Source organism: Hominimerdicola intestinalis, from assembly GCF_054655215.1.
Window position 1 is genome coordinate 57,672 of record NZ_BAAHNZ010000003.1, and the last position, 57,671, is coordinate 115,342.

Consider the following 57,671-nt stretch of genomic DNA (forward strand, 5'->3'; position numbering starts at 1 on the left):
TCTTCAGGAACTGAGATCCCATGTCTTGTCAGCTCGTCTATGACAGCCATTGCCATTACATCGTTGGCACATACAACGGCGTCAAATTCCATTCCGCTTTCAAGCCATTTTTTCACTACAGGCTGAGTAGTTTCATCCCACCACATACCTTCGCCTACGCGTTCCTGCTCATATCGGATACCGTATTCTTCAAGCGCACGCCGGTATGCCTCGGTTCTTGCTGCTGATATCTTCTGTGAATTATCCCCCGCCATAAAATTTATTCTGCGGCGTCCGTGATCTGCTATAAGATGTTTTGTCAGACTGTAAACAGCGCCGGCATCATCAAATATTATACTGCAGCAGCCTTGTTCGATTCCGTCAAAGCTTATTACAGGTACGTTATTAGCTTCCGCTCTTTCGATAAGAGAACTTAGAGTGCTTCTGCTCTTTATCGTATCAGTGAGTATTATAAGGGCGTCAAGCTTTTCAAAGTTGATCAGCCTGAAAATGTTTTCTTCTCCGAGGTCATACGCAGATCCGCTGAAACTATCGGAATAGCAAGTAAAAAACATCAGTCTGAGCCAATCGGTCATACGCATCTGATCCAGCAGATAATTACATATTTTAGACTGATATTCCGTTCCGACTCCGGCACAGCATATTCCCACGGTCTTTTGAATATTCATAATCTCTCCTTGTTTTTACAGACATAGTTAATTTTAGAAGCGGCAAAAACAGAGCTTTCCGTACAACGAAAAGCCCGTAAACATTTTATTCAATAGTTACTTTCTTCATTACCTGCGGTTCAACAGGACGGTCACCGAAGCCTGTCTTAACCGAAGCTATCTCATCGACTGCGTCCATGCCCTCTATTACCTTTCCGAACGCCGCATACTGTCCGTCAAGATGAGGTGCGTCTTTATGCATAATAAAGAACTGAGAACCGGCGGAATCAGGATCCTGTGAACGAGCCATTGAAACGACTCCTCTCGTATGCTTCAGGTTATTAGGAACTCCGTTAGCCAGAAATTCACCCTTAATGCGCTCCTTAGGCCCTCCCATTCCCGTTCCATCGGGACAGCCGCCCTGTATCATAAAGCCTTTGATGACCCTATGAAATATCAGACCGTCATAAAAGCCTTCCTTTACAAGCTTTTCAAAATTAGCTGCTGTTATGGGAGCAGTTTCAGGATAAAGCTCAATCTTTATTTTCTTTCCGTTTTCCATTTCAATTACAACCATTGTTATTTGTTCATGCTTTTGATCTCAGGCAGCATAGACTTTCAGCATGAACTCCTCCGTTTCATAAATTTATATTTTATACCTGCCGCCGACTATTTTGATTTTGGAAGCTTCCCCTGCCTGTTAAATTCCAGCAGCTGCTTGAAATACTCAGATTCAGGTGACAGCTTCTTCTTTGAGAACATATTATTCTTTACCATATCCTCACAGTATATATAATCTCTTTCACCGTTATTATTTACACAGTATATTCTGTCAACCACTGCAAATTCACCGTTTTCGTCATATCTGTTCTTATCGAAGCAGCAGAACATATCCCTTGCCATCAGATCGCAGAGCTTGAGTATTTTCGCATAATTGTCAAGCGCCGACCACTTTTCAAGCTCTTCATGAAAAAACTCCTGAACAGGCACATCGTTAACTTCCATTTTTCTGATTATTCTTGCCAGACATATTGAAGCGTCCTGATCCGTAAGCTTATCAAGCCTGGCATTTTTATACTCAAGTATATAATCGTTCAAGGTTGCATAAAAAAGCTTATCGTACTGAAAAGGCTTACCTTTTCCCGAATATTTGATTATAGGGTTATCTGTATTTATCAACACTTTTATCGCTCCTAATAAATAATACTGTTTTCAGAAAATTATCTGTCTTTATATTTTTCAAGAAACTCGTTAGTTTTCGCAGCAGCCAGCTCGGCAGAGATCTCTTCTATTTCATCCTCGTCTTGAGAATCCGTTCTTGTATCAAGCTGAGTGCGAATGTATTCCTCAACTCCGCTCATAAGTTCATCTGGAACGGCTTCAATATTCTTGAAATTTTCGTCTTCAGTTACGTCCTTCGGAGAAGCCAGCTTTGACAGACCGCTCGAAACCTCTTCCTCCCCGACCGTTTCAATACCGTAATTTCTTTCCTTTACAGCCTGAGCCCGCTTCGCAGTTTCGTCAAGCATTTCGTTAACCTTTTTATCTATATCGCTGTCATCCGCAGAGTCAATGTCCTGAAAATGAGTTTCTACATAACGCCTATGCTCGATTTCATACCGCTTTTCATATTCCTCACTGGCGGTAATGACCTCATCGCCGGCAACCGGATCAACGTCGTAATCTATATATGTTTTTACAGGCTTATTTTTCTGAGCCTCAAGTTCCCTTTCAAGCAGCTCCATTTTTCTGCGAATTGTTTCAGGGTCTATCGGAGCAGGTCCTACGGTTTCAAAATGCGGCTCATCATACTTGCTTTCTTTTACAGCCACAGTTTCCGCTTCAGCCGTTTTCTTTTTTACCGGCATATTCCATATATCCTCCGGATCCACCTTGGCTTTAGGAACAGTCTTGATCTCTTCAGTTCGTTTTTTATGTCCGAATAATGCCATAAAAACTTCCCCCTTGACTTTTTTCCGATACCGGCAATTTGTTTACCGCATATACTATATCTATATAATTATACATCATTTCCAGATTAATTGCAATAATTATTATACATTTTTTCTGAGAATTTAGGCACTGATTTTTGTACGAAATTGAGTAAATTCATAGTTTTATTGTGCATTATTAATAAAATATCGACATATCAGTGGATAAAATTTGATATAATAAAGCATAAGTAAAAGAATATACTATTTTAAAATAAATTTATTTTGTTATCAAATAAGGGGGAATTAATTTGCCGAACAAACTTGGCATAACAGCTACTGAACTGTTTGCATGCAACCCTTTCAGAATTCTCGGCATACCTGTAAATTCTGCTCAGTCTGAAATAAATAAGGCATATACTTATATTATAAAGCTGAACGATACCGGAGATATAGGCAGCTTCACAACTCCGTTTGATTTTTCATCGCTTCCGCCCTTTACAAGAGATACCGCTTCGGTAAAGAACGCATACGCTAAGCTTGCCAGCAATGGATACCGCTGCTTTGCATATGCCGACAGTCAGTTTACAGAAGCGCTTAACATTGATGACGTTGCACTTAACCTGCGGGATATTACCTGCTATGACTGTTTTCTTCGGTGCTATATGTGGCTTGTTATAAACGACCGTGAGTTAGAAGAAACTCAGCTATGGATACAGTTGGCTGAATACATAGATAAAATGATCTCATCCCCGCAGAGTATGTGGAAAAAGTATTTTGACGACAGATTTCCCGAAGAAATGATCGACACGGATCTTACCGTTTACAAGTCGTTCTATAAAACCTTCTGCGAAATAATACTGCTTCCTATCAAGGAGCTTGTAAGAGGCTCAATGAAATGCCGTACCGCATTGGACATACTTAAAGTAAAAGGGATAGATCCCAACGAGGAGTTCCCGTTTATAGAAATACCGCAGGCTAACGCACCGAAAAACGGAGAAAAGCCCCCCAAGCTTAAGATCGCGCTTAAAGACGGCGATGAATACTTCGATATTTCCACAGGAAAAATGGTTTCATTTGAATCCGAAAGCGCCGCTGATATAGAAAACAACCAGTTTTCTGTTGCTTCCGCACCTATAACCGCCGAAAGGATCATTAGCGAACCCGAAAATGATAAATGCGGAGAAGCTGACGATAAATATGCTGTGCCTGTAAAACCTGCTAAAGAAGCTGAAACAGAAAGCTTTCAGGCGTTTTCCGGACCGGATTATGAGGACGAAGAAGATTACAGCGATAATAAAGGGTCTAAAATACTCAAAAAGCCTATTACCTTTAAAACCTATGCGGACGAAGATGACGAGGACGATAAGAACGCAGAAAACTCGTTTTCATCTATTCCTGTTCCGGGATCGGTCAGGACAAGCCAGCCTGCTCAGGTAAAAACCGCTCCTAAGCTTAAAATCAAGAAAAACCGCACCAGCCTGCTGGATAATTCAGACGTCAACGGTAACGATTCGACTGATATTATTTTGACTGACGAGCCGGACGAAGAAGGCAATCTTTACACCGAAGCGCTTATACAGATGCTCCGTGCCAACCGCAGCAAAAATCAGATGATGAAGGACGTGGATACAAGACACGTTTTCGACAACGGCGATAATCTTAACAACACCGCAGACGCCGGTCTGACTATGGACGATATCAATATGAAGAAATATGATTCGTCGCTGCTGGCTTCCCCATACGAATCTGACGATTCAGCAGATGTTAATAAGGTTACAAGGGAAGAAAAATTCCGCAATATTAAGATAGATGATATGCTTAATCCAACTCTAGGCGGAAAGTCCACAAGAGATTCTTTTGCTCCGGACGCTATCGAAGAATTTAAGAAGCAGAAGCAAAAGCAGAAAGCTTCAGTAAAATCTCTTGTTTCCTTATCGCTTATTCTTGCTGTATGCTGCATAGCATATGTATTTCTAAAGCTGTACGATATAATATAAAAATAAAAGCTGATCCGCAGTCTGGGTCAGCTTTTATTATATCCCGTTAATTTTTCGGAGAACCTATTTTCAGAACGGCAGCCTTTGTTGACATAACGTCGGAAAGACTTTTATTAAGTACAGTCTCAGCGTCCGACAGAACCTTATCGAGATTGGCGGCAAGCGCATTTCTTATATCCTTATCCTTTGCGACAGCCTGAGCTACTATTTCATCAGCCTGTTCCTTGGCGCGTTTCAGCTGCTCTTTAGCTATTTCAGCCGCCTGTTTTATTATCTCCTGCTCGGAAACCAAAACCTTTGCACGTTCCTCAGCTTTTCTTATTATCTCCTCAGACTGCTTATTAGCCTCGGAGATAATATTATTCTTATCGCGCGTCATGTCTTTTGCGCGCTTGATCTCTCCGGGCATATTCAGCCTTATGCTGTCAATATACTCTCTCATCTGTTCGCAGTCTATCATTTTCTTATTTGAAAAAGGCACTGACGATGATTTATCAAGCAGACCATCCATTAACTCCAATATTTCTTCAACTTTCATTTTGTGACTTCCTTTCATTATTCCTTGTATTTCCGGCTAGACGCCGTGTAATAAAATCAAGTATCTCAGGCGGAACAAAACCGCTTATATCGCCGCCCAGACTCGCAATTTCCTTTACAACGCTGGACGAAAGATACATATTTTCACTGCTTGTAGTTAAAAACACCGTTTCGGCTTCAGAATAAAGCTTTTTATTTGCCAGAGCCATCTGAAATTCATATTCAAAGTCAGATACAGCGCGCAGACCCTTGACAATAGCACACGCTCCGGTACTTTTCAGATACTCAGCCAAAAGACCCTCGTTGCAGTCGACAAATACATTTTCCAAGTGCCTGGTAACAAGGTTTATCATTTCCATTCTTTCGGTAATTTTAAAGCTTGCGGTAGTTTTGCTGGCGTTGAACGAAACCAGAACTATGACCTTATCAAAAAGTTTTGAAGCACGGTTGATTATATCCAGATGTCCTACAGTAACAGGATCAAAGCTTCCCGGACAGACAGCAATTCTCATTATATATCCTCTTCCTCCGCGGGAACTTCAAATACTGTTACAGCGATCTTCCCGTATTTATAACATTTTCTTACAGATAATCTCCCGTAGCTGTCGTTAAGCGTCAGTTCCTTTTCATGCTCGCAGACGACCAAACCTCCGACGTTCATTTTCTTATCAAGCTCAGGCAATGCTTTTTCGAGCAGACCCATTCTGTACGGAGGATCCAGCAGGGCTATATCAAATCCGGGCTTCGCAACCCTGAGATATTCAAGGCTGTCAATATTAAGCACTCTGGCAGACTGCATAAATCCGCACTTGCTGAGATTTTCTTTTACTATCTCTACAGCTTCCCTGTTTTTATCGGTAAAAACGCAATGTGAAGCACCCCTGCTCAATGCTTCAATACCGAGCTGGCCGCTTCCTGCAAAAAGATCAAGAACGGAAGCTCCCGGACAATCAAACTGAATAATTGAAAAAACGGCTTCCTTTACCATATCAGAAGTTGGACGGACATCAAGCCCCTCCATAGTTTTCAGCTTCTTTCCCCGCGCGGTTCCGGTAATAACTCTCATAAAAACGCCCTTGCCCAAAGCTCAAATATACTGTGAAACCGTTCGGCAAAGACTTCCTCCTTTTCCCGTAGGGTTCTATTTTTTTATTTTGCAAACCTCAATAACTAAATTATGTATTAATTATACTATAAATCATCAGTTTTGTCTAGAGCTATTTGTGATTTTTTTAGTCGAACTCTGTATTTTCAAAGTTTTCGCATAAAAAAAGAACTCCGAAACCGGAGCTCTTTTATAACTCTATAGACTAAGATTACTTCTTCTTAGCAACTACTATAGCAGCGCCTGCAAGAGCAATACCTGCAAGAGCAATACCTGCAGCAGCGCCTGCTTCAGGGTTCTTCTGAGTGTCATCAGATTTGCTTGCTGTTGTAGAAGTTGTGTTTCCTGAAGGCTTGGAAGTCGTCGCAGAAGAAGTAGGAGCTGTTGAGCTAGCGTCAGCCTTTGATTCGGTAGAATCAGCAGTGCTTTCAGCAGGAGCTTCAGCTAAACCTTCAAGTGTAAAAGTAACAGAAATATTTCCGTCCTGTGTAGGAATAGCTTTTTCGTCAATAGTGCTGTCGCCGTATGCGTTAATAATAGCTATCATAAGATAATCTGAATCAGACTTGAAATATACGCCGTCCTCAGGAGTATATTCAGTTCCGCACATATCAACCTTGATATCCTTTACTGTTACAACCTTATCGTTAACAACAGGCTGTTCATCATCGTTGTATGTACAAGGAATATCGGTAGTTACGATCAAATAATTGAACTTTGAAGTTGAAGCAGGATCTGCTCCTACCCACTCTATCTGATCCTGAGTTATATCGCTGTTATCAGATTCCTTAGGATTATAGGCTGTAAGCATTGACCAAGGTGAACCCATTCTTGAAAGAGTCTTTTCCTCGTTAAGGTAAAAACCGTCCTTATCTTCTTCAATAGTGTCATTGTGCTGATTGATCTTACCACTTGTAGCTATGGAAACAGTATATGTTCCGTCATAATCAAAAGCTACGTCAGTACACTCCAATGCAGTATCAAGACCATATGCTCCGCCCTGAACTCCAACAGTTTTAGCAGGAAATGCAGCTGTCTGATCCTCATCGTTAAAAATATTACGATAGTTCCAAGTATCATTTGACTGGAAAGCAATACCTGCGTTGTATGCAGAAGCAGAAACTGCGAAAGCAGTCATAGCAATTGCAGAAGCAGCCATGCCCGCAAAAATCTTTCTTAGTTTCATAAACATAAAACTTCCTTTCTAAATTAAGTATATCTATATTGTACTGTATTTTCCCCCATATTTCAACTGACTTATTCAACAAATTTGATAACGTTTTCTTATTTAAATTAAACAAAAACACAACTTATTATTTGTAACAAAATTCATGTCTTTATTTCAGCTTTTTATGCTGAAGCGTTCCGGTTATAAAAAGCAGAAGCCTTTTGGGAACGAGCCTGCCGGCAATAATTCCTAAGCTAAGTGTTTTCTCAGGAACGATTATCAGCTTACCGCCGAAAAGACCGTCAACCGCACGTTCAGCGCAATACTGAGGACTTATGCTTTTTACTGTAAATCTGCACCCGGCCACATTGTTGAATTCGGTATCGACCGGTCCGGGACAAAGCGCAGAAACATGAACACGGCTGCGTCTTCTCCTGAGCTCCTCGTTAACGGCACAGGTAAGATTGACAGTATAGGCTTTCGTGGCATAATAAGCCGCCATCATCGGTCCGCCAGCCATAAGTCCCGCCGAAGAAGAAACGTTCAGTATATAGCCGCGGTCCTTTTTTCTGAAATCCTTCAGAAACAGCTTCGTAAGTATATGAACAGCTTTGCAGTTTACGTCGATCATCTTAAGTTCCATGTCAAGGTCGGTATCACAGAACTCTCCTATAGTGCCGAAGCCTGCGTTATTTACAAGCACCGATACGTTCATTCCCGACGTTTTTCTGTATAGCTCTATGCATTGCCTTTCATCGGACAGATCTGCCGGGATCACAACCGTATCGCCTTTCAGACGGTTTTTCAGATCCGCAAGCCTATCCTCTCTTCTTGCGGTAATGATCAGATTATACCCGCGCCTGTTAAGCTCCAACGCTATTTCGCGTCCTATTCCTGAGCTTGCGCCGGTTACAAGAGCAGTTTTTTTCATAATAATAGCCTTTCTGATGCGGCAGCGCCGACGGGAAAGTCTGATATTACAGATTTTCCCTGAAGCCTTCTCCGATAAGTACGTTTTCAAAGGCAAGCTCCTTGATCCTGCTTACCAATACCGCCGGGGATTCCTTCATTCCCTTTACAGCCCAGTCAATAATTACTCCGCAGAAACCGTGGGAATAATAATTGGCAAAGAACTCGGCCTTGCTTCTGGTCGCCATTTTCTTGACCGCATGATGAATAAATTTTACGAACAGTCTGTGCATTATCTTATAAAGATGTTTTTCAAATGTGCGGTCGGAGCTTTTAAGAGCGCTGCAGTAAAACTCCTTGTCGTTCTGCATATTTGCGAGAAAAGCCTCAAGGTTTCTTTCCCAGTTATGAAAACCGACTCCGCTGTTGAAATGAACAAACAGCTCATTATAGTATATCCAGCCAAGCAGCTCATATTTATCCTGAAAGTGATAATAAAACGACTGGCGGTTCAGGCCGCATTCTCCGGTAATATCTGATATTGAAATTTTTTCTATCGGCTTTTCTCTGCACAGCTTTTTCAAAGCGTCGGCAAGAGCGCCCTTTGTTACAGCGGAACTTGACATCTGCTTACCTTTCTCCAAAACCTGCGGTTACCCCTTAACCGCTTATGTCTTTAATCTTATTATAGCATTATCCGTCAAAAAAATCAATGAATAATTATATAATATATTTTTTCAGCCTCCTTTGATCCTTTCAATAACATCTGCGGCTGAAAACAGCGGCTCGGCTCCGTCCCTAAGCAGCGCTGTCTGTCCCTGATATTCGGGAGCGTAAATATCGGCAGGCGGAAGAACAAATATATCCTTGCCCTGCTCCGCAGCATGATATACGGTATTCAGCGCACCGCTTTTTGCCGACGCCTGTATACAGACGACTGCGTCGGAAAGCGCAGAGCATATCCGGTTTCTTACCTTGAAATTTTCAGGACAGGGTCTTTGCGTTGGAAAGTATTCTGAGATCACAACACCCTTTTCGCTTATCAGCTTCTTCTTAGCAAAAGAATTTTTAGGATAATCGTATTCTGTACCGCAGCCCAGAACTGCGGCAGTTTTTCCTCCCGAATAAAGCGCGCCCTCATGCGCCGCCGAATCTATCCCCTTTGCAAAGCCGCTTATTACAGTAATTCCCGCTTCTGCAAGCTCAGCGGAAATACGTCTGGCACAGCTTTCCGAATATGCGTCCGCTTCTCTTGCTCCTATGACCGCCGCAGACTTGTCAAAGCTTACGTTTTCAAGCCTGCCTTTTGTGAACAGAACCGAGGGAGGATTGCTTATTTCCCGCAGCTTCTGAGGGAAAGCGCTGTCCTCACGGCAGTAAACCTCGATCTGCTTTCTTCGGCAGTAATCGAGCATACCCTCAGCCTGCTCCAGAGAAGCCGAACTGAGAGAACCGAATTCTTCCTTAGACATATACCTCTCAGTTTCTTTCATATTTTTATAAAAGCTCTGAACGGAATCATACCTTGCAAGCATATCCCACTTTCTCGGATTGCAGGGAGAAAATCCGATAGTAAGCCACATATAGTACAGCAGACCGCCTGACATACGCCCGCCCCCTTTCCTTTTCTTTTATTGTATCATATTCTTTTATGTATTTCAACAATATTTAAGTACAATATACTCAAAAATCACAAAAACTGTTGCGGACTCAATAAAAGTATGCTATAATATCAGCAGTTAAATTTATGGCAGATATACTTGTCGGAAAGGACAGAATATGATAAAAGCAATTGATATAAGCGGCAGCTGGCAGCTGGCTCTAGACAAAAACTGCAGTGGCGTACAGCCGGATTATTCGGACAGCATAACACTTCCGAACACTACCTCCAACGCCTGCAAGGGCGAATACAATCCAAAGCGTGAAACAGGTTTCCTTACAGATACCTATAAATTTGAGGGCCTTGCATGGTTCAGAAAAATTATCGAGCTTTCCGGAACTGAAAACAAAACGGTAAAGCTGTATCTGGAGCGTACCCGCATAACTACTCTGTATATAGACGGAATAAAGATCGGAACTCAGGAAAGTCTGTGTTCTCCGCACATTTATAATATAACCGATAATATCTCGGACGGAACGCATGAGATAGTTATCTGTGTTTCCAATGTAGGATATAAAACAAAAGGCGGACATCTTACCTCCCCAGATACACAGACCAACTGGAACGGTATTACCGGAAGAATGGAAATACAGCTGTTTGAGAAAGATCATGCTGAAAACGTAATGATATTCCCTGACGCTGCCGGAAGATCATTCCGAATTACCGCAGATATGACAGGTCATAAGAACGGAACAGCTTTTATATCAGCGCAGAGTTTTAACGGCGCTCTTATTCACTGCCCCCAGACCGCAGAGGTTTCCTATACCGACGGAAAGCTTGACTATACTTATAAGCTCGGAAAAGACGCCCTGCTCTGGAGTGAGCATGAGCCTAATCTATACAAGCTTAAAATTGCCGTCGGCGGAGATATTTACACCCAGACTACGGGACTCAGAGATTTTAAATCCTGCAAAGATAAGTTTGAAATAAACGGCGTAAAGACCTTTTTGAGAGGAAAGCATGACGGAATGATATTCCCTGAAACAGGGTTCGCTCCCACTGGCCTTGAAGAATGGCTCAGGATAATGCAGATCTCAAAAGACTACGGAATAAACCATTACCGCTATCATACCTGCTGCCCCCCGGAAGCTGCGTTTGAGGCGGCGGATATACTGGGAATTTATATGGAGCCTCAGCTTCCCTTCTGGGGCACTATTGCCGCACCGGGTGAAGAGGGCTATAATGAGGAGGAACAACAGTTTCTTATTGACGAAGGCTTCAATATGCTGAAAGCTTTCGGAAATCACCCCTCCTACTGCATGATGTCAATGGGCAACGAGCTGTGGGGCTCAAAGGAAAGGATCAATGAAATAATAGGCGGCTATAAAAGCTTCGACAGCAGACATTTGTATACTCAGGGTTCAAACAACTTCCAGTGGTTCCCGAACGTAGTTGAAAACGATGATTTCTTTGTAGGAGTACGCCTTGCAAAGGACAGGCTCATAAGAGGTTCATACGCAATGTGCGACGCACCGCTTGGCCACGTTCAAACCGATAAGCCATCAGCCTTACACGATTACGACAGCGCCGTATGCCCTAATAGATCTGCCGAAAGCGCAGAAGCTTCAGCTGACGGAACTGTTCAGATACAGTACGGTACTACAATGAAAACCGTTAAAGCCAGCGAAGCCGACGCGGACTTTATACCTGAAGTTCCGATCGTAACTCATGAGATAGGACAGTATGAGACCTATCCTAACTTTGACGAGATAGAAAAATACACAGGCTCCCTTAAAGCCAGAAATTTTGAAGTATTCAGAGAACGTCTTGATGAAAAGGGACTTCTTCCTCTGGCAAAGGATTATTTTGAATGCTCGGGAAAGCTCGCCGTCCAGTGCTATAAGGAAGAGCTTGAAGCCGTTTTTCGCTCAAAAAGGCTTGCCGGCTTCCAGATACTTGACATTCAGGATTTCAGCGGACAGGGTACTGCGCTTGTAGGTATCCTTGATGCGTTTATGGACAGCAAGGGTCTTATAAGCGACAGCGAATGGCGTGAATTCTGTAACGACGCCGTACTTCTCGCAAGGTTTAACAGCTATACTGCCGAAGCAGGCTCGTCCTTCTGCGCAAATGCAGAGCTTTGCTGCTACAGACCCGGCTTTAACGGAGGAAAGCTTAAATGGAGCATTTCTGATGAAAACGGAAATTTCAATTTAAACGGCGAAACAGAATTCACCGCTGCCGGAAATTATACAGACATATGCAGTATAAGATTTGACCTGCCCGATGTTATTAATATTACAAAGCTTGTATTCAGACTTGAAATTGATGGAACGAATATATCAAACCATTACGACCTGTGGGTCATTCCTAAAAGAGAAAGCATTGATCTTAGCGGAGTATATATCTTTGAAAGCGTTGACAGCGAAGCTGAAGAGCTTCTCAGCAAGGGGAAAACCGTTCTTATCGTTCCTGATCTTTCAAAGCTCGAAAATTCGATCGAAGGCTTTTATTGTCAGGATTTCTGGTGCTATCATATGTTCAGGCTCATCTCTGAAATGATGAAAAAGCCTGAGCCTGTAGGAACAATGGGACTTCTAATAAACAACAAGCACAAGGCGCTTGAAAAATTCACATCGGAAAAGTGGTCTACTCCTCAGTGGTTCGATATAGTTATGAACTCCCGCTCGGAGATCCTTGACGATAATTATGAAGGCAAGAATATAATAGTTCAGACGATCGATAATTTTGAACGCAACCACCGTCTGGGCCTGCTTTACGAATACGAACAGCTCGGCGGAAAGGTAGTAGTCTGCAACTGCGATCTTGAAAAGCTTTCTCACTCTCCGGAGGGCAGACAGTTTATTTATTCAGTCATTGAATATGTAAAGCAATAACGGCTATAGCCTGAAAAATAAAAACAGACCCTTTCATACTATGGAAAGCTCCGTAATATGAAGGGGTCTTAAATTTTATAAGCTCAAAAGACAAACCGCAAAGTATCAAAGCAAAAGCTAAACGCCTTACATACTGTCAGGACAGGTAATTTTAAGCATATCAAGTATATTGCAGATAACCTGCTTGACCGCAAGCGACAGCAACGCTCTTGCCTGAAGAATGTTTTCAGGCTCTCCCATTATGCGGCAGTTGGTATAGAATTTATGATACATCGTAGCAAGCTCCACAGCGTATCTTGTGATCTTTGCCGGATCATAATTTTTTGCCGATTCGTCTATAACATTTGGAAGTGTAGCCATATACTTTATCAGCTCCAGCTCCTCCGGCGCTTTAAGCTCTGAGAGAACAGCACTGTCGGGTGATTTTATTTCAATTCCCTCATCCTCAAGCTTCCTGAGTACCGAGCAGATCCTGGCATGAGCATACTGAACATAGTAAACAGGATTCTGAGAGGTCTGAGAAACCGCAAGGTCAAGATCAAAATCAAACTGAGAATTAGGCTCACGGAGATTGAAGAAAAACCTTGCCGCATCAATAGGTATCTCATCGAGCAGCGTTGAAAGAGTAACCGCTTTTCCCGAACGCTTTGAAAGCTTGTATTTTTCACCGTTGCGAACTAGATTTACCATCTGCATTATGACCATATCAAGTCTTGCCGCATTGATACCCAATGCCGTCATAGCAGCTTTCATTCTCGGAATGTACCCATGGTGATCTGCGCCGAGAATATCAATAGCAGTATCATAGCCTCTGGTAACAAGCTTATTGTAATGATACGCAATATCCGGAACAAGATACGTCGGAACTCCGTTTGCACGGACAAGAACTCTGTCCTTATCGTCGCCCAGCTCGGAGGATCTGAACCAGAGCGCCCCCTCCTGCTCATAAGTATAGCCGCTTTCCTTTAGTTTCTCAATTATCTGAGCTACCGCACCGCTGTTATGAAGCTCGCTTTCCTTGAACCACCTGTCATAAGTAATACGGTATTTTCCCAGATCCTTTTCAAGATTCTCTATGTTAATAGGAAGCGCATAATCGCATAACGCCTGACGCCTTTCCGCGCTGCCGCATGATACATAGCTATCACCGTAAAGCTGTGCAAAATTCTTTGCATGAACAATAATATCCTCTCCGAGATATGCGTCCTCAGGCATTTCCGTTTCAGGCTTGTAAAGCTGTAAATACCGAACCTCAAGAGATGTCTTGAACTTCTCGATCTGATTTCCTGCGTCGTTAACGTAAAACTCTCTTGCGACCTCGTAGCCTGCCTTTTCAAGCACCGAAGCCAAACAGTCGCCGATAGCTCCTCCTCTTGCATTTCCTATATGCATAGGTCCGGTAGGATTTGCCGATACAAACTCCACCAATATCCTTTTTCCGTGACCTGTCTGAGTCTGACCGTAATCGCCGCCCTCTCCTATAACGGAAGCTACGACCTCGGAAAACCACTGAGCAGAAAAGAAAAAGTTTATAAAGCCAGCCCCTGCGACCTCACAGCTGTCAAAATAGGTACCTTCGAGATAAAGCCTGGCGCATATTTCATCTGCAATTTTTCTGGGAGCAGTTCTGAACGCTCTAGCACATATCATAGCGGCGTTTGATGACAAGTCGCCGTTCTTCGGATCCGCAGGTATCTCCACGTTAAACGTCGGTATCGGCTCGGCAGGAAAAACACCGTCTGAAACACATTCGCCCAGCGCTTTCATTATAAGCTCCCGTACCTGCTCATGAGCTTCTTTTATAAGGTTTGACATCTTTTGTACCAATCCTTTCCTTTACTTTCATATTCTATAATCAGCGGTCATAATAAGCTAATGCCCTGCTATACTTCCTTTTGCTCCGCAGGCTTTACGTCTATTGATATAGCAAAGTCCCCGATATAGCTGGAATTTACATCTACAACATATTTAAATTCCAGACGGCCTCCCTGTTCAGTAACGCCGTTTGTTATCTCCTTGGCGTTTACTCCTACCATAAATGCTCCGTAGGGAGTTCCGTAATGACAATGATGCTTTTTACCTGTTTCAATAACAAGATTGGACGAAACTGCGCCCGTTCTTGTCATAACTATTTTCTTATTACCCGTAACCTCAAGACGGGTAACAGAACCGTCGAAGCCTGTAGCTTCCGTTTCATCGTAGGAAAGCACATAGCCGTCGGCGGTTTTAATATATTTACCCTGTGTAATCAGCTCAGTCTGCTCCGACTGCATTCCGTCGGTCTGAGTGCTTAAAAGCGATATTGTAACATCCTTCTTCAAATCTAACCTCTTCCGCCCGCAATTATAAAGCGAGACTGCATTTTGATATTTTTATATTTTTATTCTTGCCCAAAAATGCGTCTGCATTCTCGCTGAAAAGCTCGACGCTGTCAGTACAGTAAAGTTCCAGCATACCGTCTTCTTCCCTATCACACAGCTCGTCGTTATACGCAAGTATCTTCTGAGCGTGCTTAGCTGCCTCTGCCCCGGAGGATATAAGCTTGACCTCATCCCCCATCACCTCGGAAATCACATCTTTTAGCATTGGATAGTGAGTACAGCCCAGTATAAGAGTATCTACCTTTTCTTTGAGCATGATCTCGAGATATTCCTGAGCTATAAGCCTTGATACCTGACTGTCAGCAGATGTGTAGCCGTTTTCGACCAGCGGCACGAACATAGGACACGCCTTTCCGAAAACCTTGATGTCCGGCTTCATTTCACGAATAGCCTTGCCGTAACAGCCGCTTCGTATAGTAGCGGGAGTTCCGATAACGCCTATTCTTTTATTCTGAGTTGCCGCACATGCCGCATGGACTGCGGGATAAATAACTCCGCTGAATTCCGTTATAGAAGTTCCTTCAAAAATCGGAGTCGTCATAAGAACAGACGAAACCGTTCCGCAGGCGACAAGCACCATTTTTACATTATGCTGCTCAAGGAATCTTATATCCTGTCTGCCGTACTGAGCGATAAGCTCCTTGCTTTTGGTTCCGTAGGGAACTCTTGCGGTATCTCCAAGATAAACGATATTCTCATTAGGCATTAATCGCGACAGCTCCTTGACGCAGGTAAGTCCGCCGACGCCTGAATCAAATACTCCTATTGCCGCATTATTCATAATCAAAGTCCGCCCTTTCAAAAGCAAGCTTTATCAGTCTGTCCTCCTGCTCCTCCGGAGAAAGTCCCTCATGCTCCATAAGCTGAGGATACATACTGATAGGCGTATGCCCGGGCAGGGTATTTATTTCGTTAAGTACTACATCGCCGTCCCCGCATAGGAAAAAGTCCACTCTTGCAAGACCCTCGCAGCCCATTATTTTATATGCATTTACCGCAGTTTCCCGGATCTTTTCAGAAGCCTTGCTGCTTATATCAGCCGGTATTACTGTCTGAGATCCAGCGTTTTCATACTTTGCCTCATAGTCATAGAAATCGTTTGCTGCTTTTATTTCGCCTACGGCAGACGCAAACGGCTTATCGTTGCCCATTACCGCGCACTCACATTCACTTCCGATTATCCCCTCTTCAACTATAACTTTCTTATCGTGAGCAAACGCAAGCTTGATTCCCGCAATAAGCTCGTTCCTGTCCGAAGCCTTTGATATTCCTACGGATGAGCCGCAGTTTGCAGGCTTTACAAACATAGGATATGTAAGTCTTTCCTCCATTTCGTCACACTTTGAGGAAAGCTCGCTGTCAAGCTGACTCTCCAAAATCGTCACCCATTTAGCCGTTCTTATACCGTTAGCTTCCAGAACGGTATGTGTGATCTCCTTATCCATACACATAGCGGAGGAAATGCAGCCGCACCCTACAAATGGTATTTCAGACATCTGAAGGAGTCCCTGAACAGTTCCGTCCTCACCGTTTTTACCGTGAAGCACAGGGAATACGCAGTCTACCTTAACGTTCTGTACTGTTCCGTCCTGTCTTATTGCCAGAAATCCCTTATGAAGCGGGTCGGGACTTAAAACGCAGGGAACGTTGTCAGGATGCTGCTCCCATTTTCCGCCGGGGATCTCATCAATACTTCCTATATATTTGAGCCAGTGTCCCTTTTTAGTTATGCCGATACAGGTAACCTCGTATTTATCCTTTGGTATGCTTTTTATAACATGAGCCGCCGATACCAATGATACGTCATGCTCATTTGATTTGCCGCCGAAAATAACAGCTACTTTCAATCTTGACATATATTTCATCGCCTTCCGATAATCAAATCTAATCACAGCACGGATATTATATTATTATACCATAAGCCATAATAAAATGCAATATTTTTCACAGCTTTTACACGAAAATCAATTTTACCGGTCAGTTACAGAAACAAGTTTTAAAGTTAAGCAAATAAAATTGTTTTTCCGAACAGCCTCTGCGGAAGTTTTAAAGCAAGCTGATCATTCCACTATCGCTTTTAATTACAAAAAAATCATAGAAATTTCAATTCGGCAACTTCATCAAAATTAAGCTTTCCTCCGAATATATCCAGCGCGCTGCCTACAGTAAAATCTATCCTGCCTTTTCCTATTCTATTCAGTGATCTTATATCATCAAGCGAAGCTATCCCTCCCGCATAGGTCACGGGAATACCGCAGGTCTTTCCCAGCAGCTCGGCAACCTCCTCCTCGATACCCTGCGACTTGCCCTCGGCGTCTACCGCATGAACGAGAAATTCCGAGCAGTATCCGGACAGATCTGCTATGCTTTTTTCATCAAGAACTGTATCGGTAAAGCACTGCCAGCGGTCGGTAACGATATAGTAGCTGCCGTTTTTTTTTCGGCATGACAGATCAAGCACTATACGGGATCTGCCAACCGCTCTTACCAAACGGTTCAGATTATCGAAATTTACTGTACCGTTTCTAAAAACATAGCTTGTAACAATAACGTGGCTTGCTCCCCTGTCAAGAAAACCTGCTGCACTTTCCGCAGTTATCCCTCCGCCTATTTGAAGTCCTCCCTCAAACGCTTCCAGCGCCTTATACGCCTGAACGCAGTCGGCTTTATAATATTCTGAGCCTTCGGGATTGAGCAGAATAATATGTCCTCCGTAAAGTCCGCGTCCTTTGTAAAGCCTGCCGTAATAGGCTCCGTCTTGACGGGATACGAAATTTTCCTCTGCATAATTATTCTTATCTGCAAGAGTTCCGCCTACTATCTGCTTTACCTGTCCGTTATGTATATCTATACAAGGACGGAATTTCATATAAAATCATGCCCTTTCTATTGGAAAAAAATTATTTCAAGTCCCGCTTTGCCGCCTATTTCTTTTATATACATCTCAAAGCCGCCGATCTCCTGTTCTAAAGGTCCAATATAGCTTTTATAAAGCTCCGAATCCTCTGACGGGTCAAAGTAATCTCCGTCTGTACCGTTTATAACTGCTCCGGTTTTTTCAGAAAAAACAACGTAAAGCTCTTCTCTTTTTCTGTCAAGACAGTCGGAAGCGGCTTTTTTCAGTTCATCACTGCTGTTTATACGCACAGCTGTTCCCTCCGAATAGGAATAATCCACGCTGTCAGCTTTTTCAAGATTTGAAGTATCCCATACATGACCGCTGTTTTTCATATATTCTTCAGTCACATTAAAATAGCTGTGAGTAACAAGCCTTCCGCTGTAATCGGGAACAGGGTCGTCCCATGTAACGTCTGTATAGTACCATACGTTTTCTATCTTCACCATATTCCACGCATGCTCGTCTCCTTCAATATCCGAAGCGCTTATCGTTAGACAGGGTATCTCCAGCATATCCATAAACATCTGAAACGCCGTGGTATATCCCTTGCATATCGCCTGACCGTTATACAGCACACCATAAGGATTATCGGAATTTTCATTGTATCCTCCTAGTATCCCAAGAGCCTTTTTATCATAGGTGCAGTTATATACTATCCAGTCGTGAACAGCAAGCTCCTTTTCAAAATCGCTCATATCCTCTGCTATTATTTCGTCAATAACCTGTACTGCCTTATCATATATCTTACGATCGAGATCACCCAAACCGTCCGGACTTCCGTTGAGATACGCCTCTGAAACAGCAGATGTATCGTAAATTATATCGGTTTTATCAATGTCAGAGCTGTTCCCGCTGTCTGACATTGAGCTTTTTTCCGATGTGTGCATTGACTCCTGCGAACCGAAGATCCTAGTTTTCCCGTCCGAACTGCCAGCAGTCTTATCATATACGGCAAGAACGGCAAAAGCCGCTGTAAGCACCATTGCGGCAGTAAAAACAACAGTGGCAGATCTGTTCATAGTTTTGCTCCTTAAATTTCTATTTGATTTTCTAATTATACCTTATAGCTCCGATGATGTCAAGAAACAGGAGCTTTACTAAGCTTCGGACAGAACAATTAAATTACGGCGAAAAGATTGGTTTCCCATGCCGGATAATACGGATACTGCCTCATATACAGCTTATACTCAGGCCTGATACTGTTGATAAGCAGGGGAATATCAAGTATATCATAGGCTCTGTGGTATAAAGCTGTACAAATTTTAGGACTGTATTTACTTATAGTCCCCGCACTCCCGTTAATAGCCTCTGCATCTGCTCCTTCAACGTCGTATTTTATATATGTGCATTCACCGCCGTCTAGTATGCTGTCAAGAGATCTTGCATATACTGACACTCCTTCTGAGGAAAGCTTAGACTGACGTCCCGAGCCAGACGTAAAGCGGACAGCCTCGTCTCTGATCCAAGCTGCTGCATTATAAAAGCTGATATTGTCACGTCCCAGAAGATTCTTTACGCACTTTCTGAAATTCCTGCGATTCGGTTCAACAGCGTAAATTCTGCGGTATCCTCCCGCATATTTAAGAAATTCATTTACGGTATCTCCGGTATAGGCTCCGAGATCGGCATATATCTCGTCGTCCGACAATCTGAGTATATTGCTGAAGGCTTCGTCGGGAAAGCTGAAGCAATCATCAAGAAAATCAATATTACCGGTTATTTTAAAAGAAAGTATATTTTCAAAAACATTAAGAGAGCGTTTGTCAGCCAGCAGTCCGGCAATTTTTTCTGCATCGCCGAATCTTGATAAAAACGCATCCTTTGAAAAAACCGTTTCTCCGATCACAGGAGTATCCGGGAATACCAGCGTATATTTTTCTGACAGACTGCGTATTCTTTTCATGACCTCCGGTATATCAGTTCCGAAAGCGGCAGCAACACAAAAATCTCCGTACTCAAGCTCAATATCCGAAAGCCTGCGGACCTTAAACCCTGCAAACTCATTTTCTCTTGCAAAGCCGTCGCTTGCAAATATTCCTCGGCACTGTATCCCGTATTTATCAAATTCCCTGAGTACCTTTATACAGCCGTCGCCCATTCCGTATATGAATACAGGACGCTCTGCTTTTCTCAGCGCTTCGTACCATGGATCAAGCGCCTCAAATCGGTTTCTAGTAAACATTGATGACCCTCCGTATTTAGATCTGTAAATAAAAAGACGGCAATAAAATGCCGCCGTCTTTTAATTATCCATTGAATCGAAATCGTCAGCGTGAATATCGAAAGGTCCTCCCTCCGGACCGATCATATCGCGGCCTCTGATATTATACTTATCACGGTTAAGATTGATCTGCTTATCAAGCATTTCCAGGAATCTTCTCGGCTGTTTTACCGAGATCACCTCTTTTACCGGGGTATCTACGTCCTTGACGTGCATAATTACCGAACCGCACTTGAATATTCTCTGTCCCAAGGGAAGTACTAGCTTTTTGTCAGTTACCCGATAAAGCTCCAGCTCGTCCTCTACGATTTTCAGAAATCCCTTGCGGGTAATAAACTTGCTTTCGGTAAGAAAATATCTTGTGAACGATATAGGAAGTCCGAATAAAGTTCTCTTTTTATCTGTCCACAGATATTCAAAATCATTTTTACTCATATAATCGCCCGTAAACCGTATATAAAAAGCTTTCGGCAGCTACGGACCCCGCCCCCTTTCATAACGGGAAAACGGCTTCTGCCGCAATCCTTTTAAACATTTTATCACTTTACAAGAAATTAGTCAAGTACCGTTCAGCATAATATTACGCAAATCAATCTTTGTTTTTCCCGACTGTAACTTAACGGTCAGCGGAAGGAGGCTTCTATTGCTGACATTACCTCGTCTTTCACTTCAAGAACCGACTCTTTGCCGTCCTTGAAACTGATCCTTACATGATACTTTCCGTTTCCGGGCTGTCCAATAATTTCATAGCCCTCAGCAAACCTCTTATTTATCGGAGCGCTTTTAAAAAAAGAAATGTTTATTACTGCCATTGATCCCGAGCTGATAACATCTTTGCCCTTGTAATCTCCCGAAACAACAAAATTTTCTGATTTCATATTATTTTTCCTCCTGTAATTTATTTTATTTAAGAGTAATCTGCTTGCAGCTTACGCATCCGCCCTGATCTTTTATAACGCTCAAAATCCTACAGACAGGTTTTATCTTCACTATTTACTTTCTCAAAGTCCCTTTGCCTTACTGAGAGTTATTCCGTTGTCCCCAAGCGGAATTTCGTGATCAAGGCCGACGAACCTGCCGTTTTCCTGCCACAGAACTTCCTTCACAAATTCATACTTCTCCTCGTCCCATGTCACAAAATCGTCCAGAACCAGTCCTCCGGTATCTCCCGAATTTGCATTAAAGCACCAGAAGGTATGATGTAGTTTATTTTCCTTTATCAGACGCCGCATACAGGTCATCCATTTCAGGTTCGGCTCTCTCATAAAACCTCCCCATTCTCCTATCAGAAGCGGAGCGGTATTTTCCTTGTAAATATATAACCAGTTGTCGAGCCAGCAGTCCTTAATTAGCGAATTAAAGTCATATTCCCCTTCAAACCACGGCTGCTGATAAACCGTGGGCCCGTAATCGTGAGGAGAATACACAAGCTTATTCTGATATTTTCCCAGATCGACCGGATAATCCCTTACTCCTCTAAGATTTCCTCCCCACCAGTTGAAATAGTAATCATTGCTGTCAGCCGAAGAATAATCTCCGTTAGTTCTTATATTCTTGGGATATATCTCGATACCCTCAACCATTATCAGTACATTTGGATTTTTGGCAAGAACCCTTGCAGCAGCCTGCTCTGCAGTGTATTTCCAGTTATTTGCGTCCTTTGAATCGTTCCAGATCGCAGCGTTATCTCCCTCGGCAGGTTTTCCGTGAGGTTCGTTTTTCAGATCAAAGGCTACTACCGTGTCATTGTCTTTGTATCTGTCCGCCATATATTCAAGCGCTGAATAATAGTCGTTTACTGTTACCTTATCGGTATACCAAAGATTTACATTATGACCTGAAGCGTCGGTTTCCGCTGAATGAATATCAAGCATGATCTTTATGCCGTTCTCCTCTGCAAGCCTGATAAAATAATCAAATATCTCCTGGCTGTTCATCTGATTAAGATCAGGATTATAGGCGTTGTTGTAATTTGCCTTAGGAAATTCGCCGTCAGACCACTGATTTATAAGCTCCGCAGAGATCGGCACTCTTATAAGATTGAAACCGTGATCGGCAATAGCCTCCACGCTTGAAACAAGCTCCGAATTCCACAGTCCGTCAAAGGTATTTGTTCCAGTATTATAACCGAACCAGTTTACACCTGTTATCCAGACCTCTTTTCCGTTCTTGTCAAGTATTTTATTCCCGTCTGTATAAAGCCAGTCATCACCCTGCTTCGCTGCTTCAGAACGTTTCAGAAGCTCTTGAGTATCCTTGCCGAAGCCGTTGGAATTTTGATCCTGATGTCCGCTGTTCTGCTGAGAAGCCTTGCCTTTTTTAACTGCTGCGCTTTTGCCGTTGAGCTTTGCCGATATTATCTCAAACTTTCCGTCAGTTCCTATATTTGCGCCTATGCTTATACTGCCGCCTGCCGCTATTTCCTTATTGTAATCTGCGGGAGTTACAGTCAGCTTATCTCCCTTGACCTTATATGTACCGTTCCAGCCTTCACAGCTTTCCAGACCTTTAATTTCAAGCTCTAAAGTCCAGCCATTTATTTTTTTATCATCCGAATTTTCGATTCCGATCTCAACACCGGTCATTGTAACGCCGCCGTTTTCCCAGCTGTTTCCGCCGCTGTACTTTATAACGATCCCTTCCTCAGCCTTGCTTTCATCAGTTAAAGATGATTCCTCTTTAAACTCAGACGATACGTCAGCTTCTGATACATTGCTGTCCTTGTCGTCTTCGGAGCTTTCGTCAGACTGAACGGAAGAACTCTCAGCAGCCGAGGACGCTTCATCATTTTTATCCTTTCCCGTATTGGTAACGATAAGCGCTGTCACAAGTCCGATTATAACAATTCCCATGCCTATAAAGCCGAACAATACTTTCTTGTTCAGCGGCTTTGCGGCAGCACTATCCGATTCGTTGTTCTCGGGTAAATTCTTATTTTCATTATCAGCCATAGCAATATCCCCTTAATAATTTCAATAATTTAATTATACAATATGATATGCGCAAATGTCAATAAGACAAACCCGTATAAATTAAAAAATACGGCGAATCGATAAAGACCGCCGTTATCTATTCAGCCGCTGTATTTGTTAAGAATACCGTTTATTATATTACAGGAAATTTCAGATATAGGGATAATCGGCTCGGGGGTTTCCTCATATTCCCCGATCTTCTTTTCAAACAAGCTTACATCATGCCATTTACCGCATTTAAAGCCAGCAGAACGGTAGGTGCCCAGAAGTCTGAAGCCTGACGATAAATGAAGCCCTTCGCTTTTTTTATTTGGAACGGTTACTACGCCGTATACCGTTTTAACTCCCTGTACTTTCAGCAGCTCTGTAAGTGCCGAATACAGCTTTTTTCCCAAACCCTCTGAAGTATTCTCACGGCGTATATATACCGACAGCTCTGCGTTCCACTGATAAGCCGCACGTTCCATATGCCTGTGTGCATAAGCATAGCCTATCAGACTGCCGTTTTCCTCACAGACAAGGTAAGGATAGCTTGTACCTATATCCGTTATGCGCTGTGAAAATTCCTCCTCAGACGGCAGTGTATACTCAAAAGTTACCGGAGTATTTATATACTGAGCGTATATCTCAAGCAGTTCTCTGCTGTCGCTCTTATCGGCAGATCTGATCTTCATCTTCATATACTCCTTATATTTAAAAGACCGCCGCAGTTAATAAAACAGCAGCGGTCCGGTTCATTTATTTGCTTAATTTGCTTTCACGGTAAATAATATCCTCTCTCTTAGGACCGTTCGAGATCATGGTTATAGGGAAGCCGATATGCTCCTCAACGAACTCTATGTATTTTCTGCAGTTTTCGGGAAGCTCTTCGTATTTCCTAATACCTCGTATATCGCATTTCCAGCCGTCGAGAACCTCCAGCACCGGCTTAGCCTTTTCAAGCAGCTGAGTAGTCGGAAAGTCCGTAGTTGCCTTTCCGTCTATCTCATAGCCTACGCATACGGGAATTTTTTCAAGATAGCCGAGAACGTCAAGAACCGTAAACGCAACGTCGGTAGTACCCTGGATCCTGCAGCCGTACTTTGAAGCCACGCAGTCGAACCAGCCCATTCTTCTGGGTCTGCCTGTCGTAGCGCCGTATTCACCGCCGTCGCCGCCTCTTCTTCTCAGCTCGTCGGCTTCCTCTCCGAATATTTCGGAAACGAAAGCTCCCGCACCTACAGCAGAGGAATATGCTTTTACAACTGTAACGATCTTCTTGATTTCATAAGGAGGAATGCCTGCACCTATCGCACCGTAAGCCGCAAGCGTGGAGGACGATGTAACCATAGGATAGATCCCGTGATCCGGATCTTTAAGAGATCCAAGCTGTCCCTCGAGAAGTATATCCTTTCCGTCCTTCAGAGCGTTCCATAGATACAGAGATACATCGCATACATAAGGCTCGACCATTTTCCTGTATTCCATAAGTGTTTCAAAAAGCGAATCAGGGTCAAGCGCAGGCTTATGATAAAGATGTTCAAGAAGAACATTTTTTGTTTCGCAGACCCTTTTCAGCTTTTTCATAAGACTTTCTTTGTCAAAAAGCTCCTGAACCTGAAAACCGATCTTTGCGTATTTATCCGAATAGAAAGGAGCGATACCCGATTTGGTAGATCCAAAGCTGGCTTTCCCTAGACGTTCTTCTTCATATTCGTCAAAAAGAATATGATACGGCATAACCATCTGAGCCCGGTCGGAGATCAGGATCTTAGGCATAGGAACGCCTTTGTCCACAACAGACTTAATTTCGTTGAAAAGAACCGGGATATTCAGCGCAACTCCATTGCCGATAATATTTGTCGTATGATCATAGAAAACGCCTGACGGAAGCGTATGAAGTGCAAACTTACCATAGTTGTTTACTATAGTATGACCTGCGTTGGCGCCGCCCTGAAAACGGATAATTATATCCGATTCCTGAGCCATCATATCGGTAAGCTTTCCCTTACCCTCGTCGCCCCAGTTTGCACCTACGATTGCTCTTACCATGAAATTTTTCCTCCTTGCAGAAATCAAAGCAAAATTAGCGGTATTATCTATAATAACCGAAAAAGGAAACAATACCGCTAAATAAGTATATCACAAAACTTTCCTCTTGTAAATAGCTTTTGTGACAAAAATTAAATTACGTTGTCTGACGATTTTGAGCATAGGGATAATTCCCGTATTATAAAAATTTAAAAATACTCTTGACAAATGACATTTTCCGCTATATAATATCACTTGAGCAATTTATTGAATAAAAGCATAAAAGCATTAAATCTTTAAATTGGTATTACATAATCGGAAAGGTTGTATAAAATGATTGCAATGTGGGCGGTACTTATAATCTATCTGCTTATAATGGTGGGAATAGGCTGGTATTATAAGAAAAAGAACGACAGCGTTTCGGAATTTGTGCTTGGAGGGCGCACATTAGGGCCGTGGTTTACGGCGTTTGCATACGGTACTTCATATTTTTCCGCGGTAATTTTCGTAGGCTACGCCGGAAAATTCGGCTGGGCTTACGGTGCGGCTTCTACCTGGGTAGGAATAGGAAACGCCGTTATAGGCTCTCTGCTGGCATGGCTTGTACTAGGAAAGCGCTCAAGAATAATGTCCAAATCCCTTGAGGCTAAAACAATGCCTGAATTTTTTGAAAAACGGTACAACAGCAAAACGCTGAAAATAATATCGGCAATGATAGTTTTTGTTTTTCTTATTCCCTATACAGCTTCAGTATACAACGGCTTGTCAAGGCTGTTTGAGAAGGGCTTTGGTATCCCGTATAAATACTGTATTATAGGAATGGCTCTTTTTACAGCCGTTTATGTTATAATGGGCGGATATAAGGCAACGGCTATGAATGATTTTATCCAGGGTATCTTCATGCTGGTAGGTATAACCGCGGTTGTGCTTTCCGTTCTGAATATAAACGGGGGACTTTCAGCTTCAATGGATCTGCTGGGGAATATTCCGTCATCTGACGGCAGTATGGGAAAATACAGTAGCCTTTTCGGACCTGATCCCATAAACCTTGCCGGAGTAGTTATTCTTACGTCCCTAGGAACATGGGGACTGCCTCAGATGGTCGGAAAATTCTATGCGGTAAAGGACGATAGATCAATAAAAACAGGCACTGTGGTTTCAACTGTATTCGCTCTTATCGTAGCGGGCGGCTGCTATTTTCTCGGAGGCTTCGGACGTCTTTTTGTAAACGGCGCTGACGGCGCTCCTGAGGGGGGATTTGACGCAATTATCCCTCAGATGATGGAAAAGCTCCCGCAGCTGCTTTTCGGGATAGTAATAGTTCTTGTGCTTTCCGCTTCCATGTCAACGCTTTCGTCGCTGGTTCTGACTTCAAGCTCAGTTCTTACAATTGACCTTATTAAACCGCTATCAAGGAAAATGAGCGAAAAGAAAGAGCTTCTTATTATGAGGATACTTATCGCCGCTTTCCTTGCAGTATCGGTAATTCTGGCAATAATAACCCTTGAAAACCCGCAGACCGTTATCTCAACGCTGATGTCGATCTCCTGGGGTGCGCTTGCGGGAGCTTTCCTTGCACCATATATGTACGGTCTTTTCTGGAAAGGCGTTACAAAGGCCGCCGTTATTGCCTGCTTTATAAGCGGTGTAGGAATTACTGTAATCCATATGTTCTATTATACTTTCGGCGGCAGAACAGGTGACTTTTTCGGTCTGAATCTAGCTTCGCCCATCAATGCAGGAGCGTTCTCAATGCTGTTCGGACTTGTACTTGTTCCGATAGTAAGCCTGCTGACCCGAGGGAAGAAAAAGGATAAGGAATATGCAGACGAAGTATTCTCATGCTTCAGCTGTTCGGAGGAATAAAAAAGCAAAGCCTGACATTTCTGCTTAAATGTCAGGCTTATTTTATGAGTTTAATACATATTCTCCGCTTTGGATACGGCTTCTATAAGCGTAAGTCCCGTAAAGCTCTGCGCCGGAAAAAGTCTGCCGCTCTTTTTATCGTCAACAAACGCGCCTACAACTATCCCCGGTATACAGCTGTCAACGGAGTTCGGAGCATTAGGCCCTCCCAGATCAGTCCTGCACCAGCCGGGATCGGTAATATTCATCATTACGTCCGTACCCTCTATTACCGAGGAAAGATCCGTCGTAAACTTATCAAGCGCAGCCTTGCTGGCAGAATATCCTGCCTGCTCCGGCTCATTCTTTATTCCGCTCGTAGTATTTATTATTCTGCCGAAACCACGTTCGAGCATCTTCGGCAGAAAGTGATAGCATATCATTGCAGGAGCAATAGTATTGATCAAAAAGCTCTGTGTAAAATCTTCGACAGGCGTTTTGAAATACTCTGTACGGTAAGCTATCTGAACTGCGGCGTCGTTGAATACTATATCCACCTGAATACCGCTTTCATCTATTTTTCTCAGCATTTCCTTTACCGAATCAATATCAGAAAGCTCTGCCTCAACCTGAATTGCCTCTGAACCTATAGCAGTTACTTCCTTATAAATCGGTAACGTATGCTCGAGCTTCCTGCTGTGAAGTATCAGATTCGCACCGTGATTAGCCATAAAAACTGCGATCTGCCTTCCTATTCCTCTGCTTGCGCCTGTTACCAGCACCCATTTTCCTTTTACTTCAACCATATCAACAGCCATACGGAATTTACAGCTTAAGAATAGTAAAAGCGGTCCGTATGGCTATACCTCCATTTCCTTTTCCGCCTTAACTCAATATAATTACTTTGCCGAATTATAAATATTTTTCATATCCTGCTTATCAAGAATTTTAAATCCGCCGATAGTTCTTTTTCCGAAATGACTGCACTTTTCTGCCAGTTCACTGATCATATTGTCATTAAGCTCATAACCCAGCTCTTTTACAGTCACAGGCATATTTATGCTTCTGAAAAAGTTCTCGCAGGCTGATATTGCCATTAGAGCGGTTTCATTAATATCAGCTCCGCAGATACCGAAAACGTTTCTGCCGAATCGGGCAAACCTGTCCGGATCCTCCGTATAAACATATCTCGCCCAACTGCCCCATACCGCGCACAGTCCTGCACCATGAGCACAGTCGAACATTCCGCCCAGCTCGTGTTCAAGCTGATGAGTTGCCCAGTCGCCGCCGCCTCCAAGACCTGTAAGATTATTATGAGAAAGACTTCCCGCCCACATTATCTCCGCTCTTGCGTCATAATTTTCAGGCTCGTCAACAAGCTTTTGAGAATTCCTGATAACTGTTCTCATAAGCGCTTCGGCAATACTGTCGGTAAGCTCCATAGAATCGCAGCCGCCGAAATACCTCTCCATAGTATGCATAAGAATATCCGCCGCTCCGCTTGAAGTCTGATATGGCGGAAGAGTGTAGGTTAGCTCAGGATTCATTACCGCAAAAACAGGACGGGAACACTGAGATGAATATCCTCTTTTGAGCCAGCCGTTTTCATTTGTAATTACGCTCGAATCGCTTGTTTCACTGCCTGCAGCGGCAATAGTCAGGACGCAGCCTATCGGAAGGCATTTATCGGCAGTCCTCTTTCCATCGTATAGCTCCCATACGTCAAAATCACATACCGCACCGTATGCAATAGCCTTTGCCGAATCTATAACGCTTCCTCCGCCTACCGCAAGAATAAAATCAATACCCTTTTCTCGACAAAGCTTTATCCCCTCATATACTAAAGAAAGCCGAGGATTAGGCACAACTCCGCCCAGACTTTCATATTCGATGCCTGCTTCCCTCAGCGATCTGAAAATACGGTCCAAAAGACCGCTTTTTTCTGCACTTTTTCCTCCGTAATGTACCAGCACCTTTTTACAGCCCTGTTCTCTGACAAGCTCGCCTGTACGCTCGTCAGTATTTTTTCCGAACACTACCTTAGTAGGTATATGAAATTCAAAATTATTCATATTGACGCCTTCCCTTTCTGTTATATCTATTAGCTTAAAACGCTTTTTACCGCATCTTCCATTGCCTCAATTACCTTATCGCACCAATGATCGAATTCGGCGTCGGACTGCTGACACTCCTTATGGCTCAGCACATATTCAACCGCTCTTTTTACTCCCTGATCAAAGCGTATCTGAGCGTTAAAGCCGGGAACAAGACGCTTCAGCTTCGCATTATCAAATACTACCGAATTTGCTTTATCGCCTATAAGTCCTCCCTCAAAATCATACGAGCTGCACTTTGCAAGAAAATCCGACGGCACATAATAAGGCTTGTATTCAACCCCGAGAGCGCCTGCAAGCGCCGTATATATCTGATTCCAGGTCAGCGTTTCGTCGGAGGTTATCTGAACCGCTTCTCCTATTGCGTGAATATTTCCTATAAGTCCTGCAAAAGCCGCGGCAAAATCGTCGCAGTGAGTCATCGTCCAAAGAGAAGAGCCGTCGCCGTGTACTATTACAGGCTTGCCCTCAAGCATTCTTTTGACTACCTGCCAGCTTCCTCCGTTCCCGTGAACTCCTACAGGAACAGAACGGTCGCAGTAGGTGTGGCTGGGTCGTACTATCGTTACAGGAAAGCCGTTTTCACGATACATTTTCATCAGAAGATCCTCACAGGCTATCTTATTGCGGGAATACTCCCAGAATGGATTTGCAAGAGGAGTTCCCTCGCTGATAATATAGCTTCCCAGCGGCTTCTGATATGCCGAAGCTGAGCTTATAAAAATATACTGCTTTGTTTTTCCTGAAAAAAGCCTGAAATCACGCATAACCTGTTCAGGCACGAATCCGATAAAATCGGCAACGCAGTCAAAAGACATTCCGTTCAGCAGCTCAGCTGCTTTTTCCTCATCGCCTATATCACAGCAGATATGCTTAGCCCCCTCCAAATCGGCGTTTCTCGAGCCGCGGTTAAGCAGCCATACCTCTTCCCCCTTTGAAAGCAGGAGCTTTGTTATAGCTTCGGAAATAGTTCCTGTTCCGCCTATAAATAGAATTTTCATAAATGCACTCCTCATGATAAAAATCTTAAAAATTTACAATATAAGTATAGCAAGACTTGCAAAGTTATGCTATAATCATTACAGTTAAAAATAGTACGAATCTATACACAAGAAAGGAATGACAGCTATGCAGGAGCTGTTTGAATACAGCGATAAGCTCAATTCACCGTATGAAGCATTTATGTTCGACACAGATAATGAAAACTTTCCTGTCCGCTCTCACTGGCATTATTTTGTAGAGATAATATATATACTTGAAGGCTCTGTTATCGTCAGCAGCAAAAATATCAGCCATACTGCCGAAACCGGTACGCTGGTGGTTTTTCATCCTCAGACAGTTCATTCAATTTATCCGGACAACGGAAATTACTGCAGATATGCCGTACTGAAATTTGACGTTAACCGCCTTAATATATCAAACAACTATTCCCCCAAGCTTTCTTATATACTTTCGGCCGCAAAGGACGACAGCAATGCCGATATATTTTTCCGTTCTAAAGAGCTGACCGATATTCCCGTCAAGGAATTTTTTATAAGCTGTATACGCGAAATAAGAGATAAAAATTACGGCTACGATTTTATCGTACAAGCGCAGCTCTCCTCCCTGCTGGTTGAGCTTATAAGGATATGGCGGCAAAAGGGATTTGATACAAACCATATTTCCGTTAATCAGGTCGACGCCGAATCTATCCATACGATAACAGAATATATAGACTCTCATTTTGCAGATCCTTTGAAGGTTCAGACACTTGCAGATAAATGCGGTATGAGCTACTCATATTTTGCACGGCTGTTCAGGCAGCTATACGGGCAAAGCTGTAAAGAATACATTGAATTCATAAGAATATGCAAGGCTGAAGATATGCTGCTGTTTACAAATTCCGACCTGAACTATATAAGTCAGGAAACAGGTTTTTCAGATTGCAGTCATCTGATCAAAACCTTCAAAAAGCTAAAAGGGATAACTCCTAAGCAGTTCAGGCTGAAAATGAGGAGATAAAAAGCGCCTGTACGGAAGATAAAAATCCGTACAGGCGCAGTTTTCACCGCTAATTACTTAAAATATCTGTCGTAAAGACCCTTGAAGCCGCAGCCATGGCGAGCCTCGTCCTTAGCCATTTCATGAACTGTATCGTGAATAGCATCATAACCCAGCTCTTTAGCTCTCTTGGCGATCTCAAGCTTTCCTACTACAGCGCCGTTTTCAGCCATATATCTCAGCTCAAGGTTTTTCTTTGTTGACGGAGTTACTACCTCACCGAGCAGCTCAGCGAATTTTGCAGCGTGCTCAGCCTCTTCATAAGCCGCCTTTTCATAGAACAGACCGATCTCTGGGTAGCCCTCGCGGAAAGCTACTCTCGCCATTGCAAGATACATTCCGACCTCTGAGCATTCTCCGTTAAAGTTATCCCTAAGTCCCTGAACAACCTCTTCGTCAAGACCCTGAGCAACGCCTACCTTATGCTCGTCAGCCCATACAAGCTCTTCATCTGCCATTTTATTAAACTTTGAACCCGGAACTCCGCACTGAGGGCACTTCTCAGGCGGCTGCTCTCCTTCATAAATATAACCGCATACTGAACATACAAACTTTGACATAATATTGTCCTCCTCAATTTAAATTTTAATTTATTTACTTTATTATATAACCGACCGACTATATCGGTTTATGTTATAGCTTTCTTGCTACGATTAAAGTATACCACATAAGTGTACATTTGTCAACACTTTAATTATGACATTTTTTGCTGATTATTTATGCTTATATTTGTTAAACCTGCACAATAAACATATTATTTTTGAAATATATTATTTACAGTAAGAGTCAAGTTGATTCATATAGACAAATTCTAATTTATATGATAAAATATAATAGTGCTGATAATTTAAAATTAATATGAAAGGCCGGTGAAGATCCGCACATCCATATGCGGATATATTATGATAGATCTAAACAGTTCCCCAAAAGCGGTCAAGGCAATGGAGCTTTTTAAAAGCGGCTATAACTGTTCACAAGCAGTGATCGGAGCATGGCATGAGGAGATCGGACTTAATTTCAATACCGCCGTACATATTTCTTCAGGATTCGGCGGCGGAATGGGAAGGCTGAGAGAAGTATGCGGAAGCTGCTCAGGAGCATTTATGGTGCTAAGTATGAAATACGGCTATACCGATCCTAAAAATTATAAGGATAAAAAAAGATTATATGAGCTGATACAGAAATTTGCCGCAAGATTTAAGGAAGAAAACGGCTTTGATTCGATAGTATGCCGTGAGCTTCTGGGACTTTCGTCCGGCGCAAGCAGTCCTGCTCCATCAATTCGTACAGACAGCTATTATAAGAAACGTCCCTGTCCAGAACTTATAGGACTTTCTTCGTATCTTCTTACGGAGTTTATTTAATAATCACAGCTTTTAAAGGGCATAATAGCTTTAATATATTCTGCCGAAAGGATTGAAGCTATTATGAATTTAGACGCACTTTTCAACGGTTCAGCCGTGCGGCGTTTTTTTATTATCTGTACAGGAGCATTGATCTACGGCGCTTCTCTTGGACTGTTTCTTGCTCCTAACGATCTTGCTCCCGGAGGTGTGGGCGGTATCTCCATTATGCTCAACAGCTTTTTTCCGATCGGAGTAGGAAGCTTTACAATGCTTCTTAATCTTCCCCTGCTTGTCGTTGCTATTCTCAAATGGGGCTGGAAATTCCTGTTCAGTACAATAACCGCGATCATTATATCAGGTCTTGCAGCAGATGCCGCAGCATTTTTGGAGCCTGCAACAACTAATCCTATGCTTGCGGCAATTTTCGGCGGAGCTGTAATGGGAACAGGCTGTGCAGCCGTATTCCGATGCGGCTCAACTACCGGAGGTACGGACATCGTAACACAGCTCATAAGGCTTAAATATCCTCATCTGAAATTAGGAACTATTATATTGATAATAGACGGTTTTATTTCTGTCCTTGCAGGAATCGTGTTCAGAAGCTCTGAAAACGCTCTGTATTCGCTTCTGGCGCTTGCCGTTTTTTCTAAGGTACTTGATTTTATATTATACGGTACAGATTCAGCAAGACTGATTATAGTTATCAGCAGCAAAAGCCAGGAGATAGCCGACGGACTTCTGCATAAGATCGACGTAGGCTGTACTATTCTTAATGGCGTTTCAGGCTACAGACATGAGGACAGGGAGATTATCTTATGCGCTATGCGGAAACAGGCTCTTCCCTCCGCTCAAAAATTTATTCTGAAAACCGACAGCAGGGCGTTTATGCTTGTAACAAATACAAATGAAATATACGGTCAGGGCTTTAAGTCAGGCGGCTGATCTGAAAGGAACAATACAGATGGATCTCACAAAGTTCAAGGGTATAATATTCGATCTCGACGGTACGCTTGTCGACTCCTCTCATGTATGGAGCGATATTGATCAAAAATTCATGAAAAGGCGGGGTATCCGAATACCAGACGATTATTTTAAAAAGGTCTCCTGCATGAATTTCAGCCAGGCGGCCCGGTATACCATTGAAAGGTTCGGACTAAGCGAAACTGCCGAAGACATAATCGAAGAATGGTATTCAATGGCAGAGAACGAATATGCAAATAATGTACTCATAAAGCCCGGCGCAGACACATTTCTGCGCTACATAAAATCAAACGGAACTAAAATCGCACTTGCTACCGCCTCATCTGAGCCATTGTATTCATCTGCACTGAAAAACAACGGCATATATGACCTCTTTGACTTTTTTGCTACTACAGAGCAGGTCAGAAGAGGCAAGGGATTTCCTGACGTTTATGAGCTGGCAAGCAGCGGTATATCCTTAAAGCCGGAAGAATGTGCCGTATTTGAAGACATAGTTGAAGGAGTTCGAGGGGCAAAGGCAGGAAACTTCACCGCCGTAGCCTGCCTTGATAAACACTACGCCGCAGATTGGGAGGAAATGAAGCTCATTGCTGATTTTTATTTCAGTGATTACAGAACACTTATAAGATAACAAATCAACGCATATCCGTATATACTGACGGATATGCGTTTTCTGATTTTATCTGCTGCTGAATTAACTCTATTCTGTCATACTTATTTTCCTCTGATAATCACTTATATAGCCGCTTAAACGATCACCGCAGAAGTATTGGAATTTTACTGCTTTTTGTTCTAGAGCCGATACTCTTGCTGCATATTCGGAAGTTTCCTCCAGCCGTTTAAGCGACGTATCTATGGGAAGCAAAGCATTTTTACAGCCTGAAAGTATCTCCCTCCCCCTGCCGTTGAACGCAAGTATCCTGATATACGGAACCTCCCTTATATCTGACCTTTTTACTCCAAGCGCCAGATACAGAACAATACGCCTGAGCCTTGCCATAGTAATGTTTCTGCTTTTGCACAGAGTGAAAAATTCTCCGAGCGTTAACGGCATTTTTTTCATTACAGCCGTTATCCTGTCTGCAATACCGGCACTTACGTCGGGAATTTCAAGCAAACTGCTTCTGTCAGCGCAGGAAAGACAAAATAAGACCTCCCTGTCCATATTATCCATAAAGTATGTGATTTCGGGAACACAGCCTTCAGGTATAAAATCAGAGACCTTCCTGCCTTCTTTCAGCATTTCTCTGACAGCCGAAGCTGAAGCGAAGCTCCCCGAAGTGAATGAGTCATGATGACCGACAGCCTTTCTTGCCACGGGCGAAAGCTCAATATCGGAAGCAAGCGACTCCGCAGCTTTTGCATACTCGGAGGCAAGAATACTGTTAGGATTAGAAAGAGCTTCCCCTACCTTTTCGCCGTACTCAATACGAGCCGCCTCGCATACGGCAAGGGGATAGCTTTTTCCGGCGGCAAGCAGTTCCTTGACCAAAGAAGAGTTTTTTAGCTGTTTAGACGCCTCAGCCGCTTTTTTCAAAACAGCTGTATCCTGTACCTCGCTGCCGAAGGACAGTCTTTTTACAACGCCCTCTCCAAGGGAAGCAAGAAGCTTCACAGCCGAATAAGCAAATACCTCTCCGTTTGAACAGGAAAACGGACACGGCAGCTCTATTACCAGATCTGCTCCGTTTTTTACAGCGGTCTTTGCACGGAAGTATTTATCCGCCGCTGCACATTCCCCTCTCTGAACTGCGGCTCCGCTCATTACTGCAACGATATGCGTTGCCCCGTTTTTTCTTGTCTGATCTATAAGATACTTATGACCGTTATGAAACGGATTATATTCCGCAATTATTCCTGCAGTCAGCATTACTGTTCCTTTCGTATACAATGTATTGAACCGAAAACGTTTAAAAATGAATAAAAGAACGTATTTAAAATTGTGCAAAATGCATATTTATGAGAAATCCACTTGAAATCAAGCGGTATTACTGTTATAATAATACTATATGATAACAGGATAAAAGTCAAGTCCGGTTATTTATTTTTATTTGAGAGGGGATTTTTATTTAATGAAAATCTTAGTTGTAAACGCAGGCTCGTCTTCGCTTAAATATCAGCTGCTGGATATGACCGACGAATCGGTTATAGCAAAGGGAAACTGTGACAGAATAGGCATCGACGGTCATGTTTGTGCAAAAACAGGCGACGGAAGAAGCTTTGAAGCAAACTGCAGCTTTCCTACCCATACTGAGGCTTTTGAAAAGCTTGTAGAGATCCTGACCTCAGGCGAAACAAAAGTAATAGATTCTATGGCGGAAATTTCAGCCGTAGGCCACAGAATAGTTCAGGGAGCAGAGGTTTTCAAGGAGACCTGTATCGCTACCGACGAGGTTATCGACAAGATAGATTCTCTTGCCGAGCTTGCCCCTGTACATAACCATCCTCACGCGCTTGCGCTCCGCGCCTGCAAAAAGGTGCTTCCGGAGGGTGTTCCTCAGGTCGTAGTTTTTGATACCGCTTTTCATTCCACAATGCCCAGAAAGGCTTTCCTTTACGGTCTTCCCTACGAATGCTACGAAGAGCTTCACGTCAGAAAATACGGCTTCCACGGAACCTCGCACCGCTATGTTTCTTCTGAACTTGCAAGAGTTATGGGCAAGGATATAAAAGATCTGAAAATCGTTTCCTGTCATCTCGGAAACGGTTCGTCGATCACCGCTATAAACGGAGGTATTTCTGTAGATACATCTATGGGCTTTACCCCTCTTGACGGTCTGGTTATGGGTACCCGTTGCGGAGCGGTAGACCCGTCGGCAATCGAATTTGTAGAAAAGAAAAAGGGCTTTACTCCGGATCAGATGACTGAATATATGAATAAGCAGTCAGGCTTCCTCGGTCTTTCGGGTATCGGTTCAGACAACCGTGACATTACAGCTGCCGCTGAACAGGGCAATGAAAGAGCCAAGATAGTCGGAGAAGTCTTCTGCTATCAGATCAAAAAATTCATCGGTTCATATGCTGCGGCAATGAACGGTCTTGACGCTGTTATATTTACCGGAGGTATAGGAGAAAATGCTCCTGACGTCCGTGAACGTTCATGCTCTAATCTGGATATTCTGGGAGTTGAGATCGACTCTGAAGCTAATAAGGTAAGAGGAAAGCTTACAAAAATATCTACAGAAAATTCAAGAGCTCAGGTCTGGGTGATCCCTACAAATGAAGAACTGCTTATCGCAAGAGATACTCTGGCGCTGGTAGGCAAATAAAAATCAGAGCTTTTACGGCGGTTAGGCGGATAACGCAGAACCGCCGTTTTTATTATGCTCCTATGCCGTGTAAAAATTCCCGTGAATGTTAATACGCAGTTAATATTAACTGTGTATAATTATTTATAGTTAAAAAGCTTTGAGAGGAGGTATGTTCCCCGCAGGGAGCATAATAATCTTATAATGAGTAAAATCAGCAAAAGCGGAGGAATGATCTCCGGAGACGATTACGACTACGAAAAGGCAATTGCCGAAGACGAGCGTTCAAAACGTCTGGAGGAAGAAAACGCATACCGATCAGCTGCCGAAGAGCAGAAAAAAAAAGAACGCCAGGAGCGTGAAGAACGTGACAGACGCATAGCTCAGGAACACATAGAGCTTATGAAGCTTAAAAGCGGCGTTATAGAAAGATCTGAGATCATAAAGGAGGAGCATGAAGCTAAGAGAGAACTCCACGGAGCCGAAAGGCTGTCAAACTTCTGGTATCACAATAAGATATGGATCATATTTACTGCGTTTCTTCTTGCTGTAGCAGGATATATTACCTACGATACTATTACAAGGGAAAAACCTGATATAACCGTTATGATGATCGCAGACAATGGCTTGCAGCTGCGAACCGAAGAGCTTGAGGCTTTCTTTGAAAAATATACGGACGACCTGAACGGTGACGGCAAAGTCCATGTATCCGTTCTTGCGCTGCCTCTTACTTCAGGAAGCGCCGATACAATGCAGCAGGGCTATCAGTCTAAATTCTTAGCTCAGCTTCAGTCCTCAGAATGCATAATGGTAATAACCGATTCAAATACTAATCCTGATTTTCAGGAGATAATGAAATCAGATCTGTCAAAGGATTTTCCCGATAATCCTTATATTGACGAAAAAGGACTTTCTCTTAATTTTAAGTTTTTGTCGGAAGAGCTGAAATACGAATATCTGCCGAATGACGTTCATTTATGCTTGCGTATACCTATAAAGACTGTGAGCGACTCCCTGGAGGAAATGAAGGAGAGCTATAATAAAAACTTTGAGATATTTTCCCGTATAGCTGAGGATCTGGCAAAAACGGCAGAGGGAACAAACGATCCAGGTCTTCCTACAGAGCCAGTAAAGAAAAATTCTACTTCACAGTCTAAAACCGAATCAGAATAAGGTTAAGCCTCCGGTTCATTAAAGAACCGAAGGCTTTATTTTTTTACTAGATCAATCTCCGAAAGAAATTCCTATATCCTTTGCAGTTTTAACCAACTGATCGTCTTCAGGAACAAATTTGGTTTTTCCCGCAACCTCTGAAAGCGGATTTTCCGATACGACATCATCTATCATAGCTACAGCATATCCAAATTTCCCGTCTGCTATAAGCTCGGCGGCGTGAACTCCGAACTTAGTCGCAAGTACCCTGTCGTAAGCGGAAGGACTACCTCCCCTCAGCATATGCCCTGGTACGCAGACTCTTGTTTCACAGCCTGTCTTTTCCTCGATCTGCCTTGCAATACGATTAGTAGCGGTAGTAATTCCTGCTTCAGCTCGAAGCCTTGCCCGCTCCTTTTTCTTCAGCTTAGCTTCATCTGTATCAAATGCACCCTCGGCTACAGCAAGAATTGAAAAGTCCTTTCCCGAACGGTTTCTTCTTTCACAGGCTTCGCAGAGCTTGTCAATATTATACGGTATCTCGGGTATAACTATCATATCCGCTCCGCCGGCAATACCAGAATAAAGAGTAAGCCACCCCGCCTTATTGCCCATTATCTCAACGACCAAGGTACGTCCGTGTGAATTAGCCGTGGTATGAAGCCTGTCGATTACGTCAGTAGCAATATCAACAGCGGTGTGAAAGCCGAATGTAACGCTTGTTCCCCAAATATCGTTGTCAATAGTTTTGGGAAGACCTATTACGTTCAGACCCTCCTCAGAAAGCAGGTTAGCGGTTTTGTGAGTTCCGTTGCCACCTAAGGTAAGCAGACAGTCAAGCTTCTGCTTTTTATAGTTTTCCTTCATTGCCTTTACCTTATCCACATTGTCCTCGCCGACTACCTTCATCATTTTAAAAGGCGTGCGCTTTGTTCCGAAGATCGTTCCGCCGGTAGTAAGGATACCTGAAAAATCTGATCTTGCCATTTCCCTGCACTGGTTATTTATAAGGCCGGAAAAGCCGTCCTGAATACCGATTATCTCTACGCCGTCCCCGAACCGCTCATAGCAAGCTTTGGCAACGCCCCTTATAGTAGCGTTAAGTCCGGGACAATCTCCCCCGCTTGTCAAAATTCCGACTCTTCTTTTCATAGTTATCAGGTTCCTTTCGGTTAATATTTATCGTCTTCATCGTCAAGCACTATTTTCAGTTTATCGTCACTGTTCAAATCGTCCTCTTCTTCGGGATATACAAACTGATTTACGGGCTTTTCGGTTTCATTCAAACTGCTGCTGTCTGCTTCCTCAAACTCACTGTCGTCGTATTCATATCTTGCGCCAGAGGTATGAGATGTTTTTTCATCAGCAAGCCTGAATTTTGCTATCATATTTTTAAGTATCAAAGACTGCTCCGACAATTCTTCGCTTGCGGAAGCAGAGCCTACCGCCGTAGCCGTATTAGCCGCAACTACCGCTGAGATCTGATCGACTCCTGTATTTATCTGAACTATAGCTTCTGCCTGAGCCGCAGAAGCGTCGGTAATATTCTTTACGAGCCCCTTTGTAGTATTAGAGCCGCCGACTATTTTATGCAGCGATTCGGCAGTCTGCTTTGCAAGCTTTGAACCCTTGCTGACCGCAGAGGTCGAGTTTTCGATCAGCGCCGCAGTCTGCTTTGCCGCTTCAGCCGAACGCGAAGCAAGTCGTCTTACCTCGTCAGCAACAACTCCGAAGCCTTTTGATCCCTCTCTTGCCGCCTCTACAGCTGCATTTAGGGCAAGAATATTTGTCTGGAAGGATATTTCGTCTATTACCTTTATAATATTTGCTATTTCTGATGACGCTGAATATATCTGCTCCATAGCGTCAAGCATCTTTGACATATCCTCGTTGCAGCTGTTGATAGCCGTAGTATTTTCAGCAACGATATTATATGCATTCTTAGCGTTCTCCGAGTTCTGCTGAACCTGCTTTGAAACGTCGCTTAGCGTAGCTGAAAGCTGCTCTATCGCACTTGCCTGCTCCGTTGAACCCTGAGAAAGCGCCTGAGCCGAATTTGAAACTCTTACCGCGCCTGAATTGACCTGCTCTGACGAGGTATTTATCGAAGCAAAGGTTTCGGAGAGCGATTCAAATATCTCATTAAACGTACTTTTTATTTTAAAGAAATCGCCTTTGAAAGTACCTTCCATACGGTGGCACAGATTTCCTTCAGATATCTGAGTAAGAGCCACAGTTATAAGATTTATATACTGTCTCAGACAGACTATTGTTTCCTCAAGCGAGCTGGAAAGAATACCGATCTCGTCCTTTGAATACCATACGTCTACCGGATCGGTAAGATTTCCCTGAGCAAGCTGACGTATACGGTTTGTAGTAGATATTATCGGCTTTGAGATAGTTTTTGCGAAAACTATTGAAATTATAACTGTAACCGCAAGAATTGCCGCTCCAAGCAGCAATATATTTTTCAATGCGTCCGAGCTTGTACTCATAAAGCTCTTGGTCGGACAAACAACTACCAAAGTACCATCAAAATAATTTGTTTTAGAAAAGCCGGCAATATATTCTACACCGTCGTATTCAAACTCATCGGACCCCTGAGGCTTATCTGCAGCGTTTGAAAAACAGGCGGCCATATCCTTATATGTATCGTCTGCCCGTGCAAGGTCTACCGGATTAAATCTGCTTATAGCCTTCTGAATATCCTTATGAAGAACAGTTTCTCCTGAGGAATTTATAATATAGGCATATCCCGAATCAGAAAATGAAATTCCTTCTACTACACTGTTTATAAGCTCTGCGTTTACTGCCGCCGCCGCAACAAACTCAACGTCCGAGTCTGACATAACAGGATAAAGAATTCCGAAATACATTTTATTTTTGACCGTAACTATATCCGTTACTACCGTATCCTTCCTGTTTACCGTATGTATAATATCTTCTGGAGCTATTACGTCGGCGCTGGCTCCGCCGGTAGTTTCAAGCATATCGCCAGAGGTGCTGTAAACCGCAAAAGAAAAATTCTCAATATCATCTGAAAGCTTATCAGTAAGCTGTTCAATTCGCTCCTTATTGCTCTGCGCCTGATAAAAGCTCCGCGCTGCCGCTACGTTACGGAAATTCTCAATATAGCCGTCAACAGCGTTGTTAAAGGTTTCCGACGCCTGTACAGCAAGAGGATATATTGTCTTTTTCAACGTATCCTCGGTAGATCTGTTTATATATGAAACTGCCACAACGCTCAGTATTATCGTTATTCCGAAAGAAAGCGCCAACAACGATACCATTAATTTAGAACGGACTGTTTTCAACTTTATTCCCCCTGTTCAAAGCTTTACTGTATAATTTCATTATATCAGAATTGCACAAAAAATTCAATAGGCTGGCTTATATTTTTTTGTACTTTTACAAAACGCTCAGGCATACTATAATACAGGAAGAAAAAGCCTGAAATATACTTAAAGCGGGGAGATATGAATTGTTCGTAAGTATTAAACTAAGAAAAACCGGGTGTGCCGTAATAATCCTTACTCTTATTATCAGCATTGTATCAGTAGTATTCATACCGTCAGAAGTTACTGCTCAGGAACGGGAGGGAATCAAGGTCCCGATAATAATGTATCACAGTATTCTCAAAGACGAGGCTATGTGGGGAGATTACGTTCTGTCGCCGATAGAGCTTGAAAAAGATATAGTATATCTTAAAAATAACGGTTATGAAGCGGTTTTTGTCAGTCAGCTCATAGATTATGTTGAAAACGGCACGGAACTTCCCGAAAAACCGGTCATTATATCTTTTGACGACGGAGATTACAATAACCTTACCTATGTTCTGCCGCTTCTGAAAAAATACAGCTTCAAGGCGACAATTTCTATTGTAGGAAAATATTCTGAAATAGCCTGCGAGGAAGCTGAGCCTTCTCCCTCCTATTCGTATCTGGACTGGGAGGATATAAAAAAGCTTCATGAAAGCGGATATATAGAGATCGCCAATCACACCTATGATATGCATTCGCTTGAAGGACGCCAGGGCTCAACTATGAATAAAGGCGAAAGCTATGAAGATTACCGTCAGGCGTTTTATAACGACGCATTCAAGACCCAGCATCTTCTGGAGGATAACTGCGGATTTTCTCCTGAGGTTTACACCTATCCCTACGGATTGAACTGCGACGCTTCAAGACACCTTGTAAAAAGCTGCGGATTTAAAGCCAGTCTGGGAGTAGAAGAAAAAATGAATTATATATGCCGAGGCGACAGCGACTGTCTTTACGATATGTACCGATATAACCGCCCCAGCTATATAAGTACGGAGGAGTTTATGAAGCGTGTACTGAACTGACCTAAGCTGCTGAACATGTTTCCTGTAATTGCCTGATTATGCAGAACCATGTTTTTTATTCTTTTAACAGTTGACGAATTATGCAATTTGTACTATAATAAGAGTTGTCAGCTGCAAAAGATGTTAAAGGACAGGTGATTATATTGAAATTAAAGCGTTTATGCCGTGTTCTGGTATTCATAGCTTCCGCGGCGGTTTTGTGCTCGCTGTTCAGCATAACCGCCTTTGCGAAAAGCTCGGCGGAATTTTATATACCCGACGGAGCCGTTCCCGCAGGAGAAGAATTTGAGGTAACGGTTAAATTCACTTCTGATAAAAATATAGATACTGTAGAAACCAACTTCGTTTACGACGATTCAGCAGTACGTTTTGTTTCAGGCGACGGAGCAAGCGGAGGAGGAGGTATACTTACTGTTAAGGAATTTCCCTCAAGCAAAAGTAAAGAGCTTTCGGTTACGCTGAGATTTACTGCATTAAAAAAAGGCACATCCGAAATGTCGCTTTCAAACTGTGCTGTAAGTTCGCAGGACTTTTCGCATTTTGATTATCCTACCGCATATGCTAGCATTACAGTAGGTAACAGTAACGGTACGGTAACTACAGTTCCCCCATCAGACAGCGCCATTGATTCCTCTCAGTCACCAGCAACCTCTGCTACAACCGCTACAGATGAAAACGGCATACCGGCTCAGGGTATACTCACTTCTCTGACGGTATCGGAGGGTAAGCTTATTCCCTCTTTTTCATACGATATTTACGATTATGTAGTTAAGGTCGACAACTCAGTGGATTACTGCGAGATAGAGGGCGTTACCGCAAGTCCGCTTGATTATATATGGTATACAGGAAGCAAATATCTTCAGGTGGGAGATAATATAAGAACGATAACAGTTACCGATAATGACGGAAACGAGCATACATACACAATAACTATCCAGCGAGCAGGCGAACCTGAAGCTGCTTCGCAGAACGAAACTGAAACTCATACTCAGGCGGTCACATCATCAGTTAGAAAAACTACGGCAGATAAGCCGGAAAACAATTTGGGAGCGTTTGATAAATACAAGCAGGTTCTTATTCCGGCGCTGGGTATCGTAATGTTCGTTCTTATTCTCGCGCTTGTTATTCTTATAGTCTGGCTGAGAAAAAAAGCAGAGGAACGCAGAGAGCTTAAAGAGGAAGAAAAGGCACGCAGAAAACGCAAAAGCATTCAGACTAAAAAGAAATAGGATCTAAAATTTATAATAAATAAACGGCTCTCCGTAAAATAAGCGGACAGCCGTTTTTCTGTATCTGTATTATCTGCTTTTAACAGCAAAACGCTTCTGCTGCCCAGCGGCGTCAGAAGCGTTTTTATTTAAATTCAGCTTATTCCCATTTCCAGTTTCTTATCTCCGGAAGATCAAGTCCGTATTCCGCAATATACTGCTTATGCTCTACTAGCTTATCCATCATCTGCTGATACAGATAAGCTCCTGTATTGCCAAGCTGAGGAAGTCTTTTGATTATTTCAAGAACAAGATGGAAACGATCTATCTCGTTCTGAACTCTCATATCGAAAGGAGTTGTTATAGTTCCCTCTTCATTATAGCCGCAGACATACAGATTTCTGTTGTGTCTGTGGTAAAGCAGCTCATGTATAAGCGTAGGATAGCCGTGGAATGCAAATACTATAGGCTTGTCCTTAGTGAACAGAGCATCGAAGTCGGCATCTGAAAGTCCATGGGGGTGCTTCGACTGAGGCTGAAGCTTGAACAGGTCAACTACGTTGATAAACCTGATCTTTACTTCGGGCAGGTTCTTTCTCAAAATAGTGACTGCGGCAAGCGCTTCAAGAGTAGGAGTATCTCCGCAGCAGGCAAGAACAACGTCAGGCTCCTGTCCCTGATCATTTGAAGCCCACTCCCATATACCGATACCCTGTGTGCAATGCTTTACAGCCTGCTCCATAGTCAGCCACTGCTGTCTTGGGTGCTTTGAGGTCACCATTACGTTTACATAGTTTTTGGAACGTATGCAATGGTCGAAACAGCTCAGCAGACAGTTAGTATCAGGCGGCAGATACATTCTTACAACATCTGCCTTCTTGTTGGCAACGTGGTCTAGGAAGCCGGGGTCCTGATGTGTAAAGCCGTTGTGGTCCTGCTGCCATACGTTAGATGAAAGAATGTAGTTTAGCGACGCGATCTTGTGTCTCCAAGGCAGCTCTGATGTTACCTTGAGCCATTTTGCATGCTGTGAGAACATAGAGTCTACTATTCTGATAAACGCTTCATAGCTTGCAAAGAAGCCGTGACGTCCTGTCAGCAGGTAACCCTCAAGCCAGCCTTCGCACATATGCTCGGAAAGCATTGAGTCCATAACTCTTCCGTCTGAAGCAAGATACTCGTCGTTATCAAGCTTATCTGCATTCCAATCACGGTTTGTAGCCTCGAATACTGCTCCCAGACGATTGGACATGGTTTCGTCAGGCCCGAAAATACGGAAGTTCCTTGTTTCTTCATTAAGCCTGAAAATATCCCTTACAAACTTGCCCAGTTCTATCATATCCTGAGCTTCAACAGAACCGGGAGCAGGAATATCAACGGCGTAATTCCTGAAATCCGGAAGTCTGAGGTCACGCAGCAGAATTCCGCCGTTAGCGTGAGGATTAGCGCCCATTCTTCTTTCGCCCTTAGGACATAGCTCTTCAAGCTCCGGAATAAGCCTGCCGTTTTCGTCAAACAGCTCTTCTGGCCTGTAGCTGAGCAGCCAATCCCTGAGCTGTTCCAAATGCTCAGGCTTTTCCATAGTCATAGGAACCTGATGAGCACGGAATGTACCCTCGATCTGATTTCCGTCAACCGTCTGAGGACCTGTCCAGCCCTTAGGCGAACGGAAAACGATCATAGGCCACATAGGACGCTCTGTTACGCCGTCCTCACGGGCAGCCTTCTGAATTGCCTTGATCTCCTCGATAACGGTATCAAGAGTTTCAGCCATAAGCTTGTGCATTGTCATCGGGTCGTCGCCTTCTACAAAGTAAGGCTTCCAGCCGCAGCCCTCGAAAAACTTCTGAATTTCGTCATGAGAAATTCTTGAGAAGATAGTCGGGTTTGAGATCTTGTATCCGTTAAGGTGCAGAATAGGCAGTACTGCTCCGTCAGTCTTAGGATTAAGGAACTTATTTGAATGCCATGCCGTAGCAAGAGGACCTGTTTCAGCCTCGCCGTCACCTACAACGCAGGTAGTGATAAGATCCGGATTATCAAAAACAGCTCCGAATGAATGAGCAAGCGAATAGCCAAGCTCGCCGCCCTCGTTTATTGAGCCGGGGGTTTCGGGAGCAACGTGTGAGGAAATTCCGCCCGGAAACGAGAACTGCTTAAACAGCTTCTTCATGCCCTCGGTATCACGGGAAATATTAGGATAAACCTCGGAATAGGAACCCTCGAGATATGTATTCGCAACCATGAAGTTTCCTCCATGGCCGGGACCTGATATATATATCATATCAAGGTCATATTTTCTTATAACACGGTTGAGATGAGTATAAATAAAATTCTGCCCGGGAACCGTACCCCAGTGGCCTACGATTTTTTTCTTGACATGATCCATTGTGAGCGGCTCACGCAGCAGCGGATTGTCCAGCAGATAAAGCTGACCTGCCGAAAGATAGTTTGCAGCGCGCCAATATGCATCCATTTTTTCTAATAGCTCGGAAGAAATATTAACTGTGTCTGACATTCCTATACCTCCATTTATTGTGCGGTAAATAAATTCAGCCGAAAACGAAAACGTTTTCACTAAGAAAATTATAGCATAGCTTTCTTTTAATTTCAAGAAAAATATATGAAAATAGGTGAAGATTTTATACTTTATGCAGCAAGATATATAAGCTATGTGGCAATAAACATAGCTGAAATCATTAAATACAAAAGAATAGATATTCCGTTTTCGTTCGCCGTACTATATGAACTTTATTAATAACGTTTTGAAAAGGCGCTAAGCTGCTGATATTTCGGCGCTGAAAATTTAACGCCGTTTCCTGCTACGATTTGTGCAGATATAAAACACGCTGTAAACCAACGCCCCCAGAACTCCAGATATAATATCACCCATAGTATTGCTGTTACCTCCCTGCATATTAAGTCCCAGAGCGGTATCGGCGGTAAATTCGTATATTTCCCAGAATCCCGCACAGGCGCAGGAAAAGAAGAACGCAAACAGAAGCTTCAGCAAATTATCCTGAGTCGCTTTGCGTTTACGGAAAATATAGCTTATAATGACTATTCCCGCCTGAGCCAGCAGAATACCGCTCAGCATATGCACCAGCTTATCATAAAAGCCAACGGTTTTATAAAGATTTATTACCGAGCCGAGCGACGCTGCGAAAAAGTGAAAAATCATTGCAAGAGAATAAAAGCCTGACGAAAATCTGAACGCTGCGGCGCTTATTACCGCCCAAGAAGCATAAGAGCCTATAATTTTCGCAGACGTAGTTTCAATATCAAATACATACGTTACTATAACGCATACAGTAAGAGCCGCAAGTCCTGCCGCAGAGATCAATGCCTTGCATTTTAATGAGCTTTTTCTGTTATCAGTCATTTTAACACTCCTCAGTTTTAATAATACTATTGATTATAACATATATTTGAGAAAAATCAAGGGTATCGGGAAGACTGAAGGCAGAAATTATTTATCGTTTTATACAAATAACTGCCGTACATTTTAATCAAAAAGGCGATTGATTCTAATTAATATATGTGTTATAATATCTAACAGTATTAGATATTAATTTAGATAAGGTGATCATAATGGATTACAGCGGACTTGTTCAGCAGCTTTTTGAAGCATTGAAGAATTCTTATTACAGAAGCCCCCTATTTAATTTCAGCGAATTTTTTCAGGGCGAACTTAAAATGCTTAATTTTCTGGACACAAGCGAAAGCGACAATATAACTCCATCTGAGCTTTGCAGAGCATTGTCTGTGACCAGCGCAAGAACGGCAGCTGCTCTTAAATCAGCAGAAAAAAAGGGATTCATAAGCCGCCGCATATCCGAAAGCGACAGGCGTAAGGTAATCGTCAGCATTACAGACGAAGGCAGGTTTTACGTTGAGCAGAAAAGAAGCTGTCTTATAAACGAGCTGAAGTTTCTGCTTGAACGTCTTGGAGAAAGTGATTCCGCAGAATTGGTAAGAATAATAAAAAGGCTAACGGAAATATCCGAAAACCGCAGTATAACGGGAGATGATGTATAATGAATATGCACGAATTTTATATGGGAAAGGTTTTTAACGCCTACGATTATTTCGGAGCGCATAAGGAAAACGGAAAAATGATATTCAGGACTTTTGCACCGGCAGCAGCAGGAGTTTCTGTAATTGGCGAATTCAACGGCTGGAAAGAAGAGCCTATGAAAAATAACGGAGGAGTTTTCGAGCTTTGCTCAGAATCCGCCGATTTTGATCAAATGTACAAATACGTTATCTATTCGTCAGACGGAGAACGCAGGGAGCATTGTGATCCTTACGGTTTCGGAATGGAACTTCGTCCTGCATTCGCCTCAATAACCAGAGATCTGGACACATATCATTTTACAGATGAAAAATGGCTTGCTGAACGTGATAAAAATTACAACAAACCAATGAGTATTTATGAGGTGCATTTAGGCTCTTGGAAAACGAATCCCGATGATGAGAACGGCTGGTATACCTATGATAAGATCGCAGATATGCTTATAGAGTACGCTGTTGAAAATCATTTTACACATCTTGAATTTCTGCCTCTAAGCGAACACCCTGCCGACTGCTCATGGGGTTATCAAAATACAGGATTTTTCGCACCTACTTCACGCTACGGAACTGCGGCTCAGCTTATGGAGCTGGTTGATAAATGCCACAATGCAGGGATCGGCGTCATAATGGATTTTGTTCCGGTCCACTTTGCTCTCGACGGCTATGCCCTGGCGAAATACGACGGCTCATATCTTTACGAATACCCAAGCAGCGATGTTTCAATAAGTGAATGGGGGACCTGTAATTTTATACACTCTAGACGTGAGGTCTGCTGCTTTATTCAGTCCGCAGCTGATTACTGGCTTGAAAAATACCACTTTGACGGGCTTCGTATGGACGCAATAAGCAGAGCCATCTACTGGCAGGGAGAGCCGGCAAGAGGCGTAAACGGAAATACTGTGGATTTCCTCAAATTCATGAACAGCGGTTTAAAGCACCGTCACCCTACGGCAATGCTTATTGCCGAGGACTCTACCGCTTTTCCCAAGATAACCGCACCGGCTGAATACGGAGGTCTTGGCTTTGATTATAAATGGGATCTCGGTTTTATGAACGATACATTTGATTTTTTCCGTACTCCGCCCGACGAACGCCCTGCTCATTATCACAAGCTGACCTTTTCTATGGCGTATTTTTATAACGAACTGTATCTTTTACCGTTTTCTCATGACGAAAACGTACACGGAAAGGCTACGGTAATACAAAAAATGTGGGGAGATTACGAGGATAAATTCAAGCAGGCGCGCGCTTTTTATATGTATGTCTTTACACACCCCGGCAAAAAGCTGAATTTTATGGGGGGAGAAATTGCCCAGTTCCGCGAATGGGACGAAACAAGGGAACAGGATTGGGATCTGCTAAAATATCCTGCTCACGACAGCTTTCACAAATACATAATAAAGCTGGGAGAAATCTATAAATCTTATTCCTCGCTTTATGACGGCGATTATGATATGGCATCGTTTAAGTGGCTTATAGTTGATAAAGCGGAACAATGCCTTTACGCCTATGAGCGTATTAACGGGAAAGAATCGGCAGTATGCTGCTTCAATTTCTCTGATAAGCCCCAGAAGGCTGTACTGTGTTTTGACGAACCGTTTTCACTTAAAGAACTGCTGAACAGCGACTGGAATATCTACGGCGGCACAACAGAAACTCCAAAACGCTCAGCTGCTTATAAAAGCTCTGATTTTGATGATAAACACTCTGTGGCATTGACACTTTCTGCATTCAGCGGAAGAATCTTTATAAAAACAAAAATTAAGGACAAGGATAAATATGTTAGAATATAAATTGAGGATAGTAAAATTATATAATGGTGAGGAATTTTTGACAATTGACTTTGAAAATGAAAAGTATGAAATACTATCTACATTTTTAGAGGATGATGTAACACCTTTTGAAGAATGGATAAAGGAAGACTTTGACGCTGTATTAAGTGGACAAGCAGAATATCGTGAAAATAATGGCAATGTTTGCGGAGTGGAGATAACAGCAAGTACGACCAAGATATTCAATAATTTAGCCGAGGACGGAATGGGAAACTGGTGCGAGGTAGACACAAAGGAATTGCGCCAATTGATAGACGAGTGGTGTGAAAAAGTCAGAGAATTTAAAGCGAAAAAGAAAAAAACTCATGAGAAAAACTCTGGTTGAAGTATTTACACAGATGTAATTAGATACATATATGATTTGCGACAGACTACATGACATCGGAGCTTAACCTGAATCCGTCGCAGAGGATGATAACAGGAATAGCTTCCGGAGTGCTGATGGATCATGGGCTTAATAAGGCTGATAATTACTTTAATTGGTCGGGATTAAGACAGAAGAGTGATTTAAGTTATGTTGGTAAAACGGATGTAGACGATATAAATATAGCTGAGATGCCGGATGGGGTTAAGGATATACAGAGTACAATAAAAGAAATAAATGATTATAAACCTCCTAAAGGTGGTGGAGGGATTACATCTATAATAAAAATTGATGAAATTAAATACACTTTTGGTCACGGTGGCAGACATCTTGAAGGAACTGGGTTATCAGTAGATGAAGTTAATAATGCTATCACGCAAGAACTATCTAAAAATCCATTAAATTGTGGACAGTTTTGTAAAAGACAATTTAATTTTAAGGATGTAACAATTGAATTTTCCGCATTTGGTGTTTCAGATAAAATAATTAATATCGGTACTTATTATATAAAATAATATAAGGGAGGATTATATGATAAATAACAAATTGTTAACAAACCAAGAGAAACATTGGCTTAGTTTTATGCAAACTGGTGACAAAGAAGTAGATAATATATTAGAGTTACAAATTAACAATGCAGTGATTAAGAGACATTATGATAAATATCTTATATTTATTAAATTTTCAATTCCTAGTAATATTCAAAAAATAAATATAGAAAATGGAACCCCAATTGAATTAAGAGTATTCAGAGATTCAAAGCCACCTGTTCAAATGTTTCTGCATATAAAAGATAAATATATTACCGAATTAGAAATTTTCAGTGCAGATTCATCTGAGATTAGTGGATTGGACGCAATAAATAATTATAAATTATTTTTAGATATTAAAAGGTTAAATGAAAATGGAAATGTATCTAAATAATAATGGAAAGATAATCTCAGCCTTTCCGGAAGGAGTAGAATGATGAATTATATATATAAAGAATATAAAATGAAAAATGGAATAGAAGGTATAAGTATAATATTTTCAGAAAAAAAATATGAATTATTAAGTACCTTTTTATCTTCTGAAGTTACACAATTTGAAGAATGGATAAAAGAAAATTTCGACATGGTAATAGAAGGAAAGGAGCGCAAGCGAGAAATAGCCGGTAATGTATGCGGAGTGGAAATAACTTTACAAAAAACAATGATCTATGATATGCTTGCCGAGGACGGAATGGGAAACTGGTGCGAGGTAGACACAAAGGAACTGCGTCAATTGATAGACGAGTGGTGTGACAAGGTAAGAGAATTTAAAAGAAAACGGCAGGGTTTAAATTTTGCAAAAGACAATTAGTGTAATCCTTACGGAGGTATTAATTGATGAATAAAATGACCATAAGAGAAATATATAAATGTAATTATATCGAGGATGATGGAAAATTATATCCATTACAGAAATGGTATAATAGATTAATAGACAAAAATATTTCAGAAATTAATATAGCAGATGTATTAAAAATGATACGTCAAAAAGAGTCTATTGAATTAGCAATATTAAAAGCAATAGAATTTTTAAAAAGAGATCCTCTTGTGGGTGAATTGTATGAAGGAGAACTTTTAAAAAAGCTTTATACAATTGATGAAATAAACTTACACGACCATTACAATGATATTCAACTTATCCTATCAAAAGCAATAATTCATTCTAATAATTATAAATGGTTATGTAAAGAAGAAAAAGAAGAATTTAATGATTTAATAAATAAATTCATGGATAAAATCAATAACAAATAAGGTGAAAAGAAAAATAAAAACCGACTGTCATACGCTGACTAATGTTAATGATTCAGTGATGAAAATATGATACAATAAACATTTTGACAATAATAGAAAATAACTTAATACATAATAATATAATTAATACAGGAGAGCAACCGGATATATAATAATGATTGTGTCGGAGATTGACGATTCGCTAGTATATCCCATGTTTTTCTTCTAACAATTTGCATAAAAATCGCAAGCCATTTTGTGTAATTAAGCAGATTTTACCGCAATACTGAAGATTTATGCCATGCTATGTTGATTTTTTTTATTAATTATTGTATAATAATTTTATTATACAATAATTAGGAGTGATATTTAATGGCATCTTTAAACTCTGTGAAGGAACTTACCGTTCCGTCAATTCAGATAAGCAATAACGTAATTACTTACAATGATTCATTTATCTGTATAGACAATATCTCCCTTATTACAATTTCCCCTGTGCCTTCTAACAAGTCGTGGATATATGCGTGTATTATCGGAGCTTTAGGAACAGCAATATCGGATTTAAGCACCTTTTTAGCCGGATTGATGATTATAACATCTTTGATATGGATCGCCGCTGTTATCTGGTACAATATAAACCGCGGTGATAATTTGCAAATCAATTTGAATTCAGGAATGTCATTATATTTCCATTGCCAGAACAGAGAATTTTTAAACCAGGTAGTTAAATTATTATTACAGAAGATGGACGGCAAAAAAACTGAAACTACCACTATTAAGTTTGATTCATGTACTATATCCGGCGGCAGCTTCTTCAATCAATCAACTATTAAATAATTATGGAGAGAAACTTTATGAATATTGAATTTAAGGACAACATTATCAGCGGGGGCGAATTTTTTTCTAATGCTGTTATTAATAATGGAAACAGTCAAATAAACTCTGATTTTATCCAGTGCTTAAATAGCGTGATTGAAGGGTCTGATAGTCTTACTGAAAAAAATTGCGCTTTAAAAGCCAAGGAACTATATAATAAAGAAAATAAAAAAGGGTTGAAAAGCTTTGTAACAGATAACATAGCCACCTTTACTACCGGTACTTTTGCAACTGTTTGCGGCGGAGTTTTAATTGAGTTTATCAAACAGATACTAAAATGGTAATAGCGGTTGATTTCGCTTCATTCGTGGTCTTAAATTCGGCTATAGGTGCGAATGCATATAGTTCAGCGGATACATATGACTCCGCTACATGGTCTATTAGCGCTACATCAGCGCAGAGCAGTAAATCAGTTACTAAAACGTTGAAGGCTGGTAACAAGGTTAAGATAAACAATGGTACAACAAAGAATGTTATAGTTACTAGTTGGACTGGTGAAGACGGGGTACTGTACTCTGATATAACCTCTACTTCTCCTAATGGAAGCAACAAAATTACTATTGATAACAATGATAGTTATGAATATTTCATAACTATGACATCTTCATATAAGCCAACTGCCGAAGTTAAAAACAAGATAACTTTGAATAACTATGATGAAGATGACATCAAGGCGTCCGGGTATACCAGAACACCTAAATAAATATATAATACTTTGAGGTTTTATGCTGCTGCAGAAAAGAAATTCAAAATTACTTTTTTCAGCAGCATAAACGATATATTTGGGGGAACAGCAGTGAAGTATTCTAAAAGAGTTATACCGTTAATATTATCAGCTTTTATATTGGTATCATGTAGTTCAGAAAATAAAGTTTCGACCGGTGAAGGATATACTCCCGCAATTGAGCTTAATTATTTGACGCTTGATGATGTTCAAGAACATATTACTGACGTTAAAACTGATTATGAAAATATGTCTATCGATCCAAACGCGCTGAACGCTCTTGCTGATAATTTTCCTGAAAAGGCTGACTGTGTTAAACTAAGGCAGATTTCTGACTTTGATAATAAATATAATATATTAAGACCATACTTTATTTCTGACGAATCCTATGACGATGATTATTTTCTGGGATTCGATAATTCATTGCCTGCCGGATATTCTTACGATGACGGCTATAGCTATCTTAATATTTCTTCAAACGGAGGTATCGGATTTACAACAGGTGTTTCTGCATATGACAGTGAAACAGTTGAAACGATTTTTGTTGATTGGCCGTATGAAGACAAGAAATATATTCTTTCAGGTAAAGAATACAGCATAAGCGATGGTGTAGATTATGTAAACGACTTTCTTGAACGGCTGTCGGAAAACGGTTGCGGAGAAATGCGTATCGGCTATGTAGATGTATTAAAATATAAACAAGAATATGCATATTTTTACCATATACAAAGAACTGTCGACGGAATGGAACTTAACAGATTTTTTTACAGCGACGGTGATTTTGATAAATATCCCTATTTTGGAATAAAGGTGTTTGTTACAGAACCTGATAAAATAAATGAATTTTTAGGCAATCATGGTTTTTGCGTTATAGATGAAATTACAGACAGTCCAAGAAAGTATGTAAGCCTGCAATCGGCTTTAGATCAGTGTGAAAACATTTTGGCAGCTAATCATAAGTATAATGTAAAAGAGATAGGTTTTGGGTATATTCCCGAAATCAGAAAAGAAAATGGTTCGTCTTGGAATAAGGAAACGGATGGACAGTTTTATTTTCAAGAAAATACAGGGTATTACGCCGAGCCTGGTTGGTTTATATGGCTTGATACGACTCGTGACTATGAACGATTGGTTTTTATAAATGCAATAACAGGCGAAGCTGCAACATTATTTAATAATGTGGATATATAAAAAAGGATTATGGTGAATAAAATGTCGCTGCTGAGGAGCTTTAAAATACAATGTACTAAAATTTTTACTGATCCTTTAATCGTAGTGTGTTCTCTTTTAGTTTTGGCTCTTTGCTGTATTACTGACGTTTTCAACGATACTGACAGCGGGAAAGAATATTCAGTAATTACAATGCTTTTGACAAGAAATATTTCAGATTTTTCTGAAAGCAACACCATTGTCTGTGAAAATGTTATCCGATCTGCTATGAGTGGCTGGCTTATAATGTTTACGCCAATTATATGCGTACTTCCGTTTGTCAAAAGTATTTCAAAAGAGAAAACTTCCTACAAAAGATTTGAAATAGTACGCTGCGGAAAAAATGCATTCATACTTTCTAGATTTCTGGCGGGGGCATTATCCTCAGGAGTTATTTTAAGCGTTGGTTATGGATTATTTATGCTGTTGTCGGCATTGCTTTTTCCGTCCGCGGTATTAGTAGGCGGAAATATGGTGCGGATCGCTTTACGTGGAATGAGTGTATCAGGTTTCATTTTCAGTCGATTGGCGGGTGCGTTTCTTATCGGAATAGTGTGCTTTTTACCTGCATATTTGATGTCTCTTTATAGCAGTAACAAATATATGATAATATGTATACCTTTTATGCTGCTGCATTTTTACAATGTGCTTATTAATAGAATAATCAGCGGTACGGAATCTGATATAAAAAAATATGTTCAGCTTTTTTTAGTAAACGGTATTTTTAAGGCCTATGAAAATCGACTTGTGAAATATGAAATATTTATAGTAGGCTTACTTATCGCTTTATCTGTTATTTTCGGAATATTAACTGTACGCAAAAGGAATGATTGCTGTGAATAGTATAAAAAATGCATTCAGCATTGCAAAAATTGAGTACGTTAAATGGATATTAAGTCCAAGATTGATGATCTTTTTATGCTCTCTGATATTTATAAATCAATTTGCAGCTATTCCTTTGCTTAAAATGTCGTCGGAGACAGATATACCGCTTAATACATTTGAACCTTTTATAGCTATAGCAAATTCCGATGTGCTAATGATGTTAATGCCGGTAGTATTTATGACCTTGATAGCAGATTTTCCGAAAAATGATGGTAATCTGCTGTTTTGCGTACAGCGTTCAGGTAAAAACAGCTGGCTTTGCGGACAAATAATTTTTCTTATTTATGCCTGTGTGACTTTTATTTTTTCTATATTTGTAAGTACTGTTATATGCTCTTTCGGTAATACGGAATGCTCGCAACAGTGGTCAAAAACAATAACCGATTATACAAGAATGTTTCCGGACAATTCACAGAGCTTCGGAGCGCTGCTTATTCCTGAAAATCTGTATTATCAATATGAACCGATTAGATCGGCGATCAATTCTGCGGCTCTTATGTTTCTGTTTTTGATATTCTGCGGACTTCTTATGCTTGTTTTTTCAGAGCTCGGCAAAAAGCTGATTGGTGTTGGAATAAATGTGTTTTTACTTTTAGCGGGCGGAGCTTCAGTATATATTGATACAAATCTAAAGTGGATATTTCCTTGCAGTAATGCAATAGTAAAGCTACATTTCACAAAATATTTTCGCAGACAGATTTATGAACTGTCCTGTTCCTATATATTCTTTGCTGTGCTGATAGCTGTACTTATTATTCTTTCATTTCTTTTTATCCGTTCAGCAGATTTTGTTACCGCAGAGGAGGATTAAGTTGAACATTATAGAAGTTAGATATGTAAATGACACTTTAGATTTTACGGACTTGGCTTGTGGGTATGAATATATGACATGGGACAAAGTGAAGCCGTGCGAGTATAAGATAAATCATTCAGAATATGTAGCTATTGGGAATGCAGGTAGAGGCGTTTTCGGTTCATTACAATTATCGGAAAGCGGTTCTACAGGAATTGATGGAGATGAATCAGGAATTTTTTTCAATCGTGAATTTGCTGTTGAAGCAAATAATTATATAGAAAACTATGATTCTTCAAAACCAAGTGATTTTAAGCAGGAATATGATAAAAACTACGCCTATACTAAGAAGATTACACAGGATCAGTGGGATAAACTAATACAATATCATAATGAACACAACACATATGATTTGCTTTGGAACAACTGTATATTGGTTGCTACAAGAGCCTGGAATCTCATTTATCCAGACGACCAAATCGATACAAATACAATACCATCTGTTGTAAAGAATAGAATAAAAGAAAAGCCAAACTCATTTGTTTATGATTTATATTCGGTTTTGGGATATAGCTTATGAAAAAATTAATTCTGAAATTATTGGTTGCTCTGCTTATACACATACTATATTTTGTCGTAATCGCAGGAATCGGCATTACAAATACAGTTCTTGGTAGAAAAGCGGTATGGCTGGAGTTATCCCTTTTTTTGATACTGGAAATTCTTCTACTCGCAGCCTATTTCATCGCACCTCTATCTTCAAAAGTCCACAAGATTATCTATTGGATTGTTTCTGAACTATTTAGTCTGTTTACCGCATGGTTTTGGATGTACTTTATTGCGGGACCTATTTGGAAATATTAATTCTATCCTTAATCATATTATCACTAATGTTATACCACCTCATGTTGAATTTAATTATTGTCCGGCTTATCTTATGCAAATACTTGCAAACATGACAACTAAGAAAAAAACTGAAATAAACGATCATTCCAATGTCCTTGGTCGTGATGTCAAGGGAAAATATGCAGATGCAAAAGAGTCATTTATAATTTCAAGCGGAGAGATTCCTGGATTTAAGCAGTTAAAAATCGGAGGGTTAGCAGACCCGCATTTACAGATAACATATTACTTAATAGCATATAATAATTTTGTTAGTACAGTATAAATACACGCTAAAGAGGAGTGTTGTTTTGAAGAAAATAAGAAACGATAGCAAACGTATTTTTCCTGTAACGTTAGTTATAACTATTGGTTTATATATGTTTCACTTCTTACTTATACCTTTTTTGTATAAAAATTTCACCGTATTTAAAAACCTAGATGATGTATCTGGTTTTGTGATGATAATTTCAACGATAATAGCGGTAGCAGCAGAAATGATACTAGTTTCTGAAAAAATACGTTATTGGTTGGTGAGTGATGTTATCTATGTTATATTAGTATATATATATCACGGAAAAGGATTATATGGGATAGGTATGGTTGGAATTAACTTAGATGGAGCTACTTCAGGATATCGCAGGGAAGCGGTGCCTTTTGGTGTTGCTATAATAACGGGATTTGTAATAATATCAGAAATTTTGTCATGGTTTATT

The 57,671-nt window shown here is 41.5% G+C and carries 59 protein-coding genes (2 of these 59 cut by a window edge); 27 read left to right on the forward strand and 32 right to left on the reverse strand.

From position 1 onward, the window contains the following. The 4 genes from ACYQ0H_RS04425 to ACYQ0H_RS04440 all read right to left on the reverse strand — a co-directional run. A protein-coding gene (locus tag ACYQ0H_RS04425; protein WP_459811636.1) for a substrate-binding and GGDEF domain-containing protein crosses the window boundary here: on the reverse strand, window positions 1–668 show its 5' portion. 1,225 nt of this gene lie to the left of the window's left edge; only the first 668 of its 1,893 coding nucleotides appear in the window; it begins with the start codon at window positions 666–668; the stop codon falls past the left edge of the window. Between the two features lie 85 nt (window positions 669–753). Further along, complete coding sequence (locus ACYQ0H_RS04430; RefSeq protein ID WP_459811637.1) at window positions 754–1,224, reverse strand: peptidylprolyl isomerase; 471 nt, start codon at window positions 1,222–1,224, stop codon at window positions 754–756. Between the two features lie 92 nt (window positions 1,225–1,316). Further along, window positions 1,317–1,829: a hypothetical protein gene (locus ACYQ0H_RS04435; protein WP_459811638.1), complete on the reverse strand. Its 513-nt coding sequence runs from the start codon at window positions 1,827–1,829 to the stop codon at window positions 1,317–1,319. 38 nt (window positions 1,830–1,867) lie between these two features. Further along, window positions 1,868–2,599 carry a hypothetical protein gene (locus ACYQ0H_RS04440; protein WP_459811639.1) on the reverse strand — a complete coding sequence of 244 codons (732 nt, stop codon included), beginning with the start codon at window positions 2,597–2,599 and terminating at the stop codon, window positions 1,868–1,870. Window positions 2,600–2,889: 290 nt separating this feature from the next. On the opposite strand from ACYQ0H_RS04440, the gene ACYQ0H_RS04445 reads away from it, so the two are divergent. After that, the gene (locus tag ACYQ0H_RS04445) at window positions 2,890–4,578 is read left to right on the forward strand and encodes a hypothetical protein (RefSeq protein ID WP_459811640.1); all 1,689 of its coding nucleotides are present in this window, start codon (window positions 2,890–2,892) and stop codon (window positions 4,576–4,578) included. Window positions 4,579–4,624: 46 nt separating this feature from the next. On the opposite strand, the gene ACYQ0H_RS04450 is transcribed toward ACYQ0H_RS04445, so the two are convergent. From ACYQ0H_RS04450 to dprA, 7 genes are all read right to left on the reverse strand, one after another. Then, window positions 4,625–5,116, reverse strand: coding sequence for an ATPase (locus tag ACYQ0H_RS04450; protein ID WP_459811641.1), 492 nt, complete (start codon window positions 5,114–5,116; stop codon window positions 4,625–4,627). Further along, window positions 5,106–5,627 (reverse strand): pantetheine-phosphate adenylyltransferase, encoded by a 522-nt coding sequence (gene coaD, locus ACYQ0H_RS04455; protein ID WP_459811642.1) that lies wholly within the window; start codon window positions 5,625–5,627, stop codon window positions 5,106–5,108. The genes ACYQ0H_RS04450 and coaD overlap by 11 nt, the downstream gene beginning before the upstream one ends. Next, window positions 5,627–6,181, reverse strand: coding sequence for a 16S rRNA (guanine(966)-N(2))-methyltransferase RsmD (gene rsmD / locus ACYQ0H_RS04460; protein ID WP_459811643.1), 555 nt, complete (start codon window positions 6,179–6,181; stop codon window positions 5,627–5,629). The genes coaD and rsmD overlap by 1 nt, the downstream gene beginning before the upstream one ends. A 250-nt stretch (window positions 6,182–6,431) precedes the next feature. Next, entirely contained in the window at window positions 6,432–7,406 is a 975-nt protein-coding gene (locus ACYQ0H_RS04465) for an NPXTG-anchored protein (protein ID WP_459811644.1), read from the reverse strand. A 151-nt stretch (window positions 7,407–7,557) separates the two neighbouring features. Continuing rightward, entirely contained in the window at window positions 7,558–8,319 is a 762-nt protein-coding gene (locus tag ACYQ0H_RS04470; RefSeq protein WP_459811645.1) for an SDR family NAD(P)-dependent oxidoreductase, read from the reverse strand. A gap of 46 nt (window positions 8,320–8,365) precedes the next feature. Beyond that, complete coding sequence (locus ACYQ0H_RS04475; RefSeq protein ID WP_459811646.1) at window positions 8,366–8,923, reverse strand: TetR/AcrR family transcriptional regulator C-terminal domain-containing protein; 558 nt, start codon at window positions 8,921–8,923, stop codon at window positions 8,366–8,368. Between the two features lie 111 nt (window positions 8,924–9,034). Next, window positions 9,035–9,904 (reverse strand): DNA-processing protein DprA, encoded by an 870-nt coding sequence (dprA, locus tag ACYQ0H_RS04480; protein ID WP_459811647.1) that lies wholly within the window; start codon window positions 9,902–9,904, stop codon window positions 9,035–9,037. A gap of 172 nt (window positions 9,905–10,076) precedes the next feature. Between dprA and ACYQ0H_RS04485 the strand changes: the two genes are divergently transcribed. Further along, window positions 10,077–12,794 (forward strand): glycoside hydrolase family 2 protein, encoded by a 2,718-nt coding sequence (locus tag ACYQ0H_RS04485; RefSeq protein ID WP_459811648.1) that lies wholly within the window; start codon window positions 10,077–10,079, stop codon window positions 12,792–12,794. A gap of 126 nt (window positions 12,795–12,920) precedes the next feature. On the opposite strand, the gene argS is transcribed toward ACYQ0H_RS04485, so the two are convergent. The 12 genes from argS to ACYQ0H_RS04545 all read right to left on the reverse strand — a co-directional run bounded on the left by argS (window position 12,921) and on the right by ACYQ0H_RS04545 (window position 25,298). Continuing rightward, a complete protein-coding gene (gene argS, locus ACYQ0H_RS04490; RefSeq protein WP_459811649.1) occupies window positions 12,921–14,609 on the reverse strand; it encodes an arginine--tRNA ligase in 1,689 nt (562 codons plus the stop codon). Between the two features lie 68 nt (window positions 14,610–14,677). Then, window positions 14,678–15,115, reverse strand: coding sequence for a YwiB family protein (locus ACYQ0H_RS04495; protein ID WP_459811650.1), 438 nt, complete (start codon window positions 15,113–15,115; stop codon window positions 14,678–14,680). Window positions 15,116–15,137: 22 nt separating this feature from the next. Beyond that, window positions 15,138–15,956, reverse strand: a complete 819-nt coding sequence (gene murI, locus ACYQ0H_RS04500) for a glutamate racemase (RefSeq protein WP_459811652.1) — start codon at window positions 15,954–15,956, stop codon at window positions 15,138–15,140. Next, window positions 15,949–17,031, reverse strand: coding sequence for a D-alanine--D-alanine ligase family protein (locus tag ACYQ0H_RS04505; protein WP_459811653.1), 1,083 nt, complete (start codon window positions 17,029–17,031; stop codon window positions 15,949–15,951). The genes murI and ACYQ0H_RS04505 overlap by 8 nt, the downstream gene beginning before the upstream one ends. Window positions 17,032–17,267: 236 nt before the next feature. Next, window positions 17,268–18,044 carry a phosphoribosylformimino-5-aminoimidazole carboxamide ribotide isomerase gene (gene hisA / locus ACYQ0H_RS04510; protein WP_459811654.1) on the reverse strand — a complete coding sequence of 259 codons (777 nt, stop codon included), beginning with the start codon at window positions 18,042–18,044 and terminating at the stop codon, window positions 17,268–17,270. A gap of 17 nt (window positions 18,045–18,061) precedes the next feature. After that, the gene (locus ACYQ0H_RS04515; protein WP_459811655.1) at window positions 18,062–19,093 is read right to left on the reverse strand and encodes a transglutaminase domain-containing protein; all 1,032 of its coding nucleotides are present in this window, start codon (window positions 19,091–19,093) and stop codon (window positions 18,062–18,064) included. Window positions 19,094–19,191: 98 nt separating this feature from the next. Then, a complete protein-coding gene (locus tag ACYQ0H_RS04520; RefSeq protein ID WP_459811656.1) occupies window positions 19,192–20,256 on the reverse strand; it encodes an FkbM family methyltransferase in 1,065 nt (354 codons plus the stop codon). 60 nt (window positions 20,257–20,316) lie between these two features. After that, window positions 20,317–20,730: a PH domain-containing protein gene (locus tag ACYQ0H_RS04525; protein ID WP_459811657.1), complete on the reverse strand. Its 414-nt coding sequence runs from the start codon at window positions 20,728–20,730 to the stop codon at window positions 20,317–20,319. Window positions 20,731–20,918: 188 nt separating this feature from the next. Then, window positions 20,919–21,173 carry a hypothetical protein gene (locus tag ACYQ0H_RS04530; protein WP_459811658.1) on the reverse strand — a complete coding sequence of 85 codons (255 nt, stop codon included), beginning with the start codon at window positions 21,171–21,173 and terminating at the stop codon, window positions 20,919–20,921. A 123-nt stretch (window positions 21,174–21,296) separates the two neighbouring features. Further along, window positions 21,297–23,246 carry a cellulase family glycosylhydrolase gene (locus tag ACYQ0H_RS04535; RefSeq protein ID WP_459811659.1) on the reverse strand — a complete coding sequence of 650 codons (1,950 nt, stop codon included), beginning with the start codon at window positions 23,244–23,246 and terminating at the stop codon, window positions 21,297–21,299. A 122-nt stretch (window positions 23,247–23,368) separates the two neighbouring features. Then, on the reverse strand, window positions 23,369–23,941 hold the full coding sequence (locus ACYQ0H_RS04540) for a GNAT family N-acetyltransferase (protein ID WP_459811660.1): 573 nt from the start codon (window positions 23,939–23,941) through the stop codon (window positions 23,369–23,371). Between the two features lie 64 nt (window positions 23,942–24,005). Then, the gene (locus tag ACYQ0H_RS04545; RefSeq protein ID WP_459811661.1) at window positions 24,006–25,298 is read right to left on the reverse strand and encodes an adenylosuccinate synthase; all 1,293 of its coding nucleotides are present in this window, start codon (window positions 25,296–25,298) and stop codon (window positions 24,006–24,008) included. A gap of 312 nt (window positions 25,299–25,610) precedes the next feature. Here ACYQ0H_RS04545 and ACYQ0H_RS04550 point away from each other — a divergent pair, with 312 nt between their 5' ends. Beyond that, window positions 25,611–27,143: a sodium:solute symporter family transporter gene (locus ACYQ0H_RS04550; RefSeq protein WP_459811662.1), complete on the forward strand. Its 1,533-nt coding sequence runs from the start codon at window positions 25,611–25,613 to the stop codon at window positions 27,141–27,143. A 50-nt stretch (window positions 27,144–27,193) separates the two neighbouring features. Here the strand turns inward: ACYQ0H_RS04550 and ACYQ0H_RS04555 are convergent, their stop codons facing one another. The 3 genes from ACYQ0H_RS04555 to ACYQ0H_RS04565 form a co-directional block, all read right to left on the reverse strand. Further along, on the reverse strand, window positions 27,194–27,940 hold the full coding sequence (locus ACYQ0H_RS04555; protein WP_459811663.1) for an SDR family NAD(P)-dependent oxidoreductase: 747 nt from the start codon (window positions 27,938–27,940) through the stop codon (window positions 27,194–27,196). An 81-nt stretch (window positions 27,941–28,021) separates the two neighbouring features. Beyond that, window positions 28,022–29,194: an iron-containing alcohol dehydrogenase gene (locus tag ACYQ0H_RS04560; protein WP_459811664.1), complete on the reverse strand. Its 1,173-nt coding sequence runs from the start codon at window positions 29,192–29,194 to the stop codon at window positions 28,022–28,024. Window positions 29,195–29,223: 29 nt separating this feature from the next. Continuing rightward, window positions 29,224–30,237 (reverse strand): SDR family oxidoreductase, encoded by a 1,014-nt coding sequence (locus ACYQ0H_RS04565; protein WP_459811665.1) that lies wholly within the window; start codon window positions 30,235–30,237, stop codon window positions 29,224–29,226. 127 nt (window positions 30,238–30,364) lie between these two features. Here ACYQ0H_RS04565 and ACYQ0H_RS04570 point away from each other — a divergent pair, with 127 nt between their 5' ends. Then, a complete protein-coding gene (locus tag ACYQ0H_RS04570; protein WP_459811666.1) occupies window positions 30,365–31,237 on the forward strand; it encodes an AraC family transcriptional regulator in 873 nt (290 codons plus the stop codon). A 53-nt stretch (window positions 31,238–31,290) separates the two neighbouring features. Here the strand turns inward: ACYQ0H_RS04570 and ACYQ0H_RS04575 are convergent, their stop codons facing one another. Beyond that, window positions 31,291–31,836 carry an NADH peroxidase gene (locus ACYQ0H_RS04575; RefSeq protein WP_459811667.1) on the reverse strand — a complete coding sequence of 182 codons (546 nt, stop codon included), beginning with the start codon at window positions 31,834–31,836 and terminating at the stop codon, window positions 31,291–31,293. Between the two features lie 342 nt (window positions 31,837–32,178). Here ACYQ0H_RS04575 and ACYQ0H_RS04580 point away from each other — a divergent pair, with 342 nt between their 5' ends. The 3 genes from ACYQ0H_RS04580 to ACYQ0H_RS04590 all read left to right on the forward strand — a co-directional run bounded on the left by ACYQ0H_RS04580 (window position 32,179) and on the right by ACYQ0H_RS04590 (window position 34,234). Then, window positions 32,179–32,640, forward strand: coding sequence for a C-GCAxxG-C-C family protein (locus ACYQ0H_RS04580; RefSeq protein ID WP_459811668.1), 462 nt, complete (start codon window positions 32,179–32,181; stop codon window positions 32,638–32,640). A gap of 63 nt (window positions 32,641–32,703) precedes the next feature. Continuing rightward, entirely contained in the window at window positions 32,704–33,564 is an 861-nt protein-coding gene (locus ACYQ0H_RS04585) for a YitT family protein (protein WP_459811669.1), read from the forward strand. A gap of 19 nt (window positions 33,565–33,583) precedes the next feature. Beyond that, a complete protein-coding gene (locus ACYQ0H_RS04590) occupies window positions 33,584–34,234 on the forward strand; it encodes an HAD family hydrolase (RefSeq protein ID WP_459811670.1) in 651 nt (216 codons plus the stop codon). Window positions 34,235–34,303: 69 nt separating this feature from the next. Here ACYQ0H_RS04590 and ACYQ0H_RS04595 read toward each other — a convergent pair whose 3' ends face one another. Next, the gene (locus ACYQ0H_RS04595; protein ID WP_459811671.1) at window positions 34,304–35,473 is read right to left on the reverse strand and encodes a tRNA(Met) cytidine acetate ligase; all 1,170 of its coding nucleotides are present in this window, start codon (window positions 35,471–35,473) and stop codon (window positions 34,304–34,306) included. Between the two features lie 202 nt (window positions 35,474–35,675). Between ACYQ0H_RS04595 and ACYQ0H_RS04600 the strand changes: the two genes are divergently transcribed. Continuing rightward, entirely contained in the window at window positions 35,676–36,872 is a 1,197-nt protein-coding gene (locus tag ACYQ0H_RS04600; protein ID WP_459811672.1) for an acetate/propionate family kinase, read from the forward strand. A gap of 183 nt (window positions 36,873–37,055) precedes the next feature. Continuing rightward, a complete protein-coding gene (locus ACYQ0H_RS04605; RefSeq protein WP_459811673.1) occupies window positions 37,056–38,024 on the forward strand; it encodes a hypothetical protein in 969 nt (322 codons plus the stop codon). Window positions 38,025–38,075: 51 nt separating this feature from the next. Here ACYQ0H_RS04605 and ACYQ0H_RS04610 read toward each other — a convergent pair whose 3' ends face one another. Then, the gene (locus tag ACYQ0H_RS04610; protein WP_459811674.1) at window positions 38,076–39,155 is read right to left on the reverse strand and encodes a 6-phosphofructokinase; all 1,080 of its coding nucleotides are present in this window, start codon (window positions 39,153–39,155) and stop codon (window positions 38,076–38,078) included. A 20-nt stretch (window positions 39,156–39,175) separates the two neighbouring features. Beyond that, on the reverse strand, window positions 39,176–41,317 hold the full coding sequence (locus ACYQ0H_RS04615) for a methyl-accepting chemotaxis protein (protein WP_459811675.1): 2,142 nt from the start codon (window positions 41,315–41,317) through the stop codon (window positions 39,176–39,178). 167 nt (window positions 41,318–41,484) lie between these two features. On the opposite strand from ACYQ0H_RS04615, the gene ACYQ0H_RS04620 reads away from it, so the two are divergent. Next, complete coding sequence (locus tag ACYQ0H_RS04620) at window positions 41,485–42,348, forward strand: polysaccharide deacetylase family protein (protein WP_459811676.1); 864 nt, start codon at window positions 41,485–41,487, stop codon at window positions 42,346–42,348. A gap of 143 nt (window positions 42,349–42,491) precedes the next feature. After that, on the forward strand, window positions 42,492–43,577 hold the full coding sequence (locus ACYQ0H_RS04625; protein ID WP_459811677.1) for a cadherin-like beta sandwich domain-containing protein: 1,086 nt from the start codon (window positions 42,492–42,494) through the stop codon (window positions 43,575–43,577). A gap of 139 nt (window positions 43,578–43,716) precedes the next feature. Here ACYQ0H_RS04625 and ACYQ0H_RS04630 read toward each other — a convergent pair whose 3' ends face one another. Both ACYQ0H_RS04630 and ACYQ0H_RS04635 read right to left on the reverse strand, forming a co-directional pair. Beyond that, window positions 43,717–46,074: a phosphoketolase family protein gene (locus tag ACYQ0H_RS04630; RefSeq protein ID WP_459811678.1), complete on the reverse strand. Its 2,358-nt coding sequence runs from the start codon at window positions 46,072–46,074 to the stop codon at window positions 43,717–43,719. 288 nt (window positions 46,075–46,362) lie between these two features. Continuing rightward, entirely contained in the window at window positions 46,363–46,938 is a 576-nt protein-coding gene (locus ACYQ0H_RS04635; protein WP_459811679.1) for a DUF2238 domain-containing protein, read from the reverse strand. 209 nt (window positions 46,939–47,147) lie between these two features. Between ACYQ0H_RS04635 and ACYQ0H_RS04640 the strand changes: the two genes are divergently transcribed. The 16 genes from ACYQ0H_RS04640 to ACYQ0H_RS04715 all read left to right on the forward strand — a co-directional run. Further along, window positions 47,148–47,594 (forward strand): MarR family winged helix-turn-helix transcriptional regulator, encoded by a 447-nt coding sequence (locus ACYQ0H_RS04640; RefSeq protein ID WP_459811680.1) that lies wholly within the window; start codon window positions 47,148–47,150, stop codon window positions 47,592–47,594. Continuing rightward, window positions 47,594–49,423, forward strand: a complete 1,830-nt coding sequence (glgB, locus tag ACYQ0H_RS04645; protein ID WP_459811681.1) for a 1,4-alpha-glucan branching protein GlgB — start codon at window positions 47,594–47,596, stop codon at window positions 49,421–49,423. The genes ACYQ0H_RS04640 and glgB overlap by 1 nt, the downstream gene beginning before the upstream one ends. Before the next feature lie 37 nt (window positions 49,424–49,460). After that, window positions 49,461–49,787 (forward strand): hypothetical protein, encoded by a 327-nt coding sequence (locus tag ACYQ0H_RS04650; RefSeq protein ID WP_459811682.1) that lies wholly within the window; start codon window positions 49,461–49,463, stop codon window positions 49,785–49,787. Between the two features lie 50 nt (window positions 49,788–49,837). Then, window positions 49,838–50,341 carry a hypothetical protein gene (locus ACYQ0H_RS04655; RefSeq protein ID WP_459811683.1) on the forward strand — a complete coding sequence of 168 codons (504 nt, stop codon included), beginning with the start codon at window positions 49,838–49,840 and terminating at the stop codon, window positions 50,339–50,341. Between the two features lie 16 nt (window positions 50,342–50,357). Beyond that, a complete protein-coding gene (locus ACYQ0H_RS04660) occupies window positions 50,358–50,750 on the forward strand; it encodes a hypothetical protein (RefSeq protein ID WP_459811684.1) in 393 nt (130 codons plus the stop codon). Window positions 50,751–50,789: 39 nt separating this feature from the next. Further along, window positions 50,790–51,167: a hypothetical protein gene (locus tag ACYQ0H_RS04665; RefSeq protein WP_459811685.1), complete on the forward strand. Its 378-nt coding sequence runs from the start codon at window positions 50,790–50,792 to the stop codon at window positions 51,165–51,167. Between the two features lie 26 nt (window positions 51,168–51,193). Then, window positions 51,194–51,607 (forward strand): contact-dependent growth inhibition system immunity protein, encoded by a 414-nt coding sequence (locus ACYQ0H_RS04670; RefSeq protein WP_459811686.1) that lies wholly within the window; start codon window positions 51,194–51,196, stop codon window positions 51,605–51,607. 351 nt (window positions 51,608–51,958) lie between these two features. After that, window positions 51,959–52,423, forward strand: coding sequence for a hypothetical protein (locus tag ACYQ0H_RS04675; RefSeq protein WP_459811687.1), 465 nt, complete (start codon window positions 51,959–51,961; stop codon window positions 52,421–52,423). 17 nt (window positions 52,424–52,440) lie between these two features. Continuing rightward, window positions 52,441–52,746 carry a hypothetical protein gene (locus ACYQ0H_RS04680; protein WP_459811688.1) on the forward strand — a complete coding sequence of 102 codons (306 nt, stop codon included), beginning with the start codon at window positions 52,441–52,443 and terminating at the stop codon, window positions 52,744–52,746. Next, window positions 52,740–53,165, forward strand: coding sequence for a hypothetical protein (locus ACYQ0H_RS04685; RefSeq protein WP_459811689.1), 426 nt, complete (start codon window positions 52,740–52,742; stop codon window positions 53,163–53,165). Before ACYQ0H_RS04680 ends, ACYQ0H_RS04685 begins: the two co-directional genes overlap by 7 nt. A gap of 93 nt (window positions 53,166–53,258) precedes the next feature. Next, on the forward strand, window positions 53,259–54,377 hold the full coding sequence (locus tag ACYQ0H_RS04690) for a hypothetical protein (RefSeq protein WP_459811690.1): 1,119 nt from the start codon (window positions 53,259–53,261) through the stop codon (window positions 54,375–54,377). Window positions 54,378–54,386: 9 nt separating this feature from the next. Beyond that, window positions 54,387–55,238 carry a hypothetical protein gene (locus tag ACYQ0H_RS04695; RefSeq protein WP_459811691.1) on the forward strand — a complete coding sequence of 284 codons (852 nt, stop codon included), beginning with the start codon at window positions 54,387–54,389 and terminating at the stop codon, window positions 55,236–55,238. Next, window positions 55,231–56,091, forward strand: a complete 861-nt coding sequence (locus ACYQ0H_RS04700; protein ID WP_459811692.1) for a hypothetical protein — start codon at window positions 55,231–55,233, stop codon at window positions 56,089–56,091. The genes ACYQ0H_RS04695 and ACYQ0H_RS04700 overlap by 8 nt, the downstream gene beginning before the upstream one ends. A gap of 1 nt (window position 56,092) precedes the next feature. Further along, complete coding sequence (locus tag ACYQ0H_RS04705; RefSeq protein ID WP_459811693.1) at window positions 56,093–56,653, forward strand: hypothetical protein; 561 nt, start codon at window positions 56,093–56,095, stop codon at window positions 56,651–56,653. A 357-nt stretch (window positions 56,654–57,010) separates the two neighbouring features. Beyond that, window positions 57,011–57,241: a hypothetical protein gene (locus ACYQ0H_RS04710; protein WP_459811694.1), complete on the forward strand. Its 231-nt coding sequence runs from the start codon at window positions 57,011–57,013 to the stop codon at window positions 57,239–57,241. Window positions 57,242–57,266: 25 nt separating this feature from the next. Beyond that, window positions 57,267–57,671, forward strand: the 5' portion of a protein-coding gene (locus ACYQ0H_RS04715) for a hypothetical protein (RefSeq protein ID WP_459811695.1). It continues 54 nt past the right edge of the window; 405 of the gene's 459 nt are visible here — the first part of the coding sequence; its start codon is at window positions 57,267–57,269; the stop codon falls past the right edge of the window.

What these genes read in the sequence shown, in the direction of transcription:
- ACYQ0H_RS04430 (WP_459811637.1), bottom strand. Translation starts at nt 1,224, where the DNA reads ATGGTTGTAATTGAAATGGAAAACGGAAAGAAAATAAAGATTGAGCTT.
- ACYQ0H_RS04440 (WP_459811639.1), bottom strand. Translation starts at nt 2,599, where the DNA reads ATGGCATTATTCGGACATAAAAAACGAACTGAAGAGATCAAGACTGTT.
- ACYQ0H_RS04450 (WP_459811641.1), bottom strand. Translation starts at nt 5,116, where the DNA reads ATGAAAGTTGAAGAAATATTGGAGTTAATGGATGGTCTGCTTGATAAA.
- coaD (WP_459811642.1), bottom strand. Translation starts at nt 5,627, where the DNA reads ATGAGAATTGCTGTCTGTCCGGGAAGCTTTGATCCTGTTACTGTAGGA.
- rsmD (WP_459811643.1), bottom strand. Translation starts at nt 6,181, where the DNA reads ATGAGAGTTATTACCGGAACCGCGCGGGGAAAGAAGCTGAAAACTATG.
- ACYQ0H_RS04465 (WP_459811644.1), bottom strand. Translation starts at nt 7,406, where the DNA reads ATGAAACTAAGAAAGATTTTTGCGGGCATGGCTGCTTCTGCAATTGCT.
- ACYQ0H_RS04470 (WP_459811645.1), bottom strand. Translation starts at nt 8,319, where the DNA reads ATGAAAAAAACTGCTCTTGTAACCGGCGCAAGCTCAGGAATAGGACGC.
- ACYQ0H_RS04475 (WP_459811646.1), bottom strand. Translation starts at nt 8,923, where the DNA reads ATGTCAAGTTCCGCTGTAACAAAGGGCGCTCTTGCCGACGCTTTGAAA.
- dprA (WP_459811647.1), bottom strand. Translation starts at nt 9,904, where the DNA reads ATGTCAGGCGGTCTGCTGTACTATATGTGGCTTACTATCGGATTTTCT.
- ACYQ0H_RS04485 (WP_459811648.1), top strand. Translation starts at nt 10,077, where the DNA reads ATGATAAAAGCAATTGATATAAGCGGCAGCTGGCAGCTGGCTCTAGAC.
- argS (WP_459811649.1), bottom strand. Translation starts at nt 14,609, where the DNA reads ATGTCAAACCTTATAAAAGAAGCTCATGAGCAGGTACGGGAGCTTATA.
- murI (WP_459811652.1), bottom strand. Translation starts at nt 15,956, where the DNA reads ATGAATAATGCGGCAATAGGAGTATTTGATTCAGGCGTCGGCGGACTT.
- ACYQ0H_RS04505 (WP_459811653.1), bottom strand. Translation starts at nt 17,031, where the DNA reads ATGTCAAGATTGAAAGTAGCTGTTATTTTCGGCGGCAAATCAAATGAG.
- hisA (WP_459811654.1), bottom strand. Translation starts at nt 18,044, where the DNA reads ATGAAATTCCGTCCTTGTATAGATATACATAACGGACAGGTAAAGCAG.
- ACYQ0H_RS04515 (WP_459811655.1), bottom strand. Translation starts at nt 19,093, where the DNA reads ATGAACAGATCTGCCACTGTTGTTTTTACTGCCGCAATGGTGCTTACA.
- ACYQ0H_RS04520 (WP_459811656.1), bottom strand. Translation starts at nt 20,256, where the DNA reads ATGTTTACTAGAAACCGATTTGAGGCGCTTGATCCATGGTACGAAGCG.
- ACYQ0H_RS04525 (WP_459811657.1), bottom strand. Translation starts at nt 20,730, where the DNA reads ATGAGTAAAAATGATTTTGAATATCTGTGGACAGATAAAAAGAGAACT.
- ACYQ0H_RS04530 (WP_459811658.1), bottom strand. Translation starts at nt 21,173, where the DNA reads ATGAAATCAGAAAATTTTGTTGTTTCGGGAGATTACAAGGGCAAAGAT.
- ACYQ0H_RS04535 (WP_459811659.1), bottom strand. Translation starts at nt 23,246, where the DNA reads ATGGCTGATAATGAAAATAAGAATTTACCCGAGAACAACGAATCGGAT.
- ACYQ0H_RS04540 (WP_459811660.1), bottom strand. Translation starts at nt 23,941, where the DNA reads ATGAAGATCAGATCTGCCGATAAGAGCGACAGCAGAGAACTGCTTGAG.
- ACYQ0H_RS04545 (WP_459811661.1), bottom strand. Translation starts at nt 25,298, where the DNA reads ATGGTAAGAGCAATCGTAGGTGCAAACTGGGGCGACGAGGGTAAGGGA.
- ACYQ0H_RS04550 (WP_459811662.1), top strand. Translation starts at nt 25,611, where the DNA reads ATGATTGCAATGTGGGCGGTACTTATAATCTATCTGCTTATAATGGTG.
- ACYQ0H_RS04555 (WP_459811663.1), bottom strand. Translation starts at nt 27,940, where the DNA reads ATGGCTGTTGATATGGTTGAAGTAAAAGGAAAATGGGTGCTGGTAACA.
- ACYQ0H_RS04560 (WP_459811664.1), bottom strand. Translation starts at nt 29,194, where the DNA reads ATGAATAATTTTGAATTTCATATACCTACTAAGGTAGTGTTCGGAAAA.
- ACYQ0H_RS04565 (WP_459811665.1), bottom strand. Translation starts at nt 30,237, where the DNA reads ATGAAAATTCTATTTATAGGCGGAACAGGAACTATTTCCGAAGCTATA.
- ACYQ0H_RS04570 (WP_459811666.1), top strand. Translation starts at nt 30,365, where the DNA reads ATGCAGGAGCTGTTTGAATACAGCGATAAGCTCAATTCACCGTATGAA.
- ACYQ0H_RS04575 (WP_459811667.1), bottom strand. Translation starts at nt 31,836, where the DNA reads ATGTCAAAGTTTGTATGTTCAGTATGCGGTTATATTTATGAAGGAGAG.
- ACYQ0H_RS04580 (WP_459811668.1), top strand. Translation starts at nt 32,179, where the DNA reads ATGATAGATCTAAACAGTTCCCCAAAAGCGGTCAAGGCAATGGAGCTT.
- ACYQ0H_RS04585 (WP_459811669.1), top strand. Translation starts at nt 32,704, where the DNA reads ATGAATTTAGACGCACTTTTCAACGGTTCAGCCGTGCGGCGTTTTTTT.
- ACYQ0H_RS04590 (WP_459811670.1), top strand. Translation starts at nt 33,584, where the DNA reads ATGGATCTCACAAAGTTCAAGGGTATAATATTCGATCTCGACGGTACG.
- ACYQ0H_RS04595 (WP_459811671.1), bottom strand. Translation starts at nt 35,473, where the DNA reads ATGCTGACTGCAGGAATAATTGCGGAATATAATCCGTTTCATAACGGT.
- ACYQ0H_RS04600 (WP_459811672.1), top strand. Translation starts at nt 35,676, where the DNA reads ATGAAAATCTTAGTTGTAAACGCAGGCTCGTCTTCGCTTAAATATCAG.
- ACYQ0H_RS04605 (WP_459811673.1), top strand. Translation starts at nt 37,056, where the DNA reads ATGAGTAAAATCAGCAAAAGCGGAGGAATGATCTCCGGAGACGATTAC.
- ACYQ0H_RS04610 (WP_459811674.1), bottom strand. Translation starts at nt 39,155, where the DNA reads ATGAAAAGAAGAGTCGGAATTTTGACAAGCGGGGGAGATTGTCCCGGA.
- ACYQ0H_RS04630 (WP_459811678.1), bottom strand. Translation starts at nt 46,074, where the DNA reads ATGTCAGACACAGTTAATATTTCTTCCGAGCTATTAGAAAAAATGGAT.
- ACYQ0H_RS04635 (WP_459811679.1), bottom strand. Translation starts at nt 46,938, where the DNA reads ATGACTGATAACAGAAAAAGCTCATTAAAATGCAAGGCATTGATCTCT.
- ACYQ0H_RS04640 (WP_459811680.1), top strand. Translation starts at nt 47,148, where the DNA reads ATGGATTACAGCGGACTTGTTCAGCAGCTTTTTGAAGCATTGAAGAAT.
- glgB (WP_459811681.1), top strand. Translation starts at nt 47,594, where the DNA reads ATGAATATGCACGAATTTTATATGGGAAAGGTTTTTAACGCCTACGAT.
- ACYQ0H_RS04655 (WP_459811683.1), top strand. Translation starts at nt 49,838, where the DNA reads ATGACATCGGAGCTTAACCTGAATCCGTCGCAGAGGATGATAACAGGA.
- ACYQ0H_RS04660 (WP_459811684.1), top strand. Translation starts at nt 50,358, where the DNA reads ATGATAAATAACAAATTGTTAACAAACCAAGAGAAACATTGGCTTAGT.
- ACYQ0H_RS04665 (WP_459811685.1), top strand. Translation starts at nt 50,790, where the DNA reads ATGATGAATTATATATATAAAGAATATAAAATGAAAAATGGAATAGAA.
- ACYQ0H_RS04670 (WP_459811686.1), top strand. Translation starts at nt 51,194, where the DNA reads ATGAATAAAATGACCATAAGAGAAATATATAAATGTAATTATATCGAG.
- ACYQ0H_RS04675 (WP_459811687.1), top strand. Translation starts at nt 51,959, where the DNA reads ATGGCATCTTTAAACTCTGTGAAGGAACTTACCGTTCCGTCAATTCAG.
- ACYQ0H_RS04680 (WP_459811688.1), top strand. Translation starts at nt 52,441, where the DNA reads ATGAATATTGAATTTAAGGACAACATTATCAGCGGGGGCGAATTTTTT.
- ACYQ0H_RS04685 (WP_459811689.1), top strand. Translation starts at nt 52,740, where the DNA reads ATGGTAATAGCGGTTGATTTCGCTTCATTCGTGGTCTTAAATTCGGCT.
- ACYQ0H_RS04695 (WP_459811691.1), top strand. Translation starts at nt 54,387, where the DNA reads ATGGTGAATAAAATGTCGCTGCTGAGGAGCTTTAAAATACAATGTACT.
- ACYQ0H_RS04710 (WP_459811694.1), top strand. Translation starts at nt 57,011, where the DNA reads ATGCAAATACTTGCAAACATGACAACTAAGAAAAAAACTGAAATAAAC.